50 protein-coding genes, 4 pseudogenes and 1 riboswitch (2 of these 55 cut by a window edge) are annotated in these 56,120 nt (G+C 66.4%); of the genes and pseudogenes, 20 read left to right on the top strand and 34 right to left on the bottom strand.

Annotation, left to right across the window (positions count from 1 at the left end; all coding sequences use genetic code 11):
• The 3 genes from FVA80_RS24695 to FVA80_RS24685 form a co-directional block, all read left to right on the top strand.
• Positions 1–959 carry the 3' portion of a mandelate racemase/muconate lactonizing enzyme family protein gene (locus FVA80_RS24695; protein ID WP_147909497.1) on the top strand. It extends 181 nt beyond the left edge of the window, so the window shows 959 of its 1,140 coding nt (coding positions 182–1,140); the start codon falls outside the window, past its left edge; its stop codon occupies positions 957–959.
• 86 nt (positions 960–1,045) lie between these two features.
• Positions 1,046–1,522, top strand: coding sequence for a tripartite tricarboxylate transporter TctB family protein (locus FVA80_RS24690; protein WP_187193501.1), 477 nt, complete (start codon positions 1,046–1,048; stop codon positions 1,520–1,522).
• Positions 1,519–3,045 carry a tripartite tricarboxylate transporter permease gene (locus FVA80_RS24685; protein ID WP_147909499.1) on the top strand — a complete coding sequence of 509 codons (1,527 nt, stop codon included), beginning with the start codon at positions 1,519–1,521 and terminating at the stop codon, positions 3,043–3,045. The genes FVA80_RS24690 and FVA80_RS24685 overlap by 4 nt, the downstream gene beginning before the upstream one ends.
• A 656-nt stretch (positions 3,046–3,701) precedes the next feature.
• Here FVA80_RS24685 and FVA80_RS24680 read toward each other — a convergent pair.
• From FVA80_RS24680 to FVA80_RS24665, 4 genes are all read right to left on the bottom strand, one after another.
• Positions 3,702–5,594 carry a TRAP transporter large permease subunit gene (locus FVA80_RS24680; RefSeq protein WP_147909500.1) on the bottom strand — a complete coding sequence of 631 codons (1,893 nt, stop codon included), beginning with the start codon at positions 5,592–5,594 and terminating at the stop codon, positions 3,702–3,704.
• 226 nt (positions 5,595–5,820) lie between these two features.
• Complete coding sequence (locus FVA80_RS24675; protein ID WP_147909501.1) at positions 5,821–6,837, bottom strand: TRAP transporter substrate-binding protein; 1,017 nt, start codon at positions 6,835–6,837, stop codon at positions 5,821–5,823.
• Positions 6,838–6,927: 90 nt separating this feature from the next.
• Positions 6,928–7,641, bottom strand: a complete 714-nt coding sequence (locus tag FVA80_RS24670) for an enoyl-CoA hydratase/isomerase family protein (RefSeq protein ID WP_147909502.1) — start codon at positions 7,639–7,641, stop codon at positions 6,928–6,930.
• 72 nt (positions 7,642–7,713) lie between these two features.
• Complete coding sequence (locus FVA80_RS24665; protein WP_210248938.1) at positions 7,714–8,532, bottom strand: isocitrate lyase/PEP mutase family protein; 819 nt, start codon at positions 8,530–8,532, stop codon at positions 7,714–7,716.
• Positions 8,533–8,838: 306 nt separating this feature from the next.
• On the opposite strand from FVA80_RS24665, the gene FVA80_RS24660 reads away from it, so the two are divergent.
• Positions 8,839–9,819: a LacI family DNA-binding transcriptional regulator gene (locus FVA80_RS24660; RefSeq protein ID WP_187193500.1), complete on the top strand. Its 981-nt coding sequence runs from the start codon at positions 8,839–8,841 to the stop codon at positions 9,817–9,819.
• A gap of 435 nt (positions 9,820–10,254) precedes the next feature.
• Here the strand turns inward: FVA80_RS24660 and FVA80_RS24655 are convergent, their stop codons facing one another.
• From FVA80_RS24655 to FVA80_RS24625, 7 genes and pseudogenes are all read right to left on the bottom strand, one after another.
• Positions 10,255–10,866 carry an enoyl-CoA hydratase/isomerase family protein gene (locus FVA80_RS24655; protein ID WP_210249467.1) on the bottom strand — a complete coding sequence of 204 codons (612 nt, stop codon included), beginning with the start codon at positions 10,864–10,866 and terminating at the stop codon, positions 10,255–10,257.
• 98 nt (positions 10,867–10,964) lie between these two features.
• Positions 10,965–11,984 (bottom strand): annotated as a pseudogene (gene dctP, locus FVA80_RS24650) (TRAP transporter substrate-binding protein DctP).
• A 141-nt stretch (positions 11,985–12,125) separates the two neighbouring features.
• Positions 12,126–12,407 (bottom strand): YciI family protein, encoded by a 282-nt coding sequence (locus FVA80_RS24645; RefSeq protein ID WP_147909505.1) that lies wholly within the window; start codon positions 12,405–12,407, stop codon positions 12,126–12,128.
• Positions 12,408–12,448: 41 nt separating this feature from the next.
• Positions 12,449–13,804, bottom strand: coding sequence for an SAF domain-containing protein (locus tag FVA80_RS24640; RefSeq protein WP_147909506.1), 1,356 nt, complete (start codon positions 13,802–13,804; stop codon positions 12,449–12,451).
• Positions 13,805–13,826: 22 nt separating this feature from the next.
• A complete protein-coding gene (locus FVA80_RS24635) occupies positions 13,827–15,338 on the bottom strand; it encodes an aldehyde dehydrogenase family protein (protein ID WP_187193499.1) in 1,512 nt (503 codons plus the stop codon).
• Positions 15,339–15,364: 26 nt separating this feature from the next.
• A complete protein-coding gene (gene mmsB / locus FVA80_RS24630) occupies positions 15,365–16,273 on the bottom strand; it encodes a 3-hydroxyisobutyrate dehydrogenase (RefSeq protein WP_147909507.1) in 909 nt (302 codons plus the stop codon).
• Positions 16,274–16,292: 19 nt separating this feature from the next.
• Entirely contained in the window at positions 16,293–17,504 is a 1,212-nt protein-coding gene (locus FVA80_RS24625) for an ABC transporter substrate-binding protein (protein WP_147909508.1), read from the bottom strand.
• 150 nt (positions 17,505–17,654) lie between these two features.
• Between FVA80_RS24625 and FVA80_RS24620 the strand changes: the two genes are divergently transcribed.
• Complete coding sequence (locus tag FVA80_RS24620; protein ID WP_147909509.1) at positions 17,655–18,563, top strand: LysR family transcriptional regulator; 909 nt, start codon at positions 17,655–17,657, stop codon at positions 18,561–18,563.
• 243 nt (positions 18,564–18,806) lie between these two features.
• On the opposite strand, the gene FVA80_RS24615 is transcribed toward FVA80_RS24620, so the two are convergent.
• Positions 18,807–20,381: a winged helix-turn-helix domain-containing protein gene (locus tag FVA80_RS24615; RefSeq protein WP_147909510.1), complete on the bottom strand. Its 1,575-nt coding sequence runs from the start codon at positions 20,379–20,381 to the stop codon at positions 18,807–18,809.
• Positions 20,382–20,533: 152 nt separating this feature from the next.
• On the opposite strand from FVA80_RS24615, the gene FVA80_RS24610 reads away from it, so the two are divergent.
• From FVA80_RS24610 to uraD, 8 genes and pseudogenes are all read left to right on the top strand, one after another.
• The gene (locus FVA80_RS24610) at positions 20,534–20,761 is read left to right on the top strand and encodes a hypothetical protein (protein WP_187193498.1); all 228 of its coding nucleotides are present in this window, start codon (positions 20,534–20,536) and stop codon (positions 20,759–20,761) included.
• A gap of 44 nt (positions 20,762–20,805) precedes the next feature.
• Positions 20,806–21,615, top strand: coding sequence for an IS5 family transposase (locus tag FVA80_RS24605; protein ID WP_147957888.1), 810 nt, complete (start codon positions 20,806–20,808; stop codon positions 21,613–21,615).
• Positions 21,616–21,625: 10 nt separating this feature from the next.
• A pseudogene (locus tag FVA80_RS24600) lies at positions 21,626–22,420 on the top strand (alpha/beta hydrolase); the annotation flags it as partial.
• The gene (locus tag FVA80_RS24595; protein ID WP_147910290.1) at positions 22,410–22,931 is read left to right on the top strand and encodes a cytochrome P460 family protein; all 522 of its coding nucleotides are present in this window, start codon (positions 22,410–22,412) and stop codon (positions 22,929–22,931) included. The pseudogene FVA80_RS24600 and the gene FVA80_RS24595, both read left to right, overlap by 11 nt.
• A 559-nt stretch (positions 22,932–23,490) precedes the next feature.
• Positions 23,491–24,858, top strand: coding sequence for an MFS transporter (locus FVA80_RS24590; protein ID WP_147910289.1), 1,368 nt, complete (start codon positions 23,491–23,493; stop codon positions 24,856–24,858).
• Between the two features lie 24 nt (positions 24,859–24,882).
• Complete coding sequence (gene uraH, locus FVA80_RS24585) at positions 24,883–25,407, top strand: hydroxyisourate hydrolase (RefSeq protein ID WP_147910288.1); 525 nt, start codon at positions 24,883–24,885, stop codon at positions 25,405–25,407.
• Positions 25,408–25,462: 55 nt separating this feature from the next.
• A complete protein-coding gene (gene uraH / locus FVA80_RS24580; protein ID WP_147910287.1) occupies positions 25,463–25,816 on the top strand; it encodes a hydroxyisourate hydrolase in 354 nt (117 codons plus the stop codon).
• Positions 25,817–25,822: 6 nt separating this feature from the next.
• Positions 25,823–26,341 (top strand): 2-oxo-4-hydroxy-4-carboxy-5-ureidoimidazoline decarboxylase, encoded by a 519-nt coding sequence (gene uraD, locus FVA80_RS24575; protein ID WP_147910286.1) that lies wholly within the window; start codon positions 25,823–25,825, stop codon positions 26,339–26,341.
• 49 nt (positions 26,342–26,390) lie between these two features.
• Here uraD and FVA80_RS24570 read toward each other — a convergent pair whose 3' ends face one another.
• Positions 26,391–26,807, bottom strand: a complete 417-nt coding sequence (locus tag FVA80_RS24570; RefSeq protein WP_147910285.1) for a DUF3830 family protein — start codon at positions 26,805–26,807, stop codon at positions 26,391–26,393.
• 96 nt (positions 26,808–26,903) lie between these two features.
• A pseudogene (locus FVA80_RS24565) lies at positions 26,904–27,155 on the bottom strand (cation:dicarboxylase symporter family transporter); the annotation flags it as partial.
• Between FVA80_RS24565 and FVA80_RS24560 the strand changes: the two are divergent.
• A pseudogene (locus tag FVA80_RS24560) lies at positions 27,156–27,874 on the top strand (IS5 family transposase); the annotation flags it as partial.
• Between the two features lie 77 nt (positions 27,875–27,951).
• Here FVA80_RS24560 and FVA80_RS24555 read toward each other — a convergent pair.
• A complete protein-coding gene (locus FVA80_RS24555) occupies positions 27,952–28,476 on the bottom strand; it encodes a hypothetical protein (RefSeq protein ID WP_147910284.1) in 525 nt (174 codons plus the stop codon).
• Positions 28,477–29,013: 537 nt separating this feature from the next.
• Here FVA80_RS24555 and FVA80_RS24550 point away from each other — a divergent pair.
• Complete coding sequence (locus FVA80_RS24550; protein ID WP_147910283.1) at positions 29,014–30,450, top strand: carotenoid oxygenase family protein; 1,437 nt, start codon at positions 29,014–29,016, stop codon at positions 30,448–30,450.
• Between the two features lie 319 nt (positions 30,451–30,769).
• Here the strand turns inward: FVA80_RS24550 and FVA80_RS24545 are convergent, their stop codons facing one another.
• The 4 genes from FVA80_RS24545 to FVA80_RS24535 all read right to left on the bottom strand — a co-directional run bounded on the left by FVA80_RS24545 (position 30,770) and on the right by FVA80_RS24535 (position 34,946).
• Positions 30,770–31,924 carry a heparan-alpha-glucosaminide N-acetyltransferase domain-containing protein gene (locus FVA80_RS24545; RefSeq protein WP_246692126.1) on the bottom strand — a complete coding sequence of 385 codons (1,155 nt, stop codon included), beginning with the start codon at positions 31,922–31,924 and terminating at the stop codon, positions 30,770–30,772.
• Positions 31,925–31,950: 26 nt separating this feature from the next.
• Positions 31,951–33,900, bottom strand: a complete 1,950-nt coding sequence (locus FVA80_RS24540) for a TonB-dependent siderophore receptor (RefSeq protein WP_246692125.1) — start codon at positions 33,898–33,900, stop codon at positions 31,951–31,953.
• A 3-nt stretch (positions 33,901–33,903) separates the two neighbouring features.
• Positions 33,904–34,059 carry a hypothetical protein gene (locus tag FVA80_RS30745; protein ID WP_187193497.1) on the bottom strand — a complete coding sequence of 52 codons (156 nt, stop codon included), beginning with the start codon at positions 34,057–34,059 and terminating at the stop codon, positions 33,904–33,906.
• A 109-nt stretch (positions 34,060–34,168) separates the two neighbouring features.
• Positions 34,169–34,378: riboswitch (cobalamin riboswitch) on the bottom strand.
• Between the two features lie 322 nt (positions 34,379–34,700).
• On the bottom strand, positions 34,701–34,946 hold the full coding sequence (locus FVA80_RS24535) for a helix-turn-helix transcriptional regulator (RefSeq protein ID WP_147910281.1): 246 nt from the start codon (positions 34,944–34,946) through the stop codon (positions 34,701–34,703).
• A 163-nt stretch (positions 34,947–35,109) separates the two neighbouring features.
• On the opposite strand from FVA80_RS24535, the gene FVA80_RS24530 reads away from it, so the two are divergent.
• Positions 35,110–36,267, top strand: a complete 1,158-nt coding sequence (locus FVA80_RS24530; RefSeq protein ID WP_147910280.1) for a hypothetical protein — start codon at positions 35,110–35,112, stop codon at positions 36,265–36,267.
• A gap of 73 nt (positions 36,268–36,340) precedes the next feature.
• Here the strand turns inward: FVA80_RS24530 and FVA80_RS24525 are convergent, their stop codons facing one another.
• The 5 genes from FVA80_RS24525 to FVA80_RS24505 form a co-directional block, all read right to left on the bottom strand.
• A complete protein-coding gene (locus FVA80_RS24525) occupies positions 36,341–37,150 on the bottom strand; it encodes an IS5 family transposase (protein ID WP_147911041.1) in 810 nt (269 codons plus the stop codon).
• A 150-nt stretch (positions 37,151–37,300) separates the two neighbouring features.
• Positions 37,301–38,008 carry a phage terminase large subunit gene (gene terL, locus FVA80_RS24520; RefSeq protein ID WP_187193496.1) on the bottom strand — a complete coding sequence of 236 codons (708 nt, stop codon included), beginning with the start codon at positions 38,006–38,008 and terminating at the stop codon, positions 37,301–37,303.
• A gap of 85 nt (positions 38,009–38,093) precedes the next feature.
• On the bottom strand, positions 38,094–38,753 hold the full coding sequence (locus FVA80_RS24515) for a hypothetical protein (protein ID WP_147910925.1): 660 nt from the start codon (positions 38,751–38,753) through the stop codon (positions 38,094–38,096).
• Entirely contained in the window at positions 38,750–39,106 is a 357-nt protein-coding gene (locus tag FVA80_RS24510; protein ID WP_147910924.1) for a hypothetical protein, read from the bottom strand. Before FVA80_RS24510 ends, FVA80_RS24515 begins: the two co-directional genes overlap by 4 nt.
• Positions 39,103–40,557, bottom strand: coding sequence for a DNA modification methylase (locus FVA80_RS24505; protein ID WP_147910923.1), 1,455 nt, complete (start codon positions 40,555–40,557; stop codon positions 39,103–39,105). Before FVA80_RS24505 ends, FVA80_RS24510 begins: the two co-directional genes overlap by 4 nt.
• A 355-nt stretch (positions 40,558–40,912) precedes the next feature.
• Here FVA80_RS24505 and FVA80_RS24500 point away from each other — a divergent pair, with 355 nt between their 5' ends.
• Positions 40,913–41,722 carry an IS5 family transposase gene (locus tag FVA80_RS24500; RefSeq protein ID WP_147911041.1) on the top strand — a complete coding sequence of 270 codons (810 nt, stop codon included), beginning with the start codon at positions 40,913–40,915 and terminating at the stop codon, positions 41,720–41,722.
• Positions 41,723–42,821: 1,099 nt separating this feature from the next.
• Here the strand turns inward: FVA80_RS24500 and FVA80_RS24490 are convergent.
• The 4 genes from FVA80_RS24490 to FVA80_RS24475 form a co-directional block, all read right to left on the bottom strand.
• Positions 42,822–44,423, bottom strand: coding sequence for a recombinase family protein (locus tag FVA80_RS24490; RefSeq protein WP_147910949.1), 1,602 nt, complete (start codon positions 44,421–44,423; stop codon positions 42,822–42,824).
• Between the two features lie 20 nt (positions 44,424–44,443).
• Entirely contained in the window at positions 44,444–44,818 is a 375-nt protein-coding gene (locus tag FVA80_RS24485) for a DUF2924 domain-containing protein (RefSeq protein WP_187193495.1), read from the bottom strand.
• 224 nt (positions 44,819–45,042) lie between these two features.
• Positions 45,043–45,645: a DUF3489 domain-containing protein gene (locus FVA80_RS24480; RefSeq protein ID WP_147907809.1), complete on the bottom strand. Its 603-nt coding sequence runs from the start codon at positions 45,643–45,645 to the stop codon at positions 45,043–45,045.
• Between the two features lie 137 nt (positions 45,646–45,782).
• Positions 45,783–46,055, bottom strand: coding sequence for a hypothetical protein (locus tag FVA80_RS24475; protein ID WP_147907808.1), 273 nt, complete (start codon positions 46,053–46,055; stop codon positions 45,783–45,785).
• 875 nt (positions 46,056–46,930) lie between these two features.
• Here FVA80_RS24475 and FVA80_RS24470 point away from each other — a divergent pair.
• On the top strand, positions 46,931–47,941 hold the full coding sequence (locus FVA80_RS24470; protein ID WP_187193494.1) for a nucleoid-associated protein: 1,011 nt from the start codon (positions 46,931–46,933) through the stop codon (positions 47,939–47,941).
• Positions 47,934–49,319, top strand: coding sequence for a hypothetical protein (locus FVA80_RS32050; protein ID WP_147907806.1), 1,386 nt, complete (start codon positions 47,934–47,936; stop codon positions 49,317–49,319). The genes FVA80_RS24470 and FVA80_RS32050 overlap by 8 nt, the downstream gene beginning before the upstream one ends.
• A gap of 767 nt (positions 49,320–50,086) precedes the next feature.
• On the opposite strand, the gene FVA80_RS24460 is transcribed toward FVA80_RS32050, so the two are convergent.
• The 6 genes from FVA80_RS24460 to FVA80_RS24435 all read right to left on the bottom strand — a co-directional run bounded on the left by FVA80_RS24460 (position 50,087) and on the right by FVA80_RS24435 (position 55,513).
• Entirely contained in the window at positions 50,087–50,425 is a 339-nt protein-coding gene (locus tag FVA80_RS24460) for a DUF6285 domain-containing protein (protein ID WP_147907805.1), read from the bottom strand.
• Positions 50,426–50,427: 2 nt separating this feature from the next.
• Positions 50,428–51,438: a phosphotransferase family protein gene (locus tag FVA80_RS24455; protein ID WP_147907804.1), complete on the bottom strand. Its 1,011-nt coding sequence runs from the start codon at positions 51,436–51,438 to the stop codon at positions 50,428–50,430.
• 3 nt (positions 51,439–51,441) lie between these two features.
• Positions 51,442–52,209 carry an SDR family NAD(P)-dependent oxidoreductase gene (locus tag FVA80_RS24450; protein WP_147907803.1) on the bottom strand — a complete coding sequence of 256 codons (768 nt, stop codon included), beginning with the start codon at positions 52,207–52,209 and terminating at the stop codon, positions 51,442–51,444.
• Position 52,210: 1 nt separating this feature from the next.
• A complete protein-coding gene (gene bktB, locus FVA80_RS24445) occupies positions 52,211–53,389 on the bottom strand; it encodes a beta-ketothiolase BktB (RefSeq protein ID WP_147907802.1) in 1,179 nt (392 codons plus the stop codon).
• A gap of 160 nt (positions 53,390–53,549) precedes the next feature.
• Positions 53,550–54,755, bottom strand: coding sequence for an acyl-CoA dehydrogenase family protein (locus FVA80_RS24440; protein WP_147907801.1), 1,206 nt, complete (start codon positions 54,753–54,755; stop codon positions 53,550–53,552).
• A gap of 38 nt (positions 54,756–54,793) precedes the next feature.
• Positions 54,794–55,513 carry a GntR family transcriptional regulator gene (locus tag FVA80_RS24435; RefSeq protein ID WP_147907800.1) on the bottom strand — a complete coding sequence of 240 codons (720 nt, stop codon included), beginning with the start codon at positions 55,511–55,513 and terminating at the stop codon, positions 54,794–54,796.
• Positions 55,514–55,916: 403 nt separating this feature from the next.
• Here FVA80_RS24435 and FVA80_RS24430 point away from each other — a divergent pair, with 403 nt between their 5' ends.
• Positions 55,917–56,120: the start of a TRAP transporter substrate-binding protein gene (locus FVA80_RS24430; protein ID WP_243970969.1), read on the top strand. The gene runs 756 nt beyond the window's last position; the window shows 204 of its 960 coding nt (coding positions 1–204); the start codon lies at positions 55,917–55,919; the stop codon falls past the right edge of the window.

Raw genomic sequence — 56,120 nt, 5'->3', positions numbered from 1 at the left:
AGCTCATCGACACGACTCTGTCCGAGCTCGTCGTCGGGATGGATCCCCTCGACGTCAACGGCGTCTGGGCCCGGGTCTACCGGATGCAGCTCGCCAGCCACGGCATGGGCGCGGCCGCCGCGATGGCGCTGTCGGGACTCGACATCGCCCTGTGGGACATCCGCGGCAAGGCGACCGGATGGCCGATCTACCGGCTGCTCGGGGGCGCCGCCCGCGCGGTGCCAGCCTATGCCGGGGGCATCTCCCTCGGCTGGCAGGAGCCGGCCTCCTTGGCCGACGAGGCACGTGCCCACGTCGCCGCCGGATACCGAGCGGTGAAACTGCGCGTCGGCGACAGCCCCCGGCGCGACATTGCCCGCGTCGAGGCGGTGCGGGAAGCTCTGGGCGCCGACGTTGAGATCCTGGTCGATGCCAACACCGGCTACACGGTTGACGACGTGCGCCGGGTGATGCCGGCGTTCGAGGCGGCGGGGGTTGCGTGGCTGGAGGAGCCGTTCCCGCCCCACGATGCCTACAGCTACGGCGAGGCGGCGCGCTTCGGCACCGTGCCGCTCGCCGCCGGTGAGAACCACTTCACGCGCTACGAGTTCGTGCAGGCGCTGCAGGCCGGTTACCTCGGCTTCGTCCAGCCCGACCTGTCGAAGACCGGCGGCATCACCGAGACGATGCGGATCGCCGCCCTCGCCTCCGCCTGGAAGATCTCGGTCAACCCGCACACCTCGGCCACCGGCATCAACATGGTGGCGACGCTCCACCTGCTCGCGGCCGTCGACAACCCCGGCTACTTCGAGGGGGACGTGGCCCGGCACAACCCCTTCCGCGACGACGTGATCGGTCTGCCCTACCGGCTCGACGCCGAGGGCAAGGTGTGCCCGCCGGACGGTCCGGGCCTCGGCGTCGAGGTCGACGAGCGCTTCCTAGCCGCCAATCCGCTGATCGACGGCCCCTGCTACGTCTGATCTCCTTTGACGGATCGCGCGGCCCCACGACGTCCGGGGGCTTCGCACGAGCAAGAACAAAAAAGCCAGGTCGACCGGAGGGACGCGTGCTTCACTCGATCCAACAGCACAGGGAGCGCTACGCCGGCGTCCTGACCGCGCTGATCGGCCTGGGGGCCATCACGGAATCGGCCACCTACGGCCTCGGCACGCTGGCGGCGATCGGGCCAGGGGCCTTTCCGCTGGCCATGGGTGTCATCCTCGTGGCCTGCGGCCTCAGCATCGGGCTGTCGAAGGCGACCGTCGCCGACGCACACGACCACGACCGCGTCGACCTCAGCCGACCCGAATGGCGCGGCTGGACCTGCATCATCGGCGGGATGCTCGCCTTCCTGCTGCTCGCCCGGACCGCCGGCCTGTTCCCGGCGACGTTCGCTTGCGTGTTCCTGTCGGCGATGGGCGACCGCACCTCGACGGTGCGGGGTGCCTCCCTCCTTGCGACCCTGATCGCGGCCTTCGGCTGCAGCCTGTTCTACTACGGCCTGCACATCCAGCTGCCGCCGTTCGCCTGGGGGCAGTCATGATCGGCACGGCGCTCACCGACCTCGCCCACGGCTTTGAGGTCGCCCTCCAGCCAACGAACTTCCTCGCCTGCTTCGCCGGGGTCCTGCTCGGCAACATCGTCGGCGTGCTGCCCGGGATGGGCGTGATGGCGGCGATCTCGATCCTGCTTCCGCTCACCTTCGCCATGCCGCCGGTGGCCGCCATTTTGATGCTGTCGGGCATCTTCTACGGGGCGCAGTACGGGGGCGCGATCTGCTCGATCCTGCTCAACCTGCCCTGCCATCCGCCGCATGCTGTGACCTGCCTTGACGGTTACCCTCTGACCCAGCAGGGCAAGGGCGGCACGGCACTCGGCATCACGATGCTTGGCGGATTCTGCGGTGCCTCGTTCGGCATCGTGATGATGATCTTCTTCGCGCCCCTCCTCGTGCGGGCGGCGCTGAAGTTCGGGCCCGCCGACGTGTGCTCGCTGATGCTGCTCGGGCTGCTCGCCGGTTCGACGCTGGCCCGCGGCTCGGCGCTGAAGGGCATCGCCATGACGACGCTCGGCCTCCTGCTCGGCATCTTCGGCACCGACGTCACGTCGGGCTATGAGCGCTTCACCTTCGGCCTGCCCGAACTCGCCGACGGGATCGAGATCGTCGCCCTCGCGCTCGGGCTGTTCGGGATCGCGGAGTTCCTCAAGAGCGTGAACAAGGTCGAGCCGCTGCGCGGCGCCGCGGGCGTGCGCCTGCGCGACATGCGGCCGAGCGGGGAGGACCTGAAGCGCTCCGCCCTGCCGATCCTGCGCGGCACGCTGATCGGCAGCCTGTGCTCGCTCATCCCGGGCACCGGCCCGACCATCGCCTCGTTCGTCGCCTACGCGGCCGAGAAGAAGATCTCGCGCACGCCCGAGCGCTTCGGGCGGGGCGCGATCGAGGGTGTGGCGGCGCCCGAGACCGCGACGCACTCCTCGGTCCAGGGCGACTTCATCCCGACCATGAGCCTCGGCATCCCGGGCGACGCGGTGATGGCGCTGCTGCTCGCCGCCCTGACCATCCAGGGTATCACGCCGGGTCCGCTCCTGATCTCGCAGCACCCGGACATCTTCTGGGGCCTGATCGCGAGCTTCTGGGTCGGGAACATCCTGCTGATGGGGCTCAACGTCCCCCTGATCGGCGTCTGGGTGAAGCTGCTGACGATCCCCTACCGCTACCTCTATCCGAGCGCGCTGTTCTTCGTGTGCATCGGCGTCTACTCGACCAGCAGCAGCCTGTTCCAGGTCGGCGAGACGCTGGTGATCGGGATCTTCGGGTACCTCCTGCTGATCCTCGGCTTCCACCCGGCCCCAATCCTCCTCGGCTTCGTGCTCGGGCCGCGCTTCGAGGAGAACTTCAGGCGCGCCATGCTGCTGTCGCAGGGCGACCTGACGGTGTTCGTGGAGCGCCCGATCAGCGCCGCCTTCCTCGCGGTCTGCGCCATCCTGATCCTCGGACAGCTCTTTCTGCGCTGGCGACGCCGGGGAGCGTTGGTGCCCGATGGCCCCGTCGTGATGGAGGGCTAAGCCTGATAAAGTTGACTGGGGGAGCGATGTCGCCCTGAACCTCGACATGGTCCGCGCATGGTCGCACGCGCTTCGCGCGCCGCATCGGCCGATTGCGGGCCGCTCGAGATGCGGGCGCGACGGGTGGGCTATAGGTGGCCGCCCAAGGTCGTGAACGATCGGGCCGCTCGGCCCGCGCACGCCGGCCCGTCACGGTGGGTGCCATTCGCTCACGGCAAGGCCTTGTTTGATCCGGCCGTCTACGGCTCGCTTTGCTCCAAAAACAGGTCGGCCGCTCAAGATGAGGATAGTCCCAGCGGGGGCTAGCGGGTTTGCAGGCTTCCCTCAGCGTCCGCTTCGGAGCGAAGGCCCTCGTCGGCTGAATGACCGAGATGGGCGCAAAGCCGATCGGCCGGTTTTGCGCGAGTCGGCGATCCGGCATGGCATAGTCTGGCCAGTTGCGACCAGTCCGCTTCCGAATCGGAAACGGAAAAAGCAGACGTCGTTGTGATGCCCGCTCGTGTCTCTATCCAGGCGCTCACGATGATCACTTTACGGTACTCTTAAACCGCCCGTTGCTGTCTCCGCAGACGCAGCTAGACGGTGTGGACGCCGTTACGCTTCACGAAGGATGTCCTTCAGCGTCGCCCACCGACACCATTATGAAAAAGATACGATCACAGGAATCCGATGGAGAACCACGGGACCAGGATGATGACGAGGAGGCCGATCAAGAGGGCGACGATGTAGCCGACGATCGGGCGCATTCCGGCATCGGGGTGGATCCGACTGATCGCGCAGGCGGCGTAGTAGCCGACGCCGAAGGGCGGGGCGAACAGCCCGATGCCCATCGCGAGGATCACCACCATCGCATAATGGACCTCATGCACGCCCACCGCCCGCGCGATCGGGAACAGCAGCGGGCCGAACAGCACGATCGCGGGGATGCCCTCTAGCACCGAGCCCAGGATGATGAAGGCGACTGCCGAGACGAACAGGAAGCCGAGCGCCCCGCCGGGCAGGCTCTTCATCACTTCGGCCAGCGTCTGCGAGAAGCCCGATTGCGTCAGCGCCCAGGCCATGCCGGTGGCCGCCCCGATGATCAGCAGGATCGCCCCCGACAGCGTCGCGGTGGTCACCAGCATCGGATAGAGCCGCCGCCAGTCGAACCGGCGGTAGATCAGGAGGCCGGCCAGCGCCGCGTAGACGATGCCGATGGTCGAGACCTCGGTGGCGGTGGCGATGCCCTCGACCACGGCAAAGCGGATCACGAACGGCAGCGCCAGCGCCGGAATCGCCACCAGAAAGGCGCGGCCGATGATCCGGCCCGAGGGCCGGGCGACGTGGCTCAGGTCCTCCCGGCGGTAGCGCCACCAGACGAGGGCGCACAGCGTCACGGCCAGTACCAGGCCCGGCAGCAGGCCGCCAGTGAACAAAGCGGTGATTGATACGCCGGTGACCGAGCCGATGGTGATCAGCACGATCGAGGGCGGGATCGTTTCGGTCTGCGCGCCGGTTGTGGCGAGCAGGGCCACGAGGTCGCCCTCCTTGGCGCCCCGCGCCTTCATCTCGGGGAACAGCACCGGAGCCACGGCCGCCATGTCGGCGGCCTTCGACCCGGAGATGCCGGAGACGAGGTACATCGCCCCGACCAGCACGTAGTGCAGGCCGCCACGGACGTGACCGAGCAGCGAGGCCAGGAAGCCCACCATCGCACGGGCCATGCCGGTCATCTCGATCAGTAGGCCAAGGAAGACGAAGAGCGGCACGGCGAGCAGGATCAGGTGGCTCATGCCCTCGTCCATGCGCCCGACCACCACCATCGACGGGGCGTTGGTGGTCAGCGTTATGTAGGCGTAGGTCGACAGACCGAACGCGAAGGCGATCGGCACTCCGGAGAAGACCAGCGCGCCGACTCCGAGGACGAAGAACAGCAGCAGGTTGAGGTTGCCGAGGTTCATCAGCCAGGGCTGGAGCGCCACGAGGCCTGCGGCGATTCCAACGCCCAGCGCGAGCGCGCCCGCCGTCAACTTCCAGTCGGCAGTCTCCAAGAGCCGGATCACCGCGACGATCAGCATAAATCCTAGGCCGACAGGCAGGGCGGCCGCGCGCCACGCGTTGTTCAGCTCCAGCGCCGGCGTCTGGACGAAGGTCTCCTCGCCGGCGAATTCCCAGGCCGGCTCCAGAAGCAGCGCGACGAAGATCAGTCCGGCCACCAGGGCGACCGTCTCCAGAAAGGCGCGCAGGCGCGGCCCGCTCATGGCGACGAAGGCGGTCATTCGCATATGCTCGGCGCGGCGGAAGGCCACCACGGCGCCCAGCATGGCGAGCCACAGGAACAGGACCGAGGCCAGTTCGTCTGACCAGACGAGGGGCTCGCGGAAGACGTAGCGGCTGACGACGCCACTGAGCAGCACGCCGATCTCGGTCAGAACCAGCAGCGCCGCGGGGATCTCCACGAGGTGGCCCAGGCCGGCGTCCAGCCGGCGCAGCCAGCCCTGTGCGCGCAGGGGCGGGTCGGTCAACGCAACCCCCGCCGTCGGCTCGACGGCCGCGATATCAATCTGCATGGCGATCGTCCCTCAAGCGAGCTTACCGAGGTCGTTCAGCAACTGCCCGTCCGCCCCATGGAGGAACGCAGAACTGGGATGTGCCGCCGAGCGCTGGCAGGTTGTGGCGGCCCTTCAAGGCCAACAAGCGGGGCCGGTCTTTGAGGCAGGCTCCTGCACCCGGTCCCGTCGAGCGCGAGATGGGCACGTCACCCGTTCGCGGGCGCTTGTCCTGACGAATCTCGCTTCAGGTCAGCTTTCCGCAAGCCTCCTCCAGCAACGACCACGCGTTGTCACCATACTTCTGCTTCCATGTCTGATAGTATGACGTGCTTGCGAGTGCCCGCTGGAAGTCGGATTTCTCAACTTCGATAAATGCGAGTCCCTTGTTGGCCAGCTCGGTTCGCAATGAACGATCACGCTCGGCGACATCCTTGCGCTGATCGACCACGGATCGGTCGAGTTCGGCGGTGAGGACGGATCTGATATCCTCCGGCATGCGCGCCCAGGCCTTGCGGTTGGACAAAGGCCAGTAGCCGTCCCAGCTGTGACCGGTCAGCGAGCAGAATTTTTGAACCTCATAGAGTCGGGTCGTCGCGATAAGCGAGAGTGCGTTCTCCTGACCGTCGATGACTCCGGTCTGCAACGAGGTATAGACCTCCGCGAAGTTCATGGGCGTCGGTGACGCTCCGATCGCAGCGAAGAACGAGGTGAGCATCGGGGCCGGCGGGACGCGGATTTTGAAGCCGGACAGATCCTTCGGAGCGCGGACCTCTCGTCCGGATGATGTGATTTGACGAAAGCCGTTGTCCCAGATCCGCCCCGGCGCGATGACGCCGACCTTCTCGATCAATGCCCGGGTGTGCTGACCCAGACTCCCATCCATTGCCCGCCAAACGGCATCGTAATCCGGAAATGCGTACGCTGTGTTGGCGATGCCCGCGACGGGTACGAAGGTCGCCAATATCGATGCTGAGAGTAGCAAAAACTCGATGCTTCCGTTCCGCACCTGCGACAAGACATCGGTTTCGGTACCGAGCTGGTTGGCTGGAAACAAGCGAATGCTGAGGCGCCCGTTCGTCCGTTCACGGACGCGATCGAGCGCCACGCGCAGATGGACGTTGTTTGGATGGCTAGGGTCCTGACCCGTCGCGAATTTGAAATCGAATTCCGGCCCTGCCCTCACGATCGACGGCATCGCCATCACCAAGCCACCGGCCAGCAGGGCACGACGGCTTACGGCTTTCTGCGGTAGCGCTAACATGGACGGCCTCCCTGAATTTCTGCGTATTGATTGAACCTGACCGGTTTCTTGAGATTTTTTTTATCGAAGCTATGCCGCTGGTGTGCAGCTCTACGGATCGCATGCTGCGAGTGCGGCCCCGAGCGCGAACCGCGCCATGGCAAGCGCCTCGGCCGGAGCGACCCCGCGGGTCGCGTAATAGAGGTCGCGACCGAGAGCCAGCACGTCGGGATGTCCGGCGGTCGCTCGTTCCACGGTCTCGACGGCCCGGGGCAGCACCTCCGTCGCAGGCAATATGGCATTCACCAGGCTGCGCGCGCGTGCTTCTTCCGCACTCATCAATCTCGCTTCGTAAGCGATCTCGAACAGAAGTGCTTTCGGCAAGGCGTCGCGCACAACGGCGAGCGCCAGGAAGGGAAAAAGGCCGTGCGCCACTTCCGGCAGGCCGAGCGTCGCGTCACGCGTAGTGAAAACCATGTCGCACGCGAGGGCCAGCGCAAACCCGCCCGCATGCGCATGGCCATTGAGCGCAGCGATCAGTGGCTTGCCGAGACCAGCCATCGCGCCGAAGAGATCGATATGGGCTCGCCCGAACTCCATCCGTCCGGCAGCGGCCGGCCCAGCGCCCCGGTAGTCGCCTCCCAGGCAGAAGACGGAGCCGCTCCCCGTCAGGACGCATCCGCTGATCGCTTTGTCGCTGCGAGCGGCGTTTAGGGCGGCGATCAACTCGTCCGCCATGTCCTGCGTGATCCTGTTTCCGGCGTCGGGTCGGCTCAGCGTCAGGATCGCGACCCGACCACACGTCTCGACTTCGATCTGTCGCATCGCTGTTGCGCGCTCCCTTCGACGGACGATTCCGCTGGTTTGAGCCACATCCCTGTCGGAACGTGCCTCGCGTCAGGAGGCGTAGCGCCGCTCCTGCGCGATGAGATCTGACATACCGACAAACTCGTTGAACTCGTCGAAAGGGGTCATCAGGTCCGCCACCGCGTTCGTGGTGCATCCCTCTTCCATGAACCGCTCCATCATCGTTTTAACAGCCTTGTGCATGGCGAACATCGGCTCAATTGGGCAAAGCGCGTAATCAAAACCGCACTCTTCGACCTCTTTCAGAGACAAGTAAGGACTTTTGCCCGATCTCGCCATGTTGAACAGGAGCGGTTTGCCGAGCGGTCGCAGGCGGCGACTGATCTCGCGCATCTGTTCCACGCTCTCCATCGCGTCGCAATACAGTCCGTCGGCACCGACCTCAGCGTAGCTGATGAGGCGGGCGATCGCGTCATCGAAGCCGGTCACGGCGAGCGAATCCGTGCGCGCGACGATGAAGAAATCCGGATCGCTTCGAGCCTCCAGCATGGCGCGCAGCTTCTGCTGCATCTCCTCGGCGCTGACGAGCTGCTTGCCCGAGAAGTGCCCGCACTTCTTGGGGACCGCTTGATCCTCCAGATGCAGCACCGAAGCGCCCGCCTCTTCCCAGAGTTTGATCGTGCGCTGCGCGTCGAGCACGCCGCCATACCCCGTATCCGCATCGGCGAAGACAGGGACGCTGGTAACCCTGCAGATGCGGCGGATATGCTCGAACATCTCGGTCTGCGTCAGCAAACCCATATCGGGGGCGCCTGCAACGATGGCAGAGGCCGCGAAGCCGCTAACGTAGATTGCAGGCGCCCCGACCTGCTCAGCCAGCTTGGCCGTGACGGCGTCGTGTGCGCCCATGCAAACGAACGGCGGCAACTCAAGAAGTTCGCGGAAGCGGGATGAGCGGGACAAAGCGGGGCCTCTGGGTTGCATTGGGCAGGAGGTTCGAAGCGACCTTGACCGGGCTCAAAGCGTGAACCCGAACCCCTGATGTTAGCGCAAACATAAACGCGATCGCCGCGTTCCGCAATCCATGCGGACGGGCTATGCGATAGAGTGTGGGATCAACTAGGCTACAGGCACGGCCAGGCGACTAAGATGGCAGACCTAACAGCGAGACCGCGCCGGAAGCAGAATCCGAAGCAAGGGAGGCCTGAGCCTCGTATGGAGGATGTGGCCGCCCTGGCTGCAGTTTCAGCGATGACGGTCTCGCGGGCACTGCGCGATCCGACTTCCGTGAATACCGAGACCAGACTCCGTATCGAGATGGCGATCGATGCCACCGGATACGTTCCCAATCGGATCGCCGGCAGCCTCGCTTCGCGCAGGACGAACGTCGTCGGCCTGATCGTGCCGAGCCTTCGCAACTCGCTCTTCACGGAGACGATCCAAGGCGTATCGGACGCTCTCGGCGCACATCACCCTTTGATGATCGCGGATAGCGGCTACGCGTTGGCCGGTGAAGAGGCCGCCATTCGGGCCTTCTTGGCCCAGCGCATCTGCGGGATCGTGCTGCACAACACGCAGCATACGGCGCGCAGTCGCACGATGCTCGAGGATGCAGGCATCCCCTGCGTCGAGACGGGGAACCTGACCGAGAAGCCTCTCGACATGACAGTCGGTTTCTCGAATTACGATGCAGCCTGCGCGATGACGGAGTACCTGATTGTCCGCGGGTACAAGAGCATCGGATTTGTCAGCCTGCCCATTCACGACAATGATCGCGCTGCCGAGAGGCGGGCGGGATTTCTAGCCGCCCATCAACGACATGGGTTGATCTCCGCTCCCGAGTTGCTGCTCGAAAGCCCGCCCGGACTGCGGAGCGGTGGGCGCGCACTCGCGACTTTGATTGAGCGCGTACCGGCCGTCGATGCGATCTTCCTTTCCGGCGATGTGCTGGCGACCGGAGCTTTGCTTGAAGCGAACCGCCGCGGCTTGGATGTCCCAAACAGGATCGCGATCGTTGGCTCGGATGACAACGAACTCCAGGAGACCGTCTCCCCACCGCTGACAACGCTGCGCTTTCCTCGCTATCAGATCGGGCATCAGGCAGCGGAGATGCTGATGAAGCAATTGCGCAATCCCTCCCGCGACATCCGCAGGCTTGACCTCGGTTATGAGCTCATCGAGCGGGCAAGCGCTTAAAAGCGAAACAAACGCGCCAACAACAATGACGTTTGCTGGCCGAAAGCGGACCGTCTGCTTTCGAGCAGCGAACTGGTCCAAGCAGACACCTTTATTCGCGATTTAGTCCGGCAGGCCGCAAGATCGGATCCAAAACGTATATTAGTAGGTGCCGCCCCGGAGGCGGCGATACTTTCGCCGACTCAGCTATTTCCGCAGATTGGTCACGTTGGCTACTACTAGTGTTCGGGGTCGATCGCTCGAACCTACACGAAATCTCGGAACGCGACCTCGTCCCGGATGCGCGAGGGTGCCGCCTATCCTTTGCGATCAACGCTGGCGATCCGTTTTTGTAAGGAAGGCTGCGATACCATGGTGGTACTCTTCGCTCTCCGCGAAGCTGTACACTTCCATCCGCTCGTCGCTCGTCACGGCGGCAGAATCCCGTTTCAGGCGCTAGATCTGACGCTTATGTGAACGGGCGGCGAGGATACCGCTCGCGCAGATGTTCTCGACTGCGGCAGCGACTTCGCGCTCGAAGTCGTCATTCCCGACCACCCGGGACACCAAGCCTTTCTCGTAGGCCGTGCGCGCATCAAAGAGACGGCCCTCGATCAGCAGCTCCGCGGTAACCGACGGCCCAACCAGCCGGAACAACGCCTCGGTCTCGCCGAAGGCGAGCGGGAACCCCAAGCGCCCAACTGGAGCCCCGAAGCGGGCGCATTTCGCCGCAATCCGGATATCGCACACGGCGGCTATCTCAAGGCCACCACCGAAGCATGCGCCCTGGATCGCAGCAACGACGGGCACGGGACAGGTGGCGATCGCGTTGAGGCAACCGCCTACATATTCTTCGTGGAAACGGACCACCTGCTCGCGCGTCGAGCGAGCGGTGCCAAACTCGGAAATATCCGCGCCGGCGGAGAACGCCTCTGCGGTCCCGCCACGAATGACGACGCAGCGTATCCCATCCTCCCGGGAGAGCTCCCGCACCTGTGCTGCCAGTTCCTGCCACATCAGTACCGTCAGCGCGTTGCGCCGCTCCGGGTGACTAATCGTGAGCGTCACGTGAGAGTCCGACTGTTCCGTAACGATCTTTCCAGCCATGTCGACTCCCAACTACCGCGACGATCGGCCCAGCTCTGGCCGTCGATGTACTGTTTGGCTCAGACTCGAACGTCTTGAGAAAGCTTCAGCAACTCCGCCGCTTCGGTGCTACGGCTCGCGTAGTCCTTCCAAGTTGAATTGCGGGCGAGCGTCAGCCATTTCTCGAAAGCGGCCGCGTCGATCTCGTGGGCCTGAACACCAGCCTTCCGAAAAACCTCTACAACCTTTTCGTCGTCGGCCTTGGAGCCCATCGTCCCAAACGGCTCCAACTCGGCTCCAACTGCCATGATCAGGTCGCGCTCGCCCGGCGCAAGACCATCGAAGATCGGCTTGGACATAAGAAGCGGCTCGAAGGTGAACAGGAAGGTGTGGTCGCGCGCCGTCGTCAGGTGCTTGGCGGTCTCCTCCAGGCGGAAGGAGATCATGCTGGTCGAGGAGGTGACGACGGCGTCCACCGCCCCCGTCTGCATCGCCGCGTAGATCTCGTTGGAGGGTAGCGACAGCGCCCCAGCCCCTGCCGCTTGGAGAAGAATATCCATTTCCCGGGAACCGCCTCGGGTCTTGAGGCCCCGCACGTCGTCGGGCACGACGATCAGGTTGGCGCGGGACACGACGCCGTTAGCCTGCCAAACCCAGGCCACGATCACGATGCCCTTCCCGGCAAGAAACGCTTCGAGTTTACGCCCGATCGGAGCCGTCTTCCATGCCGCGCCCTGGGCGTAAGATGCGACCACGCAGGGCATGAGCCCGATATTGACCTCTGGGATCTGGCCGCCGGCATAGGCCAGCGGGAAGAGGCTGAGGTCGAGCGCACCCTTGCGGAGCGCCTAGAACTGAGCGTTGGTCTTCATCAAGGACGAGTTCGGATAGACCGTCGCGGTGAGTGCGCCATCAGACCGCCGCCGCAACTCAGCGGCGAACTTCCGGCAGAGCCTGTCACGGAAGTCGCCATCCTCCTCCGTGCCACCCGGGAACTGGTGTGAAACCTTCAGATCGCGTCCGGCCGCCGCCTGCACCCTGAGCCCGATGATTGCCGGCGCCGCCATGGCAGCTGACAGCAGGTTGCGACGCGTCGGCATGGCTGGCCTTTCATGGTGCGGTGTTTTTGGTCTCAAACGGCAAGGTGAGCGTCATTCACGGAGCCAATGCTCGAGTCGAACCGGACGTCCGCATTGAAGACTGCGCCTGACAGACGGGGCCTCTTCGGCTTCGCGCCGTTATCACCGATTCTCGACGGAGATCCTGAAGGGATGGATCTGTATGCTGTCCCATGCGCCGTTGATGGCGAAGGGATCGCTGGACGCGAAGGCTTGGGCGACCTCCCAATTCTCGGCCTCGATTACGAGGAGGCTCCCAATCGGCACCTCGCCTGTCTCGTCGAGGATCGGTCCCGCGATCACGATCTTGAGTGGGGCCGCTGCGAGATAGGCTCGGTGCGCTGGATAATGGGTCTGCCGGATCGAGGGATCGGCCGTGTCGATACAATGGATGACGAAGTGCATGTTCGGGATACCTTCTCGCGTGGCCTCCTGTATATGCCGCCTCAGGCCACGCGTGGGTCGAAGGCGGTTTCCATCTCGCGCCGCAGGCGCACGACAGGATCGTCCGGATCAAAGGCAACGTCGTCCCAGCGAATGCCCGAACCCATCGGCACGTCGCGTGTAAGCTTCACCTGTTGCGCCAACCCCAGGGGCAGGTAGCCCTCGCTCAGCGAGACTTCGGCCGGGGTTTGCCGGCCCCAGACGCAGTAGCCGCCCTCGCCATCGAGCGTCTCGCCCGCCCTCAGGTCGCGCTTGGCAGTTGCGACTACGTCGGCGCTGAAGCAGGTTGGAGCGCCAGTCGGCTGCTTGAGCAGGGCGGCCCAGGCTGCGGAAATACCGAGCTCCAATCCGCTGAAGTGAATGGGCCGGTAGAGGGCCGCGTAGCGCCCACTTGCATCGGGCAGCATGTGGTACTCACGGAAGCATTCCCGCGTGTAGGAGCTGTCCTCCGCCGCCTCGATCACGACGAAGGTTCCGTGGGCGAGATTGTGCTGCAGGGCCGAGCCGTCCCGGGCGAGCGAGGAGACGCACTCCGTCACGCCAGCCATCTCCAGGCATCCACCTTCGTCCTTCGGGCGCAGTATGTCGGCGAGCTCGAAGCGGCTCGCGGGCGGGAAGGCGAGTCCCTGTAGCTGCGCCTTGAGTCCGGTCGCGTTGGCGATTGCCGTCATCTCGATCGCCGACTTGGTCCCGTCGACGAAACTGTTGAACATCTTCGGGTTGATTGAGGACCGGTCCTCGATCTCAATCAGACCTGGCAAGTTGTCGAACACGGTGTCGGGCGTTGATTGGTGATAGCGCGGCAGGTAGCGCGTGCCCTTGCCTGCCGCGACGACATGAAATCCGCAGGCGCGCGCCCAATCGACATGCTCGCAGACGATCGCCGGCTGATCGCCGTAGGCGAGGGAGTATACGACGCCCGCCTGCTTGGCCCGACGAGCGAGCAATGGGCCCGCCACGACGTCTGCCTCGACATTGACCATCACCACGTGCTTGCCAGCCGCGATGGCGGCCAGCGCGAGGCGGATACCGGTGCGCGGATCGCCCGTCGCCTCGATGACGACCTCGATGCCCCCGGCCCGGATCACCTCGTCGGCGCTATCGGTGATGTAGGTCCCGCCGGTCCGGATCGCATCCTCGCAGGAGCGGGCGGCATACCGCTCCGACGGCCAGTTGCAGGAGGCGAGTTGGCTCGCGGCCCGGGAAACGTCGAGGTCGGCGACGGCGACGATTTGCATGCCCAGCGTCGTGCGGGCCTGCGCCAGGAACATCGTCCCGTACTTTCCAGCGCCGATTAGGCCGACCGTCACAGGCTTGCCCGCGTCCTGCCGCTCCCGGAGCAATCGATAGAGGTTCATCGTTGGCGTCTCCCCATTGCCGTCACCGGGCGGCCCGCGGCGGGGGAAGCGCCAAGTTGACGTTCACGCTCTTCATCTCGGTGAAGCTATCGAGCATGCCTTCGAGCGACATCTCCCGCCCGATGCCGCTTTCCTTGATCCCACCGTAGGACTGGCCGAGCGCCTGCCCGCCGCCCTGGTTGACCTGAACCCAGCCGGCCTCGACGGCGTGGGCCGCCCGCAGGGCACGGCCGATGTCGCGGGACCAGATGTAGGCGGCGAGCCCATAATGGCTGTCATTGGCCATGCGGATCGCCTCGTCCTCGTCCCGCCAGGGGATCGCCACGAGGACCGGCCCGAAGATCTCCTCCCGGGCGAGGCGCCAGTCGTTCGAAGTGTCGGCGAAGATAGTCGGCAGCGCGAAGTAGCCGCGGGTGAGCGGCCCCTCCTTTGGCGGCAGGCCGCCAGTCACGAGCCGCGACTCCGGGCGGCTGAGTCCGTCCGAGACGTAGTCGCAGACCTTCGTGAACTGTCGCTCATTGATGATCGAGCCGACATCGGTCGCCTCGTCGAGCGGATCGCCGATCTTGAGAGCCGAGGTGCGGGCGACCAGTCGGTCGAGGAACGCGTCGTAGATGTCCGCGTGAAGGAACAGGCGCGAGCCAGCCGTGCAGGACTGGCTCTGGCGGGTGAAGCGCATCGAAGCCACGATCCCGTCGAGCACCCAATCCTCGTCGGCGTCGGGATAGACGATCGATGGGCTCTTGCCTCCGAGTTCGAGGGAGACCGGAGCGACGCGCTCGGCCGCGGCCCGCATGATCGACTTGCCCACGGCGGTCGAGCCGGTGAAGCTAAGCTTGCGCACCAGGGGATGGGCGGCGAGCGGCTCGCCGCATTCCCGGCCGTAGCCGGTGACGACGTTGACCACGCCCGGCGGCAGATGATCCTGGCAGATCTCGGCGATCATCAGCACCGCGAGCGGCGCGTCCTCGGCGGCCTTGAGCACGATGGTGTTGCCGGCGCAGATCGCGGGCGCGATCTTGAGCGAGGCGAGTTGGGCCGGGGCGTTCCAGGGCACGATGGCGCCGACCACGCCGAGGGGCTCGCGCCGGGAATAGCTGAGCTGAACCTCACCGAGCGGGATCGTGACGCCCTTCAGCTCGCCCCCGAGCCCCCCGAAGTACCGGAAGGTGTCGGCGACCATGCGGGCCTCGCCCCGCGCCTGGGTGCGCAGGGCATTGCCGGTCTCGCTCGCGATCAGGCGCGCCAGCTCCTCCTGCCGGGACTCCAGTGCCTCGCCGATGGCGAGCAGTATCCGCCCTCGGTCGCGGGCCGCGACCTTGGCCCAAGACGGGAACGCCGCCGCCGCGGCGTGGACGGCGAGGTCGACATCCGCCGTCTCGCCCCTCGGAACTTCGCCGAGAGGCTCGCGCCGCCCCGGATTCTCGACGATGATGGTCCTGCGGGAGACGGCCGACCGCCACGCGCCGCCAATCAGCATCTGCTTCGAGAGGATGGCGGGCGCTGAGCCGGTCGCGGCTTCCAGATTCGACATGGTGTTTCCTTCAGCGTGTCGGGCGCTCACGAGTTTGCGGCAGGAGATGGCGCGCCTTCGATCATGCGGATGACGCCGGAGTAATCGAGGGTCCCGGAGCCGCCACCGCAGAACAGGCTGTAGAGCGCCGTGGCCAGGGTGCCGATCGGTAGGCTCGAACCGGTTTCCATCGCCGCCCGCTCAGCCAGCCGCAGGTCCTTGAGCATGAGGTCGGCCGCGAAGCCGTTCCGGTACTCGCGGCTCGACGGGACGTTCGGAAGCAGACCTGGAACTGGTGGGTAGCTCACGAGGGCATGGCAGCTCCCCGTCGAGGTCGAGACGATGTCCCGCATCGTGGCGGGGTCGAGCCCGAGGCGCTTGCCCAGGGTGAAGGCTTCCGACACTGCGATCATCGAGATGCCCGCGAGCAGATTGTTGCAGACCTTGGCGGCCTGACCGTTGCCAGCGGGCCCGGCGTGGAAGACGTTGCGGCCCATCGTTTCCAAAATCGGCCTGGCGCGGTCGAGATCGCCGTGATCCCCGCCGACCATGAACGTCAGGGTACCGGCCTGCGCCCCCATGACTCCGCCCGAGACTGGGGCGTCGAGAACCGCAATTCCGCAGTTTCGGCCAGCCTCGTGCAGGGCTCGCGCCTCCGCGACGGCGATGGTGGAGCAGTCGATCAGTAGGGCGTCGGCCGGAAGCCTGGCGAGTGTTCCCTCCGACCCAGTATGGACCTCCAGCACGTGGCGGCCAGTCGGAACCATAGAGATCGCGTATTCGGCCCCCGCAGCGACTTCCCCGCAGGTCGCAACCACCTCCGCCCCGGCGGCCCGCGCCTCCGCTCTCGCCGTCTCGCTGATGTCGAAAGCTCGCACGGTGTGTCCGGCCTCTACGAGATGGCGGAGCATGGGCAGTCCCATGCGTCCCAGGCCGATGAACCCAATTCGGGCCATTGTCTTTTCTCCCAGTCCGTTACTGAGACTTCGCGATGAGCGGGCAGCCGCCGTCGGCCAATGGTCGGAATGCGACCTCGGCGGGGATCGTCGCCTTGTAGGTGTAGTAATCCCAAGGATACTGCGACTCGGACGGCGTTTTGGCGGTAAACAGGTACATCGGATGCATCTTGCGACCGTCCGCGCGGATGTACCCTTTGCCGAATAGAGGGTCGTCGGTCGGCATCGCCTTCATCTTCGCGACAACTTTCGCGCCGTCGCTCGCCTCTCCGAGGGCCTCCACGGCTTTTAGGTAATGGAGGATCGAGGCGTAGACGCCCGCCTGAACCATCGAGGGCTTCGCCCCCGACCGCAGCGCCGCGAAGCGGGACGAGAAAGCGCGGGTGCCGTCGGTCATGTCCCAGTAGAACGGCGCGACGAGCGATAGTCCTTGCGCCAATTGTAGCCCGATGGCGTGGACGTCGGTGATGTATATAAGCAGGCCCGCCAGCCGCTGCTTCGAACCGGTGATGCCGAACTCGGCCGCCTGCTTGATGCTGTTGACGGTGTCCCCGCCGGAGTTGGCGAGCCCGATCACTTGCGCGCCTGATGCCTGCGCCTGCAGAAGATAGGAGGAGAAGTCGGAGGTATTGTTCGGCGCCCGGACGTGGCCCAGCACCTTTCCACCGCTTGCCAAGACCATTTTTTCGGTATCGCGCTCCAGGGCATAGCCAAAAGCGAAGTCGGCAGTGAGGAAGAACCAGGTCTTTCCGCCCGTCTCGACCATGGCCTTCCCGATGCCGTTGGCGAAGGCCCAGGTGTCGTGCGTCCAGTGCACCGTGTTTGGCGTGCACGCCTTGCCGGTCAGGTCAGAGACGGCCGGACCCGAGGCGAGCATGACCTTATTCTTGTCCCGCACGATCTGGCTCACTGCCAGAGCGGCGGCGGAATTGGTAACATCGGCCACGGCGTCGACGCCCTGCGTGTCGAACCATTGCCGGGTGATCGTGGAGGCGACGTCGGCCTTGTTGCCGTGATCGGCGGTCAGGATCTCGACGTTCCAGCCCCGGGCGCGAAGCCCGGAATCCTCAACCGCGAGGTTTGCCGCGACGACAGAGCCTGGGCCGCCCATGTCGGCATAGATCGACGACTGATCGTTGATGACGCCGATCTTGAGGCTCCTATCCGCCGCCGAGGCGGAGCAGATGCCGAGCAGAAACGCGGCAGCCGCACGGTAAAGGGCCCGTGCCATCGCACCATCCTCCCAGTGTCGCGGTCTCATGCCGCTCGTTTGTCCCGACGCCGGCTCGCATGGAGCGGTACGGGATTGCAGCGAAGAAAGCGCACACGCCCTCGCCAGTCTATGTCAATTTCCGCACAACACGCGCTCACGGATTGACAGATGGCGACGACGCACCGGTGGGACGATCTTCAGGCCTTCCTGGCCGTGGCCCGGGCCGGCCGGCTGACCGAGGCCGCTCGTGGCATGGGTGTCGAGCACACGACGCTCAGCCGCCGGATCACGCGTCTGGAGACGGCGCTTGGGGCCAAGCTGTTCGACCGGCGGCCAACAGGTTATGGCCTTTCGGCGGAGGGCGAGCGTCTGCTGCCGCGGGCTGAAGAGATTGAACGAGCGGCGCTCGGCATCTGGCTTGACCGGGTCGATCCCGTCGTCGGACTCACGGGCCCGGTGCGGATCGGCGCACCGGAAGCTGTCGGGACCTTCTGCCTCGCGGAACACATCGGCGAATTGTCGGTCCGGCATCCGGGCCTATCAATCGAACTCGTGGCGACGCCGCGGGTCTTCAGCTTGTCGAAGCGCGAGGCAGATCTTGCGATCGGCCTCACACGGCCGGCCACGGGGCGCCTTCACGCGCGCAAGCTTGGCAACTATGAACTTGGCCTCTACGGGGCTCCGGCCTACGTCGCCCACCACGGCCGGCCCGAGAGCCAAGCCGACCTGCATCGTCACCGTTTCATCGGCTACATCGACGAGCTCGTTTTCTCGCCGGAGCTTGACTATTTCAAGGCTGCACTGCCCGGCTTGCAGCCGACGATCCGAATTTCGAACGTGATTACCCAGATGACAGCGGCCCGGACTGGCGCTGGCCTGTGTATTCTGCCCTGTTTTATGGCCGATAAGCACCCGGACCTTGTGCGTCTTTTACCGAAAAACGTTCGCATCACCCGCACTTATTGGCTGCTCACGCATGCGGACATGGCGCATCTCCAGCGGATCAAGGCCGTCACTGAGTTCATCACCGCGGTGGTCCGCGCCGCCCGCCCAGCTTTCCTGCCCTCCGATGCCTGATGCATCGACCCGAAAGGACACGGGTTGCTCCCCCGCTTCCGCCCATTTCGGATCCGACGAGTCTAGTCTCTTGAAAAAGGCCTAAGGTCTGACCACCCCGATGGCAGCACGTTTAAAGTCGTCAGAGGCGACTGAATGTCGTTTGTGGGCGCTAAGAGGCGACTGCAATTGGCCGAAAGCAGCCTGTCCGCTGTGGGTTGATTTTTGCTGCGTATCGGACATCGGCTCAACCTCGTTTGGCGATCATGCTGGCAGACCTGCCCTTGCCAAAGCTTCAGCGTAGATCTTTGCTGTACTCTCAAGCGGAAAGGGAATCCGCGTGAGGAAGCCGGAGACCGTCAACCTCGGCTCGACAGTGAGCAGAGTTGCGACAGCCTCCCGGGCGCGGTCCAACCGCCCCAGCTTGACGTTGGCGACCGCGAGCACGCGTAGGGCCACAGCGAAGCGTCGGTTCTGTGCAAGGGCTCGGTCAGCCCATTCGATCGCACCAGCGTGGTTCTCATCGATCAGGTCGGCCACCGCCATGACGCCGGCCATCAGCCAGCCGCGCGGATCGCGTGGATTGAGCCTCTGCGCGCGGACCACCATGTCCGGGCCCTCGAGGCCGTTGCCGCACGTCGTCTCGATCCAACCCGCGAGCGTCAACGCCATCGCGGAGTTGGGGTTGAGGAGCAGCGAGCGTCGGAAGAGATCCCGCGCGCGCTCGTGCCCACTCAAGGCCATGTTCCAGATCGCGAAGGCCGCCATCCATAACACCTGCGCGTCGCCAGGCGCGAGCTCGACCGCTCGCCACGCGAGGTCGACGGCCTCGCTGCGGGCGTGATCGTCCTGCTCGGCCCAACCCTGAAAATGGCATTGCGCGCGGCAATAGGCTGTCGCGGCCATCGCGGAGGCGTAGTCCGGTTCAACAACCAGTGCCTCGCTCAGGCAGGCGAGCGCGGCCTCCATGCCGGCCCCGGTGAATTCGGACAGCTGAGCATTCGCACGCAGCAGAAGCTCGTAGGCATCGAGCCGCGACGGGGCTGCGTGCCCGAGACGGCCGATCTCGGCCTGCTGCAGGGTCGGCTCGATCGCCGCGACGACGCTGTCGGCAACCCGCTCCTGCAACGCGAACACGTCCTGGGGATCACCGTCGAACCGATCCGACCAGAGATGGGCGCCCGAGACCGCGTCGACGAGCTGTCCTGCGATGCGCAGCCGGTCGCGGCTGCGGCGCACGCTTCCCTCAAGCACGTAGCCGACGCCGAGCTCCTCACCGACCCGGCGCACGTCGATCGCTTTGCCTTTGTATGTGAAGGAGGAGTTGCGAGCGATCACGAACAGGCCACTCATGCGCGATAGAGCCGTGATAATCTCCTCGCAGATCCCGTCCGCAAAAAAATCCTGCTCCGGCTCGCCGCTCATGTTCGCGAAGGGCAGGACCGCGACGGCCGGCAGTCGTGATCGCGCGCGCCAGGAAAAGCCGGCGTCGGATCCTGGCCCTGCCACGGGCTTCGGCAGGTCCTCGGTCATCGCCTTGACGTCGCCGACGAAGCGCACGCCCTTGCGCGGGAGTGTGCGGATCAGGCGCTGGTCGAGGCCCGTGTCGCCGATCGCCACGCGCGCGGCGTTCAGCCGGCTGCTGATCGTCGCCTCCGAGACGATACGGCCGTGCCAGACGATTTCCAGAAGTTCGTCGCGACTGACCACGCGATCGCGGGCCGCGATGAGGTGCGCGAGGAGATCGAACACCTGCGGCTCCAGCGCGACGAGGCTGCCCCCCTCTCTGAGCTCGCGCCGGGCCGTATCGAGGGTGAAGGGCTCGAACTGGTAGATCACGCGGCCACTTCCCTGACCACGCCGGTGCGGCGAAGCCGTCCCACGCCGAAAATCAGGAGGCTCTGAAGGGGAACCCCACGGCATCTCAAAGCGGCCGGCGGCCAATCGGGGCAATATCCCGCGCATCGACACCTCAGCACCGGGATGCGCCCATGCCGTCGGAGATCATCAACCAGAACCGCCGCCGCCTTCTGAGCGGCGCAGCTGCCAGCATCGCGGCCGCCGAACTCGGACTCGTCCATCCGGCGCGGGCGCAGCCGCGCTCGGGCGGAGGCGCCGCATTCGGGCCGCTGAAAGAGGTCGACGCCGGCCTTCTGCGCGTCGGCTATCTCGAGGCGGGCAGCCCTTCCGGTCCGGTCGCGATCCTTCTGCACGGCTAGAGGCTGTTATGGACCCGTGGCTTGGGGATTCCAGATGAGGGGGCATGACCCCTTCGCGCAGATCCTACCCATCCGACGTCTCCGATAATGAGTGGGTGCTGGTCGCCCCTTATCTGACCCTGCTGCGCGAGGATGCGGGGCAGCGCGAGCATAGCTTGCGCGAGGTGTTCAATGGCCTGCGCTACGTCGTGAAGACAGGGGCACCCTGGCGGTGGATGCCCAACGATCTGCCACCCTGGGAAGCCGTCTACCAGCAGGCCCAACGCTGGCTGGCGGCCGGCTGCTTCGAGCAACTGGCCGACGACCTCCGCGCCCTGCTGCGCCTAGCCTCCGGGCGTCGTTCAGAGCCCAGCGCAGCGATCCTCGACAGTCGGACCCTGCGCTCGACGCCCGAGAGCGGCGAGCGGGCCGGATACGATGGAGCCAAGCGCAAACGGGGCTCGAAGGTCCACTTGGCCGTCGACACCCTGGGTCACCTCCTGGCGCTGCACGTCACGTCCGCCGACGCCGACGACCGCGCCCAGGTCGGGCAGCTCGCCAAGGCGATCCAGGCCGCCACCGGCGACACCGTCGATCTCGCCTATGTCGATCAGGGCTACACCGGGGAGAGGCCGGCTAAGGCCGCCCGCACGCACGGTATCGAGCTGGAGGTCGTCAGACTGCCCGAGGCCAAGCGCGGCTTCGTCCTGCTGCCGCGGCGCTGGGTGGTGGAGCGCTCCTTCGCCTGGGCGACCCGCTTCCGACGCCTCGTCAAGGACTACGAGCGCTATCCCAGCACGCTCGCGGATCTCCACATCGTCGCCTTCGTCTGCCTCATGCTCAAACAAGCCGCTCGACTGGCAGCCAGTTCATAACAGCCTCTAGCCCTACGACATCCATAGCTTCGTAGAGGTCGTACCGCTGCTCACGGCGGCGGGATACCGGGTGATCGTACCCTACCTGCGCGGCTACGGCACGACGCGCTTCCTCGCGAACGAGGCCGTGCGCAACGGCCAGCAAGCGGCGCTCGCGGTCGACGTCATCGCCCTGATGGATGCGCTCGACATCCGTCGGAGCGTTCTCGCCGGTTTCGATTGGGGTGCCCGTACCGCCTGCATCGTCGCCGCGCTCTGGCCGGAGCGGTGCAAGGCGCTGGTGTCGGTCAGTGGCTACCTGATCGGCAATCAGGAGGCGGGCAAGACGCCGCTGCGGCCCGAGGCCGAGCTCTCGTGGTGGTACCAGTTCTACTTCGCGACCAGCCGCGGCCGAGCCGGCTACGAGGCCAACCGCGCAGAGTTTGCCCGGCTGATCTGGCGGACGGCATCGCCGCGCTGGCAGTTCGACGATCGCACCTTCGCAGAGAGTGCTGCGGCTTTCGACAATCCGGATCACGTCAGCATCGTCATCCACAATTACCGATGGCGCTTGGGTCTCGCCGACGGCGAGCGGCGATACGATATGCTCGAGGCCCGTTTGGCGGAGGCGCCGAAGATCGGCGTGCCGACGATTTCGCTGGAGGGGGATGCGAACGGGGCACCGCATCCCGATCCCGCCGCCTACGCCACGATGTTCTCCGGAGGATACCAGCACCGTACGATCACCGGCGGCATCGGGCACAACCTTCCGCAGGAGGCGCCCCAGGCTTTCGCCCAGGCCGTGGTGGACGTCGATGCCTTCTGACCATCATCTCCGCGGGCGCAGCGCCCTTCTCCTGGCGTGCGTCGCCCCAGGCTTTCTCGTCGCGGACGTACGGGCGGTGGAAGGGAGCGGAAAGCCCGCCACGCCGATCTATGGCGTCACCGTACCCGATGGCTACAGAGACTGGCGCCTGATCGCTCCAGCGCTCGAAGACGCTCCGCTGAACGAATTGCGTGCCGTCGTCGGCAACGACCTCGCCGTGGCGGCCTTTCGAGACGGCACGCTGCCCTTCCCGGATGGTACGGTCCTCGTGAAGCTGGCTTGGGAGCGTATGCCGTCAACGGAATTCGCGTCGGCGACGGTGCCGGGCCGGGCCACGACCGTGCAGGTCATGGTCAAGAATACTAAGCGTTACGCTGCGACCGGCGGATGGGGCTTCGGCCGTTTCATCGGCGGCAAACCCGTGGATGAGGCGCAGCACCGAACCTGCTTCGCCTGCCATGAGGCGCGTGTCAGGAACCGTAATTACGTATTCACCGGGTACGCCCCCTGAGCTGCGCAAGCGAGATGCGTCGCCTTATGGCCGAAAGCGGTCTGGCGGCTTTCGGTTGCGTGAGGTGCTAAACCGGACATCGCAGCGTTCTCGCTGCCGGCTGCCGACGGACACGTTTATTCGACGTTTGAATTTCCGACGCGGTTTTGCGACAGAATCCGGCAGCCTCGGCGGGCGCAACATGCATGGCCAGCGTTTGTCGGGAAGACGATCGGATACCCGAGATCCGAACGAATAGGACAGAAGTCCGATAAAGGCGAGAAGCAGTGGTTGGCTTGACGCCCAAAACTGGACGATCGGTGTTTCTCTCGTGCCGGCCGTTCAAGATACTTTCGACCATCCCTCAAAGTGTGCTTGTTGCTCTGCTGCCAGACCGTCGAACAAGCAGGGGTGATGGAACTAGCCTGATTCTTTCGTTCGCAATCGAAGCGTTTCAGCAAAAACGCAGTTGGACGACGATCAATCACGAAGCCGTATGGAGAGATGGCTCATATATTGCAGCCGCGAAGTGGGGATATCCCTCGACACGGGTGATGTGTCTGATCTTTAGGGGGGATCGATGGCTATCCAGTCGTACTCAGACTCTGATGCGCCGGCCTTCAATCCGCCTGCCACGCTCGATAGCACTTACCGTCGGATTACCCTGCGGCTACTGCCGTTCCTGATGGCCCTTTGGGTTCTATCCTGGATCGACCGGGTGAACATCGGCTTCGCCAAGCTTCAGATGCTGGCCGATCTCAAATTCAGCGAGACCGTCTACGGCATCGGCGCCGGCATATTCTTCATCGGCTATTTTATCTGCGAGGTGCCAAGCAACCTCATGCTGGAATACGTTGGTGCCCGCAAGACAATCGCGCGGATCACCTTCCTTTGGGGCATATGCTGCGTGGCGATGATGTTCGTCACAACGCCGGCGTTCTTCTACGTGCTGCGCTTCTTCCTCGGAGTGTTCGAGGCCGGTTTCTATCCCGGGGTGATCCTCTTCCTGACGTACTGGTACCCGAGCGAGCGGCGCGCCAAGGTGTTCGGCTTGTTCATGTCGGCCTCGGCACTGGCCGGCGTCATCGGCGGTCCGCTCGCCGGCGGCATCCTCAACGGTATGAATGGCGTCAACGGCTGGGCGGGCTGGCAGTGGGTGTTCCTGCTGGAGGGCATCCCGTCGATCCTCGCGGGCGTCGTCACGCTGCTCTACCTTACCGACCGGCCGTCCAAGGCCAACTGGTTGACGCCCGAGCAGCGGTCGCTGGTCGAGGCCGACCTAGCCCGCGACGCCGCAGCCCAGGGCCCGCGCGAGCACCGCATCCTCGCCTCGCTGAAGGATGTTCGTGTCTGGCAATGCATCGCAATCTTCTTTTGCATCGTCACGGCGAACTCGGCGCTGACCTTCTTTGGGCCCAGCGTGGTGCGTGACGCCGGCTTCACCGATCCGCTCACCGTCGGCTGGATCATGTCGGCGGCCTACCTTTTCGGCGGTGCCGGGATGATCCTCAACGGGCGCGACTCGGACCGTACGGGGGAGGCACGCCTGCATTGCGGTGTGGCGGCGTTCCTGGGCGCCGCCGCGATCGCGCTGACGGGCCTCCTCGTATCGAGTGCGCCCATCCTTGCGATGATCGCGCTCGCGGTAGGGATCGTCGGCACGATGAGCGCGATCCCCGTTTTCTGGCAGATCCCGGGGCGCTTCCTGGCAGGTTCGGCCGCGGCGGCTGGCATCGCGCTCATCAACTCGGTAGCAAACCTCGCGGGCTTCGGCGCCCCGGCGGTGATGGGCTATCTGCGCGAGCACACCGGCTCGGTCTCGATCGGCCTATGGATCGTCGCGGCCGTCGAGGCACTCTCACTCTCGCTGATCCTCGCCTTCGTCCCGCCCACGACCCCGGAACTGGAGCAGCGCGCAGCGTCCCGCGCCGCGCACGAGCCGGCGTAATCTCACTGCCATCAGGAGCCAACCTTGGATCATCCCTCAAACCGATCCGAACTGACGCGGCGCAGCCTCGTAGGCGTCGGCCTCAGCACCGCGGTGGTGGCGTCCGCAAGCACGGCGATGGCGCAGGGCGCACCCACGAGCTCTCCGGCCAAACCCGGCGCGCTGACCACCGCCCCGACTTCACAGACCGGCCTCTCTCCGCGGTTGACCCTGCACGCCATCGACAATTTTCATGGCACGCCCGCTGCCGGCATGGTCTGCGACCTCGCGATGCTCGATGGCGAAGGCTACAAGCCACTCAAAATCATCACCACTACGGCGACCGGGCGCCCGGCCGGCCCGGTGCTTGTCGATGACGCCTTCAAGGCGGGCCACTACGAGCTAGTGATGCATTTCGAGGAATACTTCTCAAAGCTCGGCGTAAAGCTACCCAGCCCGAACTTCCTGAGCCTCGTGCCGATCCGCTTCCAGATCCACGATGCCGGCCAGCGTTACCACCTGCCGGTGCTGCTCACGCCCTGGGGCTATTCGTACTATCGCGGTAGCTGAGATCGGCACCGTCCGAACGGATAGACCCCATCCCTCGCTCAGGACACCGAAGATCATGGCCGGCATCTCGACCCACGTCCTCGACACCGACCGCGGCCGTCCCGCCAGCGGGGTGCGCATCGACTTCTCGATGATGGAGGACGGCAAGTGGCGCTTGGTGAAGAGCGTCGTTACCAACGCCGATGGGCGCACCGACAAGCCGATCCTGCCCGGCGACGAAGCCAAGGTCGGCCAGTACGAGCTGGTGTTCCACGTCACCGACTACCTGAAGGCTCGGTCTGGCACGGCCGAGGCCGACATTTTCATCGACGACCCCGTGGTGCGCTTCGCGATCTTCGACGCCAAGCAGCATTACCACGTGCCGATGCTGTGCGCGCCGGGCAGCTTCACCACCTACCGCGGCAGCTGAGGCCCCGTGCCCGACATCGCCGCTGTCAACGGCCTGGAGCGGGACGCCTTCGTCGTCCTACTCGGTGGGGTGTTCGAGCACGCCGCTTGGGTGGCGGAGGCCGCTTGGCTGGGCCGCCCCTTCGCCAGCGTCTCGGATTTGCACGCGGCGATGATGGCTGCGGTACGCGCCGCCCCGCCAGATCGGCGTCTGGCTTTCCTCAACGGTCATCCGGAACTCGCCGGCCCAGAGGCGCGGGCGAAGAGCATGACCGCCGAGTCCGTGAGCGAGCAGGGCGCGGCAGGGCTCGACCGGATGCCGCAGAAGGACGCGGACGCCTTCGATCGGTTGAACCCGGCCTATCGGCAGAAATTCGGCTTCCCGTTCATCGTTGCCGTGCGTGGCCGGGACCGAAGCGAGATCCTCGCGCTGTTCGAGGCGCGCCTCTTGAGCTCGCGGGACGAGGAGGCGTCTGCCGTCCTCGATGAGATCGCCGCGATCACGCGGATGCGGCTCAATCGGCTAGTGAGCGAGGCAAGTATCTGATCCACTATATAGTGGCCGATACCGCCCATCCGATCAGACGATTTGTTAATTATTTATCTATCTCAAAAACAATCGGTTGAGCGCCCTGCCACAGCGCCATCTCGCCGAGCTTACGCAGGTTCTCCAAGCCAGAGGTCAACGTGAGGAAATGGTTGCCCGCGAGCTGGCCCATCTTCGAGCCAAAATGCACGCCGCCGTAGGCAAGTAGGATCTCAGTCTCGCTGATCCCACCGGGATAAAGAATGATTTGTCCCGGTGCCGGGTAACTGGTGTGGTTCTCGTAGCCAACACCGAAATCGTAGTCCCCAAGCGGCATCCACACACCTTCGCCGCTCCAGCGGACGTGTACCGCCTGGGTCTTGAACGGCATGCGCGTGCGGAACGCCGCGCAAGTCTTGGGCGCAACTTCTTCCTCAAACCGCGCCTCAAATACGAACGGCCCGGCCGTCACGCGCAAATCGCCCATCTGCTGCTCTCTTCGCCTTACCGGTAACGGTTATAGGCCCGAGTGGGGCCGATCGCCCACCATCCCTGATTGGGTGGCGGGCGATGTGAATGAGATTCAGGCAAGCTGCCCGCCCGCCGAGATGACCGCAATATCGGATGGCGGGTTGTCGAGCACCGCCCGCGCCCGCGCCTTATCCAGGTCGCCCTCCCAGGCGGCCACGACGACGGTGGCAACGCAATTGCCAATCAGGTTGCCGACTGCACGTGCCATGCCGATGAACCAGTCCACCGATAGGACCAGCACGAGGCCGATCGCAGGGATCGAGGGAACCGCGCTCAAGGTAGCCGCTAGGATCACGATGGCTGAAAGGGCGGTCGCCGCCCGATCGAGAATTAAGCCGCGCTGACCGGCATCCTTTTCGTGCTGCGCTCGGGCCTGCCCTGAGAGATGCTGCCGGCCGAGATGGGCTGTGGCTGCGGGATGAGTTGCTGGCGGCGTCTGCGCGACTGGCAAGAGGCGGGCGTCTGGGCGCATCGGCATCAGGTGCTGCTGGAGCGTCTGCACGCGGTCGGGCAAATCGACTGGAGCCGGGCCAGCCTGGACAGTGCGTCTATCCCGGCCAAAAAAGGGGCTCTGCCACCGGCCCGAACCCGACGAACGGGGGCAAGCCGGGCACGAAGCGCCACCTTGTCACCGATGCGCGCGGTACGCCGCTTGGCTTCTGCCTGAGCGGGACCAACCGGCACGACAACCCGGTGCTGGCCCCGACGCTCGACGCTATCCCACCCCTGCGCAGCGGACGGCGTGGACGCCCGCGTCGGCGGCCCAGCAAGCTGCACGCCGACAAGGCCTACAATGCCAAGGTCCGACGCCATGAGTGCCAGGCCCGCGGGATCGTGCCGCGTATCGCCCGCAAAGGCATCGAGAGCAGCGAGAAGCTCGGGCGTCATCGCTGGGTCGTCGAGCGCACCCACGCGTGGTTCAACCGCTTCCGCCGCCTGCCCGTCCGTTACGAGCGGCGCGCTGACATCTACCAGGCCTTCACCAGCCTCGCCGCAAGCCTGATCACCTTCAACCAGATCAGAGCGTTGGTACGCGTTTTAAGGCGGGATTCGCCCCATGGATCAGGCTGCCTCACCGGCTGTGGCCCCGTCCGCCGCTCCTACCGGTTTGGCAATCCCCGCTGCTGACGCTCGCGACGGATGCTGTCGGCCTGGGCCATGATCTGCTTTCGAAGGCCTTCGAGACCGTTTCGCGTCTTTTCGTGCTCCGGGCCGGCCAGCGACGGATCGGGATAGAGCCGGTCCCATTCCAGGACCATCGAGATCGTACGCGCCAGCTTCGTGACGTCGCCGAAGGCATATTCATTGACCGGCCGCCCGATCGTCTCGATGAGCGCGGCGAAAAGGGCCGGGTGCCCCGTCTGATCAAGATCGCGATGTGCCGCCAGGTAGCTGCGATAGCGCAACTGTCCAGCATAGAACCAGAACGTCGCCTCGTCTCCGCGGCCCGCCCCGAGAAGGGGCTGCGCCTTCGCCATCACGTCGCTCGGAGGAAGCCTTGCAGCGGCTTCGGCGCCATCGGGCAGTTTGATCCCCTGTGCCGTCGCCGGGAGGGCCGTCAAGGAGGCCCACAGCGCAGCGATCGACAACGCGCCGCCACGGAGCCAGGATCTGCGATCCACCATGCTGCACGTCCTTCCTTCTGCCGACAGTCCGGCTTCACGACTGGGCTTCGGCGGGCCCCTTATCTCCGGCTTGGGGCAGACGGTTCTGTTAGTCAGTCTTGAGTGCGCCCGCTCTGCCTCGCGAGCATGCCGAGCCGCCGCGTTCGGAAGGCAGTCGAGGACGTCACAAACTTGTTCGTGCCCGTGATAGAGCTAGCCGGGGCGGACGGGATTATCGCGGTGATCGGGTTCGAAACGGGGGACAATCGCGACGCGATCGGCTCGCCGGGGGGTCTCACGCTGGCCTGCGCCTCGGCTGAAGATCAGTGCGACTTGGCATCCTGCCAAGCGGCGTTGCCGCAGGCTGCTATCAGAGGCCGACCCAGCCGTCGACGTGGTGCAACAGTTTGTTCGGTTGGCCGACCGTGGGGATACATCGCCGACCAGAGTGTCGCGTCGTCCCTTATGGACAGACCTATCATTCTCGTTCGGTAACGGGGGGCGCCCCCGTCACGAAGGACCTCGTGCTTCATCCGCACCGCCCCGAGGCAGCGACCGATGCCGAACTTTATCGAGTCCAGCCTGCGCACCGCCGCTGAAGGGCTCGTAGCATTGGTGGCAGCCTGCAGCCGACTACGCCTGCCGGGGACGCCGCACCCCTTTGTCGTCGGTGTCCACGCGCCAATGCGTGAGGAGCTGACGCTTTGGAACTTACCGGTCACCGGGACGATCCCGGCAGGGCTCGACGGACGCTACCTCAAGATGGGCGCCAACCCCGCCGGCCCGACGACGCGCGGTCACGATTGGTTCCTCGGCGACGGCATGGTGCATGGTCTATGTATCGAGAGCGGTAAAGCGCTGTGGTACCGCAACCGCTGGATCGGCTCGCGCGCGGCGTCCGCGGCGCTTGGCCGACCCGCCGCCCCCGGGCCGCGCCGGGGTGATGATACCGTCAACACCAACGTCGTCGAGATCGGCGGCCGCGCCTTCGCCGTGGTCGAGGCCGGCAGCTACCCTGTGGCGCTGTCAGAGGACCTGGAAACCCAACGCTACGATCCGTTCGACGGAACGCTTGCCGGCTCCTTCACCGGACACCCGCACCGCGACCCGGCGACCGGCGAGACACATGCCATCGCCTACGACGGCCGCATCTGGGACCGCGTGCGCCACGTCGTCATCTCGCCCGCCGGTCGCGTCGTGCGAGACGTGTCGATCCCGGTCGAGCACGGCCCCTGCATCCACGATTGCGCGATCACCGCGCGCTTCGCGGTCGTGCTGGATCTGCCCGTCACCTTCTCGATGCGGGCTGTGCTGGCCGGCCACCGTTTCCCATTCCGTTGGAACCCCACCCACAACGCCCGCGTCGGCCTGCTCCCCCGGCACGGCACTGCTGCCGACATCACGTGGTGCACGGTGGAGCCATGCTTCGTCTTCCACGTCGCCAACGGCTACGACACCACGGACGGGCAGGTGGTCCTCGACGTCATTGCGTACGAGACGGTGTTCGCCTCGGCCGGTGGCGGCTTCGACGCACCCGGACGGCTGGAGCGCTGGACCGCCGACCCCACGACGGGGCGGGTCGATCGGCGGATGATCGACCCCGCGGCGCAGGAGTTCCCCCGGATCGACGAGCGCCTATTCGGGCAGCCCCACCGATACGTCTACACGGGCTCAGTCCCCGCCGACGGCAACACGCAGCTCGTCGGCGCGACACGGCTCTACAAACAGGATTTGGCGACCGGGGAGCGGCGCACGCACGAGTTCGGCGCCGCCCGTGTCCCGGGTGAGTTCGTATTCGTGCCGGCGGGGCCAGAGGCTGGCGAGGACGAGGGGTGGCTCGTCGGGCTCGTCATCGACACGGCGAGCGACACGACGGATTTCACCGTCCTCGACGCGCACGCGTTCGAGGCGCCGCCCGTCGCTACAGTCCACCTCGGGCATCGGATCCCACCAGGCTTCCACGGAAACTGGTTTCCAAAGCATTGCGCCGGGTGACTGTTGCCGGACTCTTGGGGGGCCGGCGCGCGTTCACGTGCAAGAGCGTGCGATAGCCCACCTCGCCGCCCTCTGATGCAGCGGGCGTGGTTCGGCTCATTTGCGTAGGGCTGGAGGATCTCGTCGAGCAGGGTGGCGCGCTCGTCGCTGAGTTTTCGGCAAGCGATCCGCCCCGGCCAGGACGGCGAGCCGGCATCGGTTGATGCCGAAATTTGCCGCCCGCGCGCGGAGCAATGAGATCAACCGCAGGGTCGCCGTAGCCATAGCTTGAATGGTCAGACGAAGAACGGGACACCCGGCTTCAATCACGCTCAAAGAACTAGAGATACTTGAGCCATGCGATATCGTGTCGAGCCGCCTTGACGCGCGAGAACCATGCTGTCGGCCAATAGAGTGGCGCGATCAGTCCGACATACCAGAGGACCACCCAGCCATAATTCGCGACGCCGAACACGGCGCCCTGCGTCGTCCCCCAGATGGCGACGGCGCCATGGTACAGGAGCCGCAGAATCGTGAGGTGGAGCAGGTAGAAGAACAACGGCGCTCCGCCGAACACCGCCAAAGCCGCGACGACCGAAGCTTCGCGCATCCGTTCCAGCGCGACGAGGAGCAGCGCTCCGATCCCGAGCGTCAGCAGCAGGAACAGCAGCGATGGCGGATACTTCGTGAGCGCGAGGAAGCTCATCGTAGTCCGGAGCGCATCGCCTTCGACCGCGAACCAGGGCTTGTCGCCGTAGCCGTTCACCAGCCGCAGCACCGCGAACGCGACGAGCATCAAGCAGCCGAGAGCCATGAACCGGCGCTCGCGAGTGCGTTCCGCGACGCTCGGCAGGAACCACGGGCCGATCGCATAGCCGAGCACGATCACGCCGATCCATGGGATCACCGGATAGGTCGTCTTGGCGACCAGACCCAACGGCAACGCGATCACGTCGCGTTGGTGCAGCATCGCCCAGACCGGGAAGAGCGGTTGATCCGGCTGGAGGTGGATAGGGTCGAGGAGGTTATGGCTGCAGACGATCAACAGCCCCACCGCGAACAGAGCCGGGCGTGGCAGACCGATCAGGGCCGCCAGGACGATCATGCAGACGCCGATGCACCAGATGACTTGCAGCCAGAGCGTCGGACTGGCCACGCCCCAGTACAGTTCCGACAGGTAGAGGACCTCCAGCGCCATCAGCACGAGGCCACGCTTCAGCAGGTAGGCCCGCGTCTCGGCCAGCGTGTGCCGGGTACCGAACAGGAATGCGGCAACGCCGGTCAGCGCGATGAAGATGGGCGCGCACAGGCTGACGACGAGGCGAGCCAGGGCCACGGCTGGCAGGGCGGTTCGGGCGTCGATGGGGTCGGCCACGGGCACGTGCAGGAACCAGGTCTCGCGCAGGTGGTCGAGGAGCATCAGCACCATCACCAGCCCGCGCAGGGCATCAATGGAGCCGATGCGGCCTGACGCGGCCGGTGCGCACGCCGACACCTTGGACGTTCCGGGATGCACCCTCATCAGAACCGTGCCGTCATGCTCACGGTGACCCGCCGAGGCTCGCCGACGCCAACCCAGAAGGTGTTGTAGGAGCGCTCGTAGTAGGTCGCGTCGAATATGTTGTCGACGTTGAGCCCGAAGCGCAGGTTCTCGTAGCGGTAGTAGGCCAGCGCGTCCGTCAGGATGTAACCCGGCAAGCGGAAGCTCTCGACGCCGGTGTCGCCGAGCCGCGAGCCGACCGCCCGGAACCCACCGCCGATCCCAAAACCCTTCCAGTCGCCCGCCTGGATCTCGTAGATGCCGAGCAGCGAGCCGCTATGGCGCGGGATGTTGAGCAGCGGCGAGCCGACCCGCAGCACCTCGTCGCGGGTGACCGCCGCGTCGATGAAGGCATAGCCGCCGATCACCCGGAACTCCGGCGTGACCTGCCCGACCAGGCTGACGTCGAAGCCCTGGCTGCGCACCGCCCCGGCGGCGATCTGGAAGAAGAAGTCCGCCGGGTCGGTGGTGAGCACGTTCTCCTTCTCGATGTGGAAGGCGGCGGCCGTCACGCTGAGGCCGTCGAACAGGTCGAGCTTGGTCCCAACCTCGTAGGCGAACCCGGTCTCGGGCGCGAAGGGCCGCGACGCGCTGTCGAAGCCGGTGTTCGGGCGGAACGAGGCGGCGACGTTGCCGTAGAGCGCCAGGAACGACAGCGGCTGGTAGACGAGGCCGGCGCGGGGCGAGAAGCCGGTGCGGTCCTGCTCGGTCCGTTCGTTCGGGACCTTGTCCCGGAAGGTCTGGTTGTAGAAGTCGGTGCGGTTGCCCAGCAGCAACTTCCATTCCGGGTTGAGCGCGATCTGGTCCTGGAGGTAGATTGCCGTGTAGCCGACGTTCTCGCTGGCGCTGTAGAGGCGCGTGAACGGAGGCTTGGCCTGCCCGTAGACGGGGTTGAACAGGTCGATGGCGAAGGGGTCGAGGCGCGGGGTCGAGCGCAGCAGGTTCTCGGTGCTGTTGTAGCGCTCGTGCTCCAGGCCGAGCAGCAGGGTGTGGGCGATGGGCCCGGTCTCGAAGCGCCCGACGAGTTCGGCCTGCCCGATGGCGACGCCCCAGGTGAAGTCGTGCCGGCGGAACTCGCGCAAGAGCGTACGCCCGTCGTCGAGGATCCCGGTCGCACCGGTCTGCAGGCCGGTCAGGCTTCCGGTGTTGAGGTGCGTGGCAACTCGTAAATGCCAGTCGGTGTTGAAGGCGTGCTCCAGCCGCACCTGCAGGAGCGCGCTCTCGGACACGGAATCGTCGCCCGGCTCGCCGAAGAAGCGCGAGCGCGGGACGAGGCCGAGGCGGTTGTTCACCGCGACTGTGCCCCGGTCGAAGGTCTGGCGGTTGCGCAGGTACTGCGCCTCGAACGTAATCTTGGTGTCGGGCGTGACCTGCCAGCTCACCACGGGCGCCAAGAGCACCCGGTCGCCGCCGACGAAGTCGCGAAAGCTGTCCTGGCGGGCGAGGACGCCGTTGAAGCGGTAGAGCACGCTGCCGTCTTCGCTCAGTGCGCCGCCGGCATCGACCGTGGTGCGGGCTGTGCCGAAGCTGCCGAATAGCGTGCCCATCTCGACGAAGGGTCGGGCTATGGGCTGCTTGGTCAGGATGTTGACGGTCCCGCCCGGATCGCTGCGGCCGTAGAGGGCGCCGGCCGGGCCCTTCAGGACCTCGATGGACTGGACGTTCTGGGTGTCGGGGGCGCCATTGTAGCCGCGGGCGATGTTGAAGCCATTGAAGAAAATGTCCTGGGTCGCGAATCCCCGAACGGAGTAGAGGGCGAGGTTCTGGCCGCCAAAATCGTTCTGCTTTCCGACCCCGGGCACGTAGTCGAGCGCGCGCTCGACGCGGGTCGCGGCTGTGTCAATCAGGACTTCCCGGGGGATCACGTCGACCTGCTGCGGCAGGTCGAGGCGGGGCGTGATCGTCTTGGTGCCGCTGTAGAGCTCCGGCACCCGTTAGGTCGGCGTGGCGGTAAGGGTACCCTCGACCGAGAGCGCGTCGAGGACCACGGCGGCCTCTTCGGACGGTGCGACTTGCGCAATGGCAAGGGAGGGAAAGGCACAGGCGAGCGCCAGCACGGGCAGGATCGGGATCGACGCGGAACGGGACAAAGCGGACGGCCTCGGGCAACGGCAGTGGCACGTCACTGCGAACGAGGCCGAAGCCATACGCACGCGCATGCTTCCGCACCCGCCGGGGCACCCCGCCCAGCGCGTTTCGCGTGTGACCACGACTGACGGCAGGTCTCCTGGCTCGCGGGTCGTTGCCCTTCACCGTCTTCCCGAGCGAGGCGGCTCAGTGACGTCGGTGGTGAAGGGCTCGCCGCTTACAGTTGCGCGGGCAGCCGCGGCTTCGGATCGACCCTCACGGACTGATCCTCACCGCGTTCCCTTTTGATCCCCAAAGGGAACCGTCATCGTCACCATCAGCTGCGTTGCTGGGTCGCGTCAACACGAGATATGGGTTCTGTGTCGCAGTGTGTCTGTAGCGCGACAGAACGATCTCAAAGGCTGTTCCTATGCGATCGGCTCAAGGGACGCTGGCGATGTCCGCTTCCGAAAATTTGTCCGAGCCGGCTGAATGACCGGGATGGGCGCTTAGCCGAACGTCAGCTTTCAGCCGCAAGACGTGCGGCGGGCAACCCATTAATTTTCGGCATCCGTTAATCCGCCTCCCGTATGTTCGCCAGACTACCCCCAACGTGTCATCCCGCCAGCAGGGATGGGCGGCGAACTGGTGCTGATCCGGCGCTCTACCCCGGGGGGACGCGGGTGAGCTCCTCGACGACATGATGCAGGTCCAGGCCGACGATCGCAGCCAGATCGAGCAACTCGATCAGATCGACCCGTCGCTCGCCGCTCTCGATGTTCGACACGAACGGCTGGTGTCGCCCGAGCCGGCTTGCTACCTCCGCCTGAGTCAGACCCGCCGCCTCCCGCGCATCGATCACGAGTTCGATCAAACGCGCGTGTCGAGCTGAACCGAGGGTGCGCGCCATGCCAAGCCGTGCGGGTGAGAACCACCAGCTCGGCTAGAATCGATATTCGGATATCCAAAAGTCGGATATTTCGCTGGACTACCACCCCTCACCGGAGCCACACGACGTACCGGGGCGCACGCCGGTCAGGCGGCTCGCTCAGGCACGCGACGGAAGGGCAGCTATGAGAACGCGGCGCAGGCAAACCGGCGTACAGCTCGCGACGGCACTCACTCTGGCTTCGCTTGCCCCATCCGACGCCCAGGCAGGACAGAACTTCGTCCAGATCTATATCGACGCGCAGGGTGGCTGCGCCAGTGCGGCCGGTCCCCTGGCGTTCGTCCTGGCCGGGGGCGGCCTGCAGGCGCCGTTCGGCAAGCTCGCCGGCGACTGGACGGACACAGATCTCGCCGCCCTCCCCGCCATCTTGTCCGCGTGCGAGCGGACGGCGGCCCGGGTCAACTCGTATCTCGCCGCCGAGGTCAGGGACCAGGCACGGGAGCTCGAGACGCGCGTGCCGAAGATCGTGGCGGCCGCGCGCGCCGAGCGGGCGCGGCAGGCGGCCCAACTCCAAGCCCGGCGGGACCTCGCGCAGGCCCGGATCGAGGCGGCACGCCGGCAGGCGGAACTGCCTGCCGCCGGCCCCGAGGACGATGTCCGACGCCTGGAGGTGGAGGCCGGACGCGCGGAAGCGCAGGCGCGGGCCGCGGCGGGGTACCGTGATCGTGCCTTGCGTGATGTGGCCGAACAACGATCGCAGGCCGCGACGCCTCGACCTGAGGGGATGCCAAACAAGCCCGCAGGTGACGGGAGCCAGCCGGCGGTCGGCCCAACGGCGACATTCGGCTTCGACGCGCCGAGCTTCCGTCGGATGTACGACACGCGCCTACGCGGTGATGGCGACGGCGGTATCGAGGAATGCGCCGAGCAGAATATGAACTACGACTGCCGGTTCGACGATGCCCCGTTCCGCAAGTCGGTCGAGGCGTTCCGCAAGCTCGACCTCGCGCGAGGTTCGTTCAGCTCGAAGCTCAGCCTGTCGGTGGTCAGCTGGGTCGGCAGAGCATCGCGCATCGTGCTCACCGGTGACCGTGCGGATCCGATGAATTTGTTCGGCTTCGTCGGCAAAGTCGCCAGCCTGATCAAGACGCTCGAGCCGGGGATCGCGGAGGTGGGGGTGCAGGATCTGCTGAGCGCGGGGCTGAGCCTGACGCGCGGCGACGACGATCCGACCATTGGCGCCGAGCGGAAAATCGTTCGGGGTGCGTACGTCGCCCGGTGCAGATCCGCCCCATCGCACGAGAGCACGGCCATGACGTGCACGTTCGAGCCACGCGCATAGCAACCGTGACACGACCGTTCTCTTCCGATCCCAAGATCTCAACCAGTCTGAGAGCCTGTTTGAGCGTCTTATCTTAAGCCGGATTGTTGAGGGCATTAGCGGCCATGAGGCTGGCGGCGCAGACGAGGCGCCCTGTCGCGACATCAAGGCGACCGGCGCGCTCACGGTGCAGGCCGCCCCAATGGCTGAGCCAGCCGAAGGTTCGCTCCACGACCCAGCGCCGCTCCAGGACGACGAAGCCCTTCTGATCCGGGTCTTTCTCGACGACGCGATGGCGCATGCCGTGGATGTTGCACCATTCCCGGCAGCGTTCGGCCGCGAAGGCGCCGTCGAGGATGGCCAAGCGTAGACTGGGCCACTGCTCCTTGCCATCATCAAGGGCGGGTAAGGTATCGCGATCCTGCACGTTGGCCGGCACGACGGCGAGCGCCAGAACATGGCCTTCGGCATCGACCAAGGCCACGCGTTTGCGCCCGACGACCTTCTTGGCGCCATCGTAGCCGCGCGGTCCGCGCACCCCGATGCATTTGACGCTCTGCGTGTCGATGATCGCCAGCCGTGGCTCCGACCGGCGTCCGCAACGCCGCCGCTGACGGCGGGTCAGAGACCGCAGCAGGCTCTCGAACAGGCCCTTGTCGATCCAGCGCCGGAACCAGCCGTAGACCGTGCGCCACGGCGGAAAGCCCGCAGGCAGCGACCGCCATCCTCCGCCCGTCCGCAAGTGCCAAGCTATCCCTGCCAGCGCGTGGCGCGCCGGTGTAGCCTCCGGACAGCCCGGCGGATCCGCGCGCTCCAGGAAACGGGCCACCTCGTCCAAGCCCGCTTGCAGCACCATGTTCTTCAGACGCGCCTCGTGACGCGTCCGATGTCGGTCCGTCCACATCTGCTCTCCACCCCGCCCCGCCAGGCGGAATTTGTGTTGCTACACGAGACAGATGGGGACGGCCGGCAGAGGCGCTCAAACAGGCTCTGAGCACGTACGGTGTCGTCTGCTCAACAGCTGGCGCGCCATTGACCGCGGCGAGTTTGCCCCTCAATCCCGCATCACCTCCCGCCGTGTGATGTTGCGACGTACGGTTTCGCGGCCGCGGGCGCTCCGCTGCGTGAGATAGTTCAACGCCTGCGAGGTCGCGTCGACCTGATCGTCATGCGCACCGTACGGGAATGCCAGCAGTTCCCTGCGGTAGCCCTCGAACCACTCGAAGCCCCGCGCCACGTGCACGCGGCCGGCCTCGAACGCCGGCGCGTGCGCCTCGAGACGCGCGGTCTTCTCGCCCCGTGGCCGGAGCAGCCGCGGCCGCAAATCGGTGGTCCGCTGGATCTGCTGGACCAGGGTGCGGCCGAGCTCGGTGTCCTCCACCAGCGTCACGTGCGGATCCCAGGTCCTCGTGCATCGGAGCATCAGCCGCCGCAGCTCGGGCGCCTCCAGCCGAACCCGGACGAGGTCGAGCAGGTAGGCATGCGTGCCCACCGCCCCCCAGAGCTGGCCGACCGACCAGCTGCTGGTCTCGGTGATCGTCGAGGCCAGATCCCAGCTCGCCACGAGGTGCTCAAGGTCGGCTGGCTCCTCGTCGAAGAAGCGCAGCCAGTCGTCGCGGATGATGTTGCCGCCCGGCGGGATCGGATCCTGGCCGTACTGCGCCGCGAAGTTGCTCGAGCCGAGGTCGGCCCGCAACCGCTCTAGTACCTCGAGCGGCTCGCGCTCGGGCAGCAGCACCTCCCCCGCCCGACGGTGATGCACGTCCCCTCCCCCGGCCCGATCCGGTAGGCTGCGTCCTCCGGGGCGATCGCCGGGATCACCAGCATCGCCCAGCCGCGCCGGCGCATCATGGCTCGTCCTCCCGGGTGAGATGGCCGACGAGGTCATCCTCGTGCAGGCGCTGTCCGACGACGACGATCGCCCCGGTGCGCTTGTCGTTCAGTCGACTCGGGAACTTGGTATCCCACAGGTTGAGTTCGCGCCGCCGCACCGTCTCGGACAGCGCCGCCCCCGGGCTCATCGCGTCGTCGGCGATGATCAGGTCGGCACCGCGCCCGAACACCGAGCCGCCAAGGGGCACGCCGAAGCGGTAGCCGCCCGCGGTGGTGATGGTCTCGCTCGCCCGGTCGCCGCCGCGCGCGATCCGGAACGCGGGGAAGGCGGCACGGTACCATTCGCTCGCCACCACCGCGCGGAAGGAGGCGGCGAGCGAACGCACGAGGCTGTCCTCGCTCGACACGCAGATGATGCGCCGCCGGGGGTCGTGGCCGAGCCGCCACGCCGAGAAGCCGATCGAGGTCATGATCGACTTGCCCGAGCGCGGCGGCACGGCGATCACCAGCCGGGTCTCCCGACCATCGTGCACCCGGGCCAACGCCTCGGCCATCGCGTCGAGGTGCCAGCTCGGCGCGAAGGCGATACCGGGGTTGAGCGTCAGGAACACCCGGTGGATGAACACCATGAAGTCGGTGCGCACGAGGTGATCGACCATCCGCGGGGTGATCATGGTTCACCCCCGCGGAGCTTGCGCACCTGCTGGCGGAGGAAAGCCTCCAGCACCTCCTTTTCCTCCTGCGATAGGTCCGATGCCGCCGGCCTATCGTCGACCGGCGCCTCGGGGTGAAGCCTGTGCAGCAGCCGGATCGCCGGTACTTTGCTCTGGGCCGAAGCGGCGAACAGGAAGTGGTCGAGGGCCTCGCGCCGGGTCACGGTGGCGGGGGTGCCGTTGAGCGAGAGCGTGATCTCCTCGTCGAGGAAATCGACCGCGGGCTTGGGCCGGCCGTTGCGGCCGTAGGGGTTGCGGATCTCCCCCTCCCTGATGCGGGTGTCCCGACGCGGGGGACGCGGCGGGCGGTTCATCGCTCACCTCCCACACCCTCGCCACCTCTCCCGTCGCGGCCGTCGAACGCCGCCCGCTCCGCCGCCGTCTCGGCGAAGGTACGCCCGGTCTCGGCATGACGCGCCGGCTCGCCGATCAGCTTCTCCAGCCGTCGCACCCCGAGGTCGACGTAGGCCGGGTCGATCTCGATGCCGATGCCGATCCGCTTGACCTTGTGCGCGGCGACCAGCGTGGTCGCGGAACCCGCACAGGGATCGAGCACAATGTCGCCGCGTAGGCTGACATCGAGGATCGCATCCTGTAACATCGCTACGCTTTTGGGCGTCGGATGGTCACCGTGATCCTTGTCCTTCCCATGACCGAAGGCGTTCGCTCCAGCATTCGACCAGACGTTCGAACGATAACGGCCGTTCGCGCCGAGCTGGATATTGTTGATGTGCGGCGCAGCGCCGTGCTTCCAGGCGAAGATCAATTCGTGCTGTGACCGCCACAGCGATCCCTGCCCGGCCTGGGTCTTGTGCCAGACGATCAGGTTCTTGAGTTCGGTATAGACCGCACGGCCGGCGGCCATCATCTCGTCGATGTGGGCCCAGTCGATGAACACGAGATGGATCGAACCGGGGACCGAGAACGCCACGAGGTTCTCGAAGATCATCTTGAGGAACCGGGTGAACTCGCCCGGGGTCATCTCGCCCGAGGCCATCGCGAACTCGCGCAGGTTGCGCTTTGTCACATGACCCTTCACTCGACAGTTGTAGGGCACATCGGCGATGATCAGCCGCGCCCTGCGCCCGCCGAGAAGACGCAAATAAACGTCGCGCTCGCGCGCGTCGCCGCAGGCCAGGGCGTGACCCTTGATAGACCAGATGTCCCCGCGGATCGATACGATCGCTGCATCCGAGGGGGACGCCGGCAGCGCATCGGCCTCGTCCGCCTCCTCGGTCTCCGCACCGGGGTGCAACAGCACGTCGAGCTCGACCGTCGGGATCGCAGTGTTGATCAGCAGGTCGTACTTGACCTCGGCGATATAGGCGACCTCGAGCTCGAGGTTCTTCTTGTTCCAGCTCGACATCTCCTGGATCTTGTTAAGGCTGATCCGAAGTGCTGCGACCTGCACGGGGTCGAGATGGTCGATCACGACCACCGGCACCCGCTCGAAGTCGAGCGCCTTCAGCGCGCGGAAGAGCGCGTGGCCCGCGATGATCGTGCCGTCGCCCGTGACTAGGATCGGCGCCACCGGACCGTTGAGAGCCAGGATGTTGCGCTGTAGCTGGTTCTGTTGGTCCTTATGGTAGGTCCGCAGCTCGCGCGCGTACGGTGTGATCCGCTCGATCGGCCAGTACTCGATCTTGAGCGTCCTGGGCTGCGCGGTCGGACCTGGGGGCGAAGACGCTGGATCGCCGGGTTGCGCCACGACGACCGGGGTCGAGCGCGTGCGCTTCCTCGCGATGGGAGGATTGGAGGGGGCCATGATATTCCACGAGGGTGACCCCGGTGGAACCCGGCACACGTGCCAGGCCGGCGACGTTCATGTCCAAGCTCCTCGCGGGGCTTGTTAAATGCCACGTTGAACGTCGAGGGTAATCACACCGTCGTCGATCTCGCAGACCGTTTACCCCTGGCGGCTCGCGCCGCAGCTCAGGAAGCTCGGGCCATCCGGTAGCCGCATCTCGCAAGCCCGGAAGCACAACCAACCCTAACGAACAGGGGTCTGCAGGTCAACAACACCAAATGTCTAAGAGCCTGTTTGAGCGCCTCTGCCGGCCGTCCCCATCTGTCTCGTGTAGCAACACAAATTCCGCCTGGCGGGGCGGGGTGGAGAGCAGATGTGGACGGACCGACATCGGACGCGTCACGAGGCGCGTCTGAAGAACATGGTGCTGCAAGCGGGCTTGGACGAGGTGGCCCGTTTCCTGGAGCGCGCGGATCCGCCGGGCTGTCCGGAGGCTACACCGGCGCGCCACGCGCTGGCAGGGATAGCTTGGCACTTGCGGACGGGCGGAGGATGGCGGTCGCTGCCTGCGGGCTTTCCGCCGTGGCGCACGGTCTACGGCTGGTTCCGGCGCTGGATCGACAAGGGCCTGTTCGAGAGCCTGCTGCGGTCTCTGACCCGCCGTCAGCGGCGGCGTTGCGGACGCCGGTCGGAGCCACGGCTGGCGATCATCGACACGCAGAGCGTCAAATGCATCGGGGTGCGCGGACCGCGCGGCTACGATGGCGCCAAGAAGGTCGTCGGGCGCAAACGCGTGGCCTTGGTCGATGCCGAAGGCCATGTTCTGGCGCTCGCCGTCGTGCCGGCCAACGTGCAGGATCGCGATACCTTACCCGCCCTTGATGATGGCAAGGAGCAGTGGCCCAGTCTACGCTTGGCCATCCTCGACGGCGCCTTCGCGGCCGAACGCTGCCGGGAATGGTGCAACATCCACGGCATGCGCCATCGCGTCGTCGAGAAAGACCCGGATCAGAAGGGCTTCGTCGTCCTGGAGCGGCGCTGGGTCGTGGAGCGAACCTTCGGCTGGCTCAGCCATTGGGGCGGCCTGCACCGTGAGCGCGCCGGTCGCCTTGATGTCGCGACAGGGCGCCTCGTCTGCGCCGCCAGCCTCATGGCCGCTAATGCCCTCAACAATCCGGCTTAAGATAAGACGCTCAAACAGGCTCTAAGATGTCGTGCAGTTGGTCAGTCTTAAACAATCTGTGAGCGGCGGGATCACGCGTCAGCTAATGGGGGTGCCGCGCTCCTGCGGAAAAGCTTCCGTTGCCACGTGCCCCGGCTCCAGTAGCGAAGCTCGACACGCCGCACGCCGTCGCCGCCGACCCGCGAGCGTCCACGCAGGACGGACTGACCGCTGGCGCTGACCTCGATCTTGGGCCGGACCGCCGACGCTCCGCCCGTCGCGACCTCCATGTCGCCGATTGTGAAGCCGACCCAGTGGCCCCGCTCGCTACCCGAACGAGGCTGTCCCACGCGTCCCGCCAGTTCGGCGATCCGTCGCGCGAGGACCGGCGCAGCGACGTCCCTGTAGCCGGACAGGCCGGCGGCGACGTCTGGCAGCGGCCTCCGGGTCGCCGTGTGTCCGAGGAAGCTGCGGTTGGCTATGGTTGGACGGAGGGGCATCGCTGCGGTCTCCCGATCGGTGCTGCAGCCTCACCCCCGCCGGGCGGATGTCAAGCTTGGCCGGTGGTTCAACTGCCGAGCGCGTCGGTGTAGCCAATCAATCCCCCGGATTGATACAGCATTAGGAATAAAGGCCGTCATTCAATTTCGCGCTGCGGGATGGTCCTTTTCGCGCTGCGGGATGGGCCATCGGGGGCCATTTCGCGGCGCGGCAAAAGCAGGTCGATGCGGAGATCGGTTCGCGCCTGACTGCGTGCACCACCAGGCAGTTTTTGGAAACTGCTTGTCTGGTGGTCGAGACGAAAAACGCCGTGGTGTCCGCGGCTTAGCCGCGTTTTCACGACGATTTATCAGTCTCCAACCCGGCAGACGACGGATAGGCGCCTGAACGAGGCCGCCGTCTCCGCTGCTACCAAACCCGTTTCCGCGCACTTGATTCGATGACCGATGCATAGGTCGTTCGCTGCGGGCGCACGGCGATGCGAACGCGAGCGGTCGCCGACGACGCAAGGATGGTAGCGCTGAAGTTCGGCTCCGACGGCAGGGGATCGGATCGCCCGGTGATGGACCCGGCGCGCGTCGATGCGGTGGCGCGGCGATGCGGTGGCGCGGCGATGCGCTCACAAGCCCAGGGCGCGCTCCTGCTCAGCCCAGGATGTCGGCAATTCGGCTAGGTGCCGGACGCCGATGCCACGCGGCAGGCGACCGTCGACGATGGCCCGAACGATCCGCGGGGCAAGATGAGCGAGCGGCAACATCATCCGCACCGCGCGCTCGCTACAGCCCTCGTGCAGTGCGATGGCCGCAGTACCCGCCGCACGCGCCGCGACGAGATCGTCGACCCAGGCGCGGCTGCGGGCGATGGCCGTAAGGATGCGCGCGCGGTCCTCGACCTTCATCGGCCGCAAGCCATCGCGCTCCACGCCCGGGGGCACGACGATCTCCCGGCGCCGACGATGCCCCGCGGGCGACCAGGGGATGCGGATCGGATCACGCTCATCCCCGCCGACCAGCTCGATCAGCAGCGCGTCGGGATGGACCGTCACCCGCGCGACGTGGATCGCAACTATTTCGGCGTCGCTGAGGATCTCGGATACCGGAGCGGATGGCGAGGCAGATGCGCCAGTCGAGAGAAGCGTCGCGCGCAGCGCCTGGACCACACTGGCCTCGACCGCGTGGGCTGCGATGCGCCGGACGGCGCAGGTAGGCCGCTCCCGGACCGCCGCCCGGCTAACGTAGTACCGGTAGCGCCGCGCGCCCTTGGCCGTGTGGCTCGGAGTCATCGGCTGGCCGCGCTCGTCCCGGATGCGCCCGGTGAGCAGATGCGCGCCTTCCCGCCGCCGGGCGGTGTGGGCGTGGTGATTGGCCGCCAGCTGCGCCTGCACCGCGTCGAACACCGCCGCGTCGACGATGCCAACATGCTGGCCCTCGTGCACACGGCCCCGGTGACTGAGCCAGCCGACGTAGATCGGGTTGGCGAGGATCTTGTACAGGTGCCCGCGGGTGAACGCCCCGCCCCCGACCGCTTTGCCCTTACCATCGCGGCGCTCGGGCACGCGGATGCCGGTGGCCTCCAGCTCGGCGTGCAGCGCGCTGACCGTGCCGAGCGCGCGATAGCGGGCGAAGATCGCGCGCACGACCGCGGCCTGCTGCTCGACCACGTGCAGCGCTCTGGCCTCCACGCGGTAGCCCAACGGCACGACGCCACCCATCCAGATGCCCATGCGCTTGGACGCGGCGATCTTGTCGCGGATGCGCTCGCCGGTGACCTCGCGCTCGAACTGGGCGAACGAGAGGAGGACGTTGAGGGTGAGTCGCCCCATGCTGGTGGTCGTATTGAACGCCTGGGTCACCGACACGAACGAGGTGCCATGCGCGTCGAACAGCTCGACGAGCTTGGCGAAGTCGGCGAGCGCGCGGGTGAGGCGGTCGACCTTGTACACAACGATGACATCGACCCGACACTCGCGCACGGCGTCGAGCAGGCGCTGGAGGGCGGGACGTTCGAGGGTGCCGCCGGAGTATCCGCCATCGTCGTAGCGTTCGGGCAGGAGCCGCCAGCCCTCATGGGCCTGGCTCCTCACGTAGGCTTCCGCGGCCTCGCGCTGGTTGTCGAGCGAGTTGAACTCCTGCTCGAGCCCGTGCTCGGTCGAGACACGCGTGTAGATCGCGCAACGCAGCGTCGGGCGGGCGCCCGAGGGGGGATGCTGTGCGGCGTTCACCGAGCGCCGCGGTTTGACGCTCACGCCGGGGCCCTCCGCTCACCTCGCTCCCGCCCAGCCCCCGTCGCCGCATCGGCCCGTTCGCGCAGGCCGAAGAAGCGGGGGCCGTTCCATTTGGTACCGTTGATGGCGTGGGCGACGCGGGACAGGCTGGGATAGGTCGCCCCGTCCCAGGCGTAGCCGGCGTCGAGCACGGTGACGGTGTGCATGCGCCCGCCCCACTCGCGCGACAGCTGCACGCCGGGGATGTGCCCGCGCCGGTCCGGCACCGAGACCGCGATGGCGGTCGGGATGGCCCCAGCGCCGGGCTCGGACCTGTCTCGTCCGACCGCCGTCCCCCGCCCGGCTGTGAAACGGCCGAGGACCTGCGCGATGTCGCGGTCGAGGTCGCCCAACGCGCGGATCTGAAGGCGGTGGGCGAGGATGCGGGAGCGCAGGGTGGGGAGAGGCCGGGCGGGGCGGCCGAACCGAAGTCCCGCCGCCAGCGCCGGGCGAGGGCGGCGGCGTCGAGGCCGGCGAGTTCATCGAGCGCAGCGGCGAGCCGGTCGGCGGGGGCTGACCTCCGCCCTGACCACCGCTCTCACCGTCTGCGCCGCGGCCGGAGTGCGCTGCCCGCCCATCAGGCTGCCGCCGCAGCCGCGACGGCGGCCTCAGCCGTCGGTGTGCGCCGGGGCTTGCGCGCCCGGGGCGGGGCGGCCGGGATCACCGGCGCGGGGATGCAGTAGGCGATGGCATCGTCTGGGCGGGCAGCCTTCAGCAGCGCCTGGCCGCCGGTGCGGATGCGAGAGAGGGCGGCACGGGTGGTGTGGGGCAGCCAGCCGGTGGCCGCGATCAGCTCGGCGAGCGTCGCCCCCTGCTCGCGCTTCAGCAGCGCCAGAACCTGCGCCTTCTTGCTCGCGATCGCAGTACGGGCGGGATCGTCCGGTGTGGCGGCAGGAGCACCCGCAGCCACCTTGGCGGCGCGCGGCGGCTTGGGCGGGGCGAGGCCGATGGCCCGGTATCCGGCGGGGGTGAGGCGGTGCGGGCCACCCGCCTCGGCGGGTGCGATCACCAGGCCATCGCCCATGAAGCGGCCGAGCAGCCGTGCGTGGGTGGCGGGCTTCATCGCAACGGGGGGCGTCAGTCGGCCCTCGTCCGCTGCGGCGGCCTGCAGCAGGCCAGCCTCGGTCCGGTTCAGCGGGACAGTCGTCGGGGCGGTGGCGGTGGCATTCGTAGCGGTCATGGCGATCGTCTCCGTAGCGGCGGGCGAGCCCCGCCACCGACCCGACCCCGCGATCGGCTCTGCGATGGGCCGGCGGGGTGAGGCGAGGACGACCGCGCGTAGCGACCGCATGGGGACGGCCGCGTGCGAACGGACAGTCAGTCGCGGGAGGCGAAAGTCTCGGCGGCCTTTCGGTTGATGCGGCCGATGAGGCAGATGGCGCCGTGCAGGGTCTGGGCCTCGCTGAGGGGGACGTCGAGGTCGAGGACGATGCGCACGGCCTCGCGCTCGGAGCCAGCGCGGGCGCAGACCAGGGCGGCCTTGGCGAGGGCGGCGGCCTCGGTCAGGTGGGCGCTGATGGCGGCCAGAGCTGCGGTCACGCTCAGGCCGGCCTCGCTCGTATCCGTCCGGCCCGTGGTCGTCTCGCTCATACCGTCACCCCGTGCGAGTAGCTGCCTCGGCCCGCGGCTGCGTCGGCCCGGTCAACACACACGCTCTGTTGGCGGCGACAGTCCAGGCGAAAGTACCGGATCCCGCCGACATTCGCGTCGTAGTCCGGGAAGGCCTCCGCCAACGCGAAAAATTGACCCATTCCGGGCATTGGGAATGTCCGCTTGTGGGCGACCAGCCCGCGGCTATGAACCTTCGGCAGGGTTGACTGGGGGTGTTGTGCTCCACCGCGGTTTGTCGCCCTTTTGGCGCATTACGAGGCGTTTGCTCGAGTGTCCTTTTTAGACCGTTGCCGTTTCTGCTCGTCGGGGACTCTAGCGATCCGCTCGCATTGGGCGAACAGCTTTCACGCGTAACGCCGCCTGGGGCCAGGGTTCTGTCGTACCCGCCCGCGCCGCGTCGCGACCATTGGGACGGATAAACACCACGAGAAGCTCCGGCGCGCTCCGGCCGCCACCCCAATGCGATCGCGACAGGACCCGAAGCTCTTCAAGATGGCGGGCCTTCTCGCCAGTCGCATTTTCGACGGCGACCGTCAGTCCCACGCAGTCCGACACTTCGAAAAGTGCTGTATGCAAAACCCTAGTTTGCATACAGCGGCGCAGGTTCTCTGCGCTTTGGCGTAGCGAGCACGCCGCTGCCATCCCACACTTGTTCTTGTTTCGTTCACAATGTAAAACAGCGGGGTCACGTGGGATGCGGGGTCAGCGCTCTGCACGGTTCAACTCACCCCGAAAGGAGCTCGGGACAGGGGGCGGCGATCGTATCGTCTGGGTTGTCAGCGTCCTTGCGCCAAGCCAGTCTCGGCCGCAGTGAACGACACCTGAGGTCGTTGCATTCGCCGCTGGGAGGGCAGGTGACAAACACCATTATCCGCGTCGCGATCCACGACCTGACCAAAACCCAGGGGGCCTTCGTCGTTAAGCACGGAAAAAGCGATCTGAAAGTTACTCAGACGATGCAACGCGTGATCGACGACCTCACCGCTCTCTACGCCAAGCGGACCTCGAAATCTTACGGGAAATTCGCGGTCGATGAAGATCGATTTCCGACCGAGAAGCACCTCCGCGCCTACCTCAACGTCCAGCCCAGCGACTTCACGACGCTGACGCACAAGATGATGGAAACGCTAAAAGCCCAGGCGGGCTACAAGGGCGCTGCCACGGGCGGCCACGTCTTCTTCGCTCACTTCGAGCGCGAAGAACGGCAGTACCTCCTCATCGCGATCGTCAACGAGAAGCTCGGCGCGTCGATGACGAGCGATCTCGATGTTCAGGATGTCCGCCATCTCGACATGGACGGTTTTCGGTTCGCGGGCCGCATCAACATGACCAGCTGGGCCAACGGCGAGGAGCGCTACATCGGCTTCTTGAAGGGCAAGCGGGAGGTCTCCGAGTACTTCAAGGAATTCCTCGGCTGTGACACCACGGTCCAGAACCGCCGCGACACGGCCGAGCTTGTCCAAGCGTTGATGGCATTCGCCACCGATGAAGGCATGGACACCCCGAGAAAAGACGATTTCCTCGCCCGCGCGAAAACCATCTGCGAGCGTTCGGCCAAGGCTCAGGAGGAACTCAGCTTCGAGGCGCTGGCCAACGAACTGAGCCCGCAGGATCCCGAGAGGCTGATGACCGTTCTGGCCGATCCCGATCTGCGCCTTAACGACGGCTTCGTGCCTGATCGCCGCGCCCTCGGACCGCTGATCAAATTCAAGGGCAAGACCCCGACCTGGAGCATCGAGTTCAACCGCGACGCGATCACCCGCGGAAACGTGCGGTTCAACGCTGAGGACAACACCCTCACGTTGACCGGCCTGCCGGAGGATCTCACAGCGCAGCTGCGCGCTGAGTACAGCCAAGATGGCTAGGATCACATTCGACCAGCTGACCCTGCTGTATCGTTATATCGCCTTCGAGCAGAACAGTGATCAGGGAAGGCTGTCGATTGCGACCCCAGAAGTCCTGGAGGTCATCCAACTCATCGAAGATGACCAGGATGTCGCTGTTGACGCAGACATCGTGGTACTTGACGATGGCGCGCTTCAAGTCGGTCAGATCGTATCAGTCCGCGTCGGCCCACCCCGGACTGCGCTCGGCTCCCTCGTTCGCGACTTCGACGGGTTGCTCGATACCCCGGAAGCGCGGGTCAAAGAACCGCGCGCCTACTTCGTCATCGACGGCGGTATCACACCGGACATCGATCCCTGTCCCGAGCGCCTAGCGACCTATCGCAAGGTCATCGAGTTCACGAAGCTCGTCGGCGAAGCAGCGGCCTATGTCGATCAATCCAAAAGGGAATTGATCTTCATCAAGGATGGCAAGTTCAGCGTTCCGCTGGCTTATAAGGCCGCCGACTTAGACCGTGTGAGCGTCTCCGACACCGACGCCATTCTCAGCGCGTGCGCCGACGAGATTCACCGAGACCAGAAGCTCGCGATCCTCGCCGAAGCCGTCATCGGGATCTGCGCGTCTCAGCCGGTCGCAGTCCGGTTTCGCCACCTCATCGCAAACCTCGGTTCGGTGAACGAGGAAGTTCGCAACGGCTATCAGCTGTTCGCGTCCAGCTTCTCTTACTCAAAGATCCGCAACGAGATCGAAGCCGCACGCATCGATTATCTCAACAAAATCCATAAAACGATTATCGATATCCAGACGCAGTTGCTCGGTATCCCTGTCGCGACGGTCATCGTCGCCTCGCAGCTGAAAGTCACATCCGCCTGCGGCGTCGAGTTCTGGACCAACTTCGCCGTCGTCGTGGGAGCGTGGATCTTCGTCGCGCTCTTGGCGATCGCCATCGGAAACCAATGGGCGACGCTGGCGTCCATATCCGACGATATCGCGCGCCAAAAAACCACGTTTCAGCGGGACTTTGCGGCGCTAAGCGATCAGTTCGATACGATTTTCGTCACCCTCGCCGGTCGGATCAAATGGCAGCGAAGGTTTCTGGGGTTTGTTGGCGTGCTCGCAGTCGTCGGGGCAGCGGTGGCCACGTTCGTCGCGTATCGAGTGACCAACGTTCCGTACATGAGCTGTTGGTCAGGTGAAGTCTCCGCGTCGGCACCAACACCGATCCCGCCGGCTGTGACGCCTGTCGCACCGGCTCGGACGCCTCCGTCGCCTGTCTCGCCAGCCAACACACCGATGAACGCGGCGCCGTCTAAGCCAAGCCCGCTACCAGATCCGGCTCCGCCAACGCCCGCCAAGCCGAAAATGGCTCCCACGCCACAGGCCCACCCGCAGCCGTAAGTGGTTTGCGCTGTCAGAAGCGCCAGGGGAGGAGAGGACACTCCGTGTCACCGCAGTTCGGCTGATAGCTCGGTAGAACTGATCGCATAGGAGCGGCCCGCTCCAGGGGGCGACACGGCGACGGTCATCCGAAACAGAATGTCCGCTACCGGGCGATCAGCTGATGTCCGTTCATGGCGCGAAGCTGCGGTCTGGAATGGCAGGGTTTGGCCGAAAGCCGCCGATCCGCTTTTGGACAGCTGATGCGGATAAGCGGACAAGCCGCTACCGACCCAACCTCGTCGTAAAAATCGATCTATGGTGCGCCCGAAAGCGGTTGTTCAACTCCGTCAGGCGAGGATTGGCATGACGTCGGCACCGAGGTCGTTTACGCGGCATGGGACTAGAGCCGAGCGGAGCGTGCGCGCGATGCCCTGCGTTTTCAGGGGCAAGAGACGCGGGTAATCGCGTTGTTTGGTGCTCTGAACGTCGGCCTCATTGATTCATCAGATCCAGGCGCGCGCTAGGTGGGGCTAGGGCGAACATGCGTGAGGACGATCCGTACAGGGATTGGCACGAACCGGAGGTGCCCTGGACAGAAGCTACATCCTTCGACCTCTAACCAATTGACCGCGTCTGTCAGTCCGGCGCCGTCGAGCACGCCAGCTACCTCGCGTTCGCCTCTCGCGTGGTCGACGGTCCTTCGACATATTCGACACGATCAAACTACATGATCGAATTTTGATTCAATTATAATCTATGTAGATCGGCTTTGCAGAAAAAGTACATTATTTATCCGGCGCCGACGGCTTCCAAATTTGTGCTGCCACTTCGACCGCTTCGGTAAGCGCTGCTTGGAGATCCTCATCCGCATCGTGCTGCCCCTCTCGGATGGTTCGGACCAGATTCTCCATCGGATTGTCGGGCGCGCCTGCGCCATCGAGCACGCGCGCGCCGGCCTTTGCGAGCTGGTCCGCCTGCACGATTTCGCGGGCGGCAATGCCGATGGCGTTGGTGACCATCAGGGCGACGTAGCGCGGGCGGCCGGTGAGGCCGGGCACGACCTCCTCGGTGAGGGCGCGGCGGGCCGCGTCGAGGAGGGCGGCGCCGGAGGGTTCGTCCTGCATGCTCAGCTCCATGCTGCGGGGGCGGTCGCCCGCAGGATCGCCCGTTCCAGGTCGGGCACCATCCGGCCGGTCAGTGCCAGTTCGAGGGAGAACTCGCGCCCGGAGACGTGGCGCGCGCCCTGCTCCAGCGCGATCACCGCCCAGCGCACATGGGCCATCACCTCCCAGTAGGCCACGCGCGCCGGATCGACCGTCCGCCCGCTCTCGGACGTGTAGCCCCGGTAGAAGGCCGCGCGGGAACCGACGCCGCCCGCCTCACGCTCGGGCCGGCCGAAGCGCCAGCAGGCGGCGCAGAACCAGCCGAGGTCTTGATCCGGGTCACCCCAGCCGGCGAACTCCCAGTCCAGCACGGCCGTGAGGCCGGATCCGTCGACCATGTAGTTGCCCGTCCGGAAATCCCGGTGGACGAGGGTCGGCGCCGGGCAGGCCGGGGCGCGGACCTCCCCCCAACGCAGCCCCCACTCGATCGCCGGGCGCCGGACACCGATACCGTCGAGGCTCGCGCGCAGACGCGCGATCTCGGCTCGTGCGGGATCCGGTTCGGGCGCGCCCAGGAAGGCGAGCCCGCCCGGCAGCGCCCGTGGGTCGAGCGTGGCGTGGATCTTCGCCAGTTCGCGGCCCAGGGTCTCGGCGAGCTGCTCCCGGTCGCCGCCGAGGCTCGGATCCTTGGCGATCCGCGGGCCCAGCCCCACGCCCTCGACCAGCCCCATGACCGCGAACGGGGCGCCGATCACTTCCGGATCCTCGCAGAAGGCGACGGGTTCGGGCACCCGGACCCCGGCGTTCCAGACCGCCTCTAGGATCCGGAACTCCTCGGCACGGGTCCGGCTCGACGCGATGGTGGCGGCCGCATCCATGCGCAGCACGAAGGCGCGCACGTCGTCGCCGACCCGGCAGCTGACGAGCCGATTCTCCTGAATGGAGCCGCCGCCGAGGGGACGCGTATCCGCGATGGCGAGGTCCGGGCAGCCGAGCGTCCCGGCCAGCCAGATGCGCAGCCGATCCTGATCCATCCGCTACAGGCCCGACACGAGGTGGCCGCCATCGACCGCCACGACGCTGCCGGTCATGTACGCCCCGGCATCGGAGGCGAGCAGGAGGAGCGGCCCGTCGAGTTCGGCCGCCTCCCCCAGACGCCGCTGCGGCACCCGCCTGATCAGGGCCTTGCCGGGCTCCGATTCGAAGAACGCGTCGTTCAGCTCGGTCTTGATGTAGCCGGGCGCCAGGGCGTTCACCCGGATGCCGTAGCGCGCCCATTCGAGGGCGAGGCTCTTGGTCAGCTGGACGACCCCGGCCTTCGAGGCCGCGTAGGGCGCCAGTCCGCCGGTGACCCGCAGGCCCAGGATCGACGCGATGTTGACGATGCTGCCGCCCGCGCCGTGGCGGACCATGCGCCGGCCGGCCGCCTGAGCCACCAGCCAGACGCCCTTCAGGTTCGTATCGAGGACCCCGTCCCAGTCGGCCTTGTCGAGGTCGAGGGCGGGCTTCGTCGCGGTGATCCCGGCATTGTTGACGACGACATGGACCGGACCGAAGCGGGCCTCGGCGGCGTCGAGGGCCCGCTCGATGCTGGCCGCGTCGGTGACGTCCATGACGACGGCCTGCGCTTGGCCGCCCTCCCCGGAGACGCCGGCGACGGTCTCGGCGAGGGCGTCCGCCCGGCGCGCGCAGAGGGACAGGTGCGCCCCCGCGCGCACCAGCGTCCCGGCGAAGTGGCGGCCGAGGCCGCTGGAGGCGCCGGTCACCAGGACATGCCGGCCGGCGAGATCGAAGAGGTCGGCCATCTCAGCGCAGCCGCTCGACGGCCATGGCGATACCCTGTCCGCCACCGATGCACATGGTCACCAGCCCGTAACGTCCGCCCGTCCGGGCCAGCTCGTAGAGCGCCTTCACGGTGATGATCGCCCCCGTCGCGCCGATCGGATGGCCGAGCGCGATGGCGCCGCCGTTCGGATTGACCTTCGCGGGGTCGAGGTCGAGTTCGCGGGAGACGGCGCAGGCCTGGGACGCGAAGGCCTCGTTCGATTCGATCACGTCGAAATCGGCGGCCCGCAAGCCCGTCCGCTCCAGCAATCGGCGCACGGCCGGGACCGGACCCATGCCCATCTCGGACGGGTCCACGCCGGCATGGGCGTAGCCGACGATGCGGGCCAGGGGCGTGCGGCCGTCCCGCTCCGCCCGGTCGGCGCTGGACAGGACGAGGGCGGCGGCGCCGTCGTTGAGGCCCGAGGCGTTGCCGGCCGTCACGCTGCCGGTCTTCGAGAAGGCCGGGCGCAGCTTCGCCAGATCCTCGGCGCTCGCGGCCTTGGGGTGCTCGTCGGTGTCGAACGCCACCGTCTCGCGCGTGCGCTGCACGGCGACCGGCAGGATCTGGTCGCGGAACCGGCCTTCGCGGATCGCCCGCGCGGCCCGGGCCTGGCTCTCGGCCGCGAAGGCGTCCTGCTGGTCGCGGGAGACGGCGTAACGCTCCGCCACGTTCTCGGCGGTGACGCCCATATGGCCGTTGCCGAACGGGTCGTTCAGCGCGCCCAGCATGTAGTCGACCAGCACGGCATCGCCCATGCGCTGGCCGGTGCGCCCGACCTTCAGCAGGTGCGGTGCGCGGCTCATGCTCTCGGCTCCCCCGGCGACCGCCGTGTCGGCATCCCCGAGGAGGATCGATTGCGCGGCCGAGACGATCGCCTGCAAGCCGCTGCCGCAGAGGCGGTTGACCGTCATGGCCGGCACCTCCTTGGGGATGCCGCCCTCCATGGCGGCGATGCGCGCGAGGTAGGCGTCCCGCGGTTCGGTAGGAATTACGCTGCCGAAGACCACGTGGCCGATCGCTTCGGGTGCGGTCGCGGCGCGCTTAAGTGCCTCCGCCACGCACTGGGCTGCCAACGCCGCCGGCGGGATCGCCGCGAGCGACCCCCCGAACGTGCCGATCGCGGTCCGTACCGCCCCTGTGATCACGACATCGGTCATCGTCATAAACTCCACGCTTCGGTGCGTCTGTCAGGTCCTGTCGCGAGACGCGGACATCCGATCCCGGCACCGCGTGCCGCGGTGCCGGGCCGCGGGCGCGGGCAGATCAGGATGCGGGTACGGGGGCGTGACCACCGGCGCGTCGTCCCCGTCCCGGCGGTCACGCCCCGACGGTCCACGTCCAGAAGGCATCGCCCTCCGCCTCGAGATTGCGGTTGAGCACCATCTTGTGGACCTCGTCGGCGCCGTCCACCAGCCGGGCCTGCCGGGCGTAGCGGTAGATCCATTCCAGGGGCGTGTCGGTCGAGTAGCCCCGGGCGCCGTTGATCTGGATCGCCACGTCGGCCGCCGCGTGGAGGAGATTGGCCACGTGGACCTTGGCCATCGAGACTTCCTTGCGGGCGAAGCTGCCCTGGTCCAGCGCCCAGGCGGCCTTCATCACCAGCAGCCGGCCGATCTCGATCCGCATGGCGAGGTCGCCGAGCATGAGCTGGATGCTCTCCCGGTCGGCGAGCCGGATGCCGAAGCCATGGCGCTCCGCCGCGTAGGCCCGGGCGATCTCGACGCAGCGCTTCGACAGGCCGAGCCAGCGCATGCAATGGGTAAGCCGGGCGGGGCCGAGGCGGATCTGGGTCAGCTTCAGGCCGTCGCCCTCGTTCATCAGGACGTTCTCGGCCGGGATCTCCAGACCGTCGAACAGCAACTCGCAATGGCCGCCATGCTCCTCCGGGCCCATGATCGGGATCCGGCGCAGGATCTCCCATCCGGGCTGGTCCTTGTGGAACAGGAAGGCGGTCAGCCCCTTGCGGGCATCGTCGGAAGTGCGCGCCATCAGGATGAAGTGCGCGGCCTCCTCGGCCCCGGTGATGTACCATTTGCGCCCGGTGACCACGTAGGTGTCGCCCCGCCGCTCGGCCCGGGTCTGGATCATGCCGGGATCGGAGCCGCCGCCGGGATGCGGCTCGGTCATGGCGAAGGCGGAGCGGACCTCGCCGCGCACGATCGGGTCGAGCCACCGCTCCTTCTGGGCCTGCGTCGCGACCTTCTCCAGCACCGTCATGTTGCCGTCGTCGGGGGCGGCGGAGTTGAACACGACCGGCCCGAAGATCGAGCGGTTCATCGCCTCGTAGCAGACCGCCATGCCGACCTTGTCGAGGCCGGCCCCGCCGGTCTCCGGCCTGAGCTGGAGGCACCAGAGACCCTGCTCCTGCGCGAGGCCGCGCAGCCGGGCCAGTTCGCCTAAGCCGATGTTCCCGTTCCCGTCATAGGCGGGCGGGTCCGCCTCCAGGGGCAGGATGTGCGTGTCGACGAAGGCCGCGATTCGGGCGCGGTACGCCTCGACGCCGGCAGAAATGGTGAAATCCACGTCGTACCCTTTAGTCCTGCTGCGCTCGATGCACCCGGTCACCCAATTCTGGAATGCGCGGTCAGCGAACGGCTCTTGTGCCGGGCCGCCGTCTGCTCCTGGAGCGCGCGCAGCTGGCCCGAAAACTTCTTCGAGGCGCGCGCGATGTGGGCGCGCCCCAGCGTCTCGGCCTCCGCGGGCTCCCCCGCGATGATCGCGTCCAGTATGGTGGTGTGCTCGTTCCAGATGTCGCTGGAGATGTCGCGCTCGACCCGCAGCACCGCGCCCATGATCCGGCGCATGAAGTGCCAGTGCGGACGGGCTGCCTCCTCCACCGACCGGTTGCCCGATATTGCGTAGATGAACTGGTGGAAATCCAGGTCCGCGGCGATCTGCCGGGCGACTGATCCGCCGCTGATCGCCTCCCGGCCCCGCGCGATGAGGGCAGGGCCCTCGGCCTGAGCGCGATCGGAGCCCCGCTCGGCTGCCAGCCGGCAGGACAGGCCGTCCAGTACCTCCCGGGTCTCGTAGACGTCCCGCAGCACGTCAGCGTCGAGCGGCGTCACGATCACCCCGCGTTTCGGGGCGTCGGCCACGAAGCCGCGCTCGCGCAGCAGCATCAGCGCCTGCTGCACCGGCTGCCGCGAAACCTCATAGGCGGCCGCGAGCTCGTCCTGGATCAGCCGCGCGTTCGGCGCGAGCGTGCCCTCGCAGATCTCGGAAAGGATCCGCTCGTAGACCTGCTCGACCAGACTTGGCACTGGCGCCCCGCCCGCCATCTTTCCCGCCCGCCGTCTTTCCTGCCACCCGCTGGAGCGATCCTGCACCATTTCAGCGCTTGTGCAAATTCAAAACTCGCATACCATATTCGAATTCAAAGTGAGTCGGCGAGGGTTTCTAAGGCGCTGGGCCTGGAGACGCGATTGGGCGGATGCTGAGCGCCATCTCAGTGTTCACGCCGATGAGGTCTTTGCCCGGCCGTTGGATGCGTCACCTGACGCTGTCCGGCGCGAGCCGGCGGACTTATACAAAGCCGCGTGCGACGGTTCGCAACGCGGCGAGCATGGGAGGAACGCCGTGACCACGCCAACCAACGCGTCCATTCGCCCGGATCGGACCGCTCCCCTCGGCCGCCGGGCTTTCCTCGGGCTCGCCGGCGCGGCAGCGCTCGGCGCAGGGACCGTGCTCAGCCCGGCGGTCCTACGCGCGCAGGGGGCGCCGCTTAAACTGAAGTTCGGCAACGACGTGCCGCTGACGCACTCACTCAACGTCCGGCTCGCCGAGGCGGTTGGCGCGATCGAGAAGGAGACGAACGGGCGCCTATCGATCTCCGTGTTCCCGAACAATCAGCTCGGCAGCGATACGGACATGATCTCGCAGCTGCGC

This window comes from Methylobacterium sp. WL1 (assembly GCF_008000895.1).
Classification (GTDB): Bacteria; Pseudomonadota; Alphaproteobacteria; order Rhizobiales; family Beijerinckiaceae; genus Methylobacterium.
This window is presented reverse-complemented; position numbering and strand designations above follow the sequence as displayed.

What these genes read in the sequence shown, in the direction of transcription:
- FVA80_RS24685 (WP_147909499.1), top strand. Translation starts at nt 1,519, where the DNA reads ATGATCGGCACGGCGCTCACCGACCTCGCCCACGGCTTTGAGGTCGCC.
- FVA80_RS24680 (WP_147909500.1), bottom strand. Translation starts at nt 5,594, where the DNA reads ATGCAGATTGATATCGCGGCCGTCGAGCCGACGGCGGGGGTTGCGTTG.
- FVA80_RS24675 (WP_147909501.1), bottom strand. Translation starts at nt 6,837, where the DNA reads ATGTTAGCGCTACCGCAGAAAGCCGTAAGCCGTCGTGCCCTGCTGGCC.
- FVA80_RS24670 (WP_147909502.1), bottom strand. Translation starts at nt 7,641, where the DNA reads ATGCGACAGATCGAAGTCGAGACGTGTGGTCGGGTCGCGATCCTGACG.
- FVA80_RS24665 (WP_210248938.1), bottom strand. Translation starts at nt 8,532, where the DNA reads ATGGGCGCACACGACGCCGTCACGGCCAAGCTGGCTGAGCAGGTCGGG.
- FVA80_RS24660 (WP_187193500.1), top strand. Translation starts at nt 8,839, where the DNA reads ATGGAGGATGTGGCCGCCCTGGCTGCAGTTTCAGCGATGACGGTCTCG.
- FVA80_RS24645 (WP_147909505.1), bottom strand. Translation starts at nt 12,407, where the DNA reads ATGCACTTCGTCATCCATTGTATCGACACGGCCGATCCCTCGATCCGG.
- FVA80_RS24640 (WP_147909506.1), bottom strand. Translation starts at nt 13,804, where the DNA reads ATGAACCTCTATCGATTGCTCCGGGAGCGGCAGGACGCGGGCAAGCCT.
- FVA80_RS24635 (WP_187193499.1), bottom strand. Translation starts at nt 15,338, where the DNA reads ATGTCGAATCTGGAAGCCGCGACCGGCTCAGCGCCCGCCATCCTCTCG.
- mmsB (WP_147909507.1), bottom strand. Translation starts at nt 16,273, where the DNA reads ATGGCCCGAATTGGGTTCATCGGCCTGGGACGCATGGGACTGCCCATG.
- FVA80_RS24625 (WP_147909508.1), bottom strand. Translation starts at nt 17,504, where the DNA reads ATGGCACGGGCCCTTTACCGTGCGGCTGCCGCGTTTCTGCTCGGCATC.
- FVA80_RS24620 (WP_147909509.1), top strand. Translation starts at nt 17,655, where the DNA reads ATGGCGACGACGCACCGGTGGGACGATCTTCAGGCCTTCCTGGCCGTG.
- FVA80_RS24610 (WP_187193498.1), top strand. Translation starts at nt 20,534, where the DNA reads ATGCCGTCGGAGATCATCAACCAGAACCGCCGCCGCCTTCTGAGCGGC.
- FVA80_RS24605 (WP_147957888.1), top strand. Translation starts at nt 20,806, where the DNA reads ATGACCCCTTCGCGCAGATCCTACCCATCCGACGTCTCCGATAATGAG.
- FVA80_RS24595 (WP_147910290.1), top strand. Translation starts at nt 22,410, where the DNA reads ATGCCTTCTGACCATCATCTCCGCGGGCGCAGCGCCCTTCTCCTGGCG.
- FVA80_RS24590 (WP_147910289.1), top strand. Translation starts at nt 23,491, where the DNA reads ATGGCTATCCAGTCGTACTCAGACTCTGATGCGCCGGCCTTCAATCCG.
- uraH (WP_147910287.1), top strand. Translation starts at nt 25,463, where the DNA reads ATGGCCGGCATCTCGACCCACGTCCTCGACACCGACCGCGGCCGTCCC.
- FVA80_RS24570 (WP_147910285.1), bottom strand. Translation starts at nt 26,807, where the DNA reads ATGGGCGATTTGCGCGTGACGGCCGGGCCGTTCGTATTTGAGGCGCGG.
- FVA80_RS24555 (WP_147910284.1), bottom strand. Translation starts at nt 28,476, where the DNA reads ATGGTGGATCGCAGATCCTGGCTCCGTGGCGGCGCGTTGTCGATCGCT.
- FVA80_RS24550 (WP_147910283.1), top strand. Translation starts at nt 29,014, where the DNA reads ATGCCGAACTTTATCGAGTCCAGCCTGCGCACCGCCGCTGAAGGGCTC.
- FVA80_RS24535 (WP_147910281.1), bottom strand. Translation starts at nt 34,946, where the DNA reads ATGGCGCGCACCCTCGGTTCAGCTCGACACGCGCGTTTGATCGAACTC.
- FVA80_RS24530 (WP_147910280.1), top strand. Translation starts at nt 35,110, where the DNA reads ATGAGAACGCGGCGCAGGCAAACCGGCGTACAGCTCGCGACGGCACTC.
- FVA80_RS24525 (WP_147911041.1), bottom strand. Translation starts at nt 37,150, where the DNA reads ATGTGGACGGACCGACATCGGACGCGTCACGAGGCGCGTCTGAAGAAC.
- FVA80_RS24515 (WP_147910925.1), bottom strand. Translation starts at nt 38,753, where the DNA reads ATGATCACCCCGCGGATGGTCGATCACCTCGTGCGCACCGACTTCATG.
- FVA80_RS24510 (WP_147910924.1), bottom strand. Translation starts at nt 39,106, where the DNA reads ATGAACCGCCCGCCGCGTCCCCCGCGTCGGGACACCCGCATCAGGGAG.
- FVA80_RS24505 (WP_147910923.1), bottom strand. Translation starts at nt 40,557, where the DNA reads ATGGCCCCCTCCAATCCTCCCATCGCGAGGAAGCGCACGCGCTCGACC.
- FVA80_RS24500 (WP_147911041.1), top strand. Translation starts at nt 40,913, where the DNA reads ATGTGGACGGACCGACATCGGACGCGTCACGAGGCGCGTCTGAAGAAC.
- FVA80_RS24480 (WP_147907809.1), bottom strand. Translation starts at nt 45,645, where the DNA reads ATGACCGCTACGAATGCCACCGCCACCGCCCCGACGACTGTCCCGCTG.
- FVA80_RS24475 (WP_147907808.1), bottom strand. Translation starts at nt 46,055, where the DNA reads ATGAGCGAGACGACCACGGGCCGGACGGATACGAGCGAGGCCGGCCTG.
- FVA80_RS32050 (WP_147907806.1), top strand. Translation starts at nt 47,934, where the DNA reads ATGGCTAGGATCACATTCGACCAGCTGACCCTGCTGTATCGTTATATC.
- FVA80_RS24460 (WP_147907805.1), bottom strand. Translation starts at nt 50,425, where the DNA reads ATGCAGGACGAACCCTCCGGCGCCGCCCTCCTCGACGCGGCCCGCCGC.
- FVA80_RS24455 (WP_147907804.1), bottom strand. Translation starts at nt 51,438, where the DNA reads ATGGATCAGGATCGGCTGCGCATCTGGCTGGCCGGGACGCTCGGCTGC.
- FVA80_RS24450 (WP_147907803.1), bottom strand. Translation starts at nt 52,209, where the DNA reads ATGGCCGACCTCTTCGATCTCGCCGGCCGGCATGTCCTGGTGACCGGC.
- bktB (WP_147907802.1), bottom strand. Translation starts at nt 53,389, where the DNA reads ATGACCGATGTCGTGATCACAGGGGCGGTACGGACCGCGATCGGCACG.
- FVA80_RS24435 (WP_147907800.1), bottom strand. Translation starts at nt 55,513, where the DNA reads ATGGCGGGCGGGGCGCCAGTGCCAAGTCTGGTCGAGCAGGTCTACGAG.